The sequence below is a fragment of the Kosakonia sp. YIM B13571 genome (assembly GCF_042788095.1).
Classification (GTDB): domain Bacteria; phylum Pseudomonadota; class Gammaproteobacteria; order Enterobacterales; family Enterobacteriaceae; genus Kosakonia; species Kosakonia quasisacchari.
On the sequence record NZ_JBHZPL010000011.1, the window covers coordinates 56,755 to 111,196 of the forward strand.

The window sequence follows — 54,442 nt, forward strand, 5'->3', positions numbered from 1 at the left end:
CTATTTGCGCCAGCTGCGCATTTGCCACGCGCAATTTTTGTTGCAGCACTCCGAGCAGATGATCAGTGAAATCGCCATGCAGTGTGGCTTTGAGGACAGTAACTACTTTTCGGTGGTGTTTAGCCGTGAGGTAGGGATGACGCCAGGTCAGTGGCGTCATCGTAGCCGGGTTGCTGCCTGATTAGCTCGCCATGCCGAGGCCGACGATATTCGCCGCCACAATGATTACCACACAACCGAGACTCAGCACACTTACCGGTTGTCGTCCGGCGTTTTTCCACTCTTTTAGCACCAGACCAACCAGCCCACCGCATAGCACATAGAAGCTCATATGCAGCATCCAACTGATGTAGTCATACTGCCCCGGAATGCTGGCGTGACCCCAGGCGTAGAAGAAAAATTGCAGATACCACATCAGGCCACCCAGTGCGGAAAGCAGGATATTGCTGATGATCAGCCCTTTTGCCAGCGAGAAGTCGGCTTTTACCGACAGATCTTTCACTTTTGCCAGGCGGATAAAGCAGAAGCTCAGGTTGACCAGCGCACCGCCGCCCATGATCACCACATAACTTGGTAGCGCAGTGTAGAGCGGATCGATACCCAGTGCGGCGGCGGCTTCGTGCATTGGTTTGGCGGCGTTCATCGCAAAGGACATCCCGGCAGAGAACACGCCGCACATCACCGCCAGCGCTAACCCTTTTCTCAGGTTGAACTCTTCGGCTTTGATGCCCATTTTGCGCTCTTTCAACTGACCAGCGCGGGTGACAATGCCAACGCCAATCAACGCTACCAGCACGCCCAGCAGCGTCATCCGACCGCCTTCGGTGTTGATCAGCACGTCGAAGTGACCGTTGAGGATCGGCGTCATCAACGTACCGACAATCAGCGTAATGCCAATGGCGATACCAATGCCCATCGACATGCCTAAGTAGCGCATGGTTAGGCCATAGTTGATGTTTCCGATGCCCCACATTGCGCCGAAAAGAAACACCGGCAGCAGAGTTGAAGCGCTAAACGAACTGAAATAAGCCCAAAAATCAGGCAATAACAACGCGCTGATAGTCCAGGGAAGAATCAACCAGGAGACGATGCCGCCGATTGACCACATGGTTTCCCAGGACCAATTTCTTACCTTTTTAAACGGGGCATAGAAACAGGCTGCACTGGCTGCACCTATCAAATGCCAAAAAATACCCATCGTAATCGCGTTACTCATTTCACAATCCTCTTTGTTTTTATCGCCGGGATACGAGCAGCCGACCTGATGAGTGTAAAAATCGGTCAGAGGATTAACCTTGAGGCGTTTGCCGCGTTGCGCTGCAGGCTGGCAATGAGCGCGTGATGAGGGTGAGCGGCTTCACAATTTCAATAACATAACCAAAAGTTATAACCTTATAAAAACTACGGCATTGATAAACATTTTCAATATCATTTAATTAACTATAATGAACCAACTGCTTACGCGGCGTTAACACAATAGCCGCTTACCCTTAATGGAGATGAATATGAGCTATACACTGCCCGCTCTGCCGTATGCATACGATGCCCTCGAACCGCATTTCGACAAGCAGACGATGGAAATCCATCACACTAAACATCACCAGACCTACGTGAACAACGCTAACGCCGCGCTGGAAAGCCTGCCGGAGTTCGCCAGCCTGCCGGTTGAAGAGCTGATCACCAAACTGGACCAGCTGCCAGCAGACAAAAAAACCGTACTGCGCAACAACGCAGGCGGCCACGCTAACCACAGCCTGTTCTGGAAAGGCCTGAAAAAAGGCACCACCTTGCAGGGCGATCTGAAAGCCGCTATCGAGCGTGATTTCGGTTCCGTGGACAATTTCAAAGCTGAATTCGAAAAAGCTGCGGCGACTCGCTTTGGTTCCGGCTGGGCATGGCTGGTGCTGAAAGGCGACAAACTGGCTGTGGTTTCTACCGCTAACCAGGATTCCCCGCTGATGGGTGAAGCGATCTCTGGCGCGTCTGGCTTCCCGATCGTGGGCCTGGATGTGTGGGAACATGCTTACTACCTGAAATTCCAGAACCGCCGCCCGGACTACATTAAAGAGTTCTGGAACGTGGTGAACTGGGACGAAGCTGCTGCACGTTTTGCTGCGAAAAAATAAGCCGCTTTCGTCACGCCTTAGAGCGTGAGTCAAAGCCCCGTCTGGCATTGCCGGCGGGGTTTTTTTATATCTTTTAGCCTGCCAGTAACTATAAGGAACGACGATCCTAAAATAATGAAATAATGTTTTGTTATGATTGTTCGATCACTTTTCTCCTCTGAATCCCGGTCTACCCTCTCTTCATCCGCGCGGCTGTTGTTCCGTTCAACGGAAGTGCCAGCGCCATAAAAATCGAATGGTTTTTACAGGTGAAGATATGCAAATCAAGCGTGCAATAGAAAAAATCCCTGGCGGGATGATGCTGGTTCCATTGTTCATCGGTGCCTTGTGCCACACTTTTGCGCCCGGTGCAGGGAAATACTTCGGTTCATTCACTAACGGTATGATTACCGGCACGGTGCCTATTCTGGCGGTGTGGTTTTTCTGCATGGGCGCGTCGATCAAACTGAGTGCGACGGGTACGGTGCTGCGCAAATCCGGCACGCTGGTGGTGACGAAAATCGTGGTCGCCTGGGTCGTGGCGGCTATCGCGTCGCGGTTAATTCCGGAACACGGCGTGGAAGCCGGTTTTTTTGCCGGGCTGTCGACGCTGGCGCTGGTGGCATCGATGGATATGACTAATGGTGGGTTGTACGCCTCCATCATGCAGCAGTACGGCACCAAAGAGGAGGCCGGGGCATTTGTGCTGATGTCGCTGGAATCCGGCCCATTAATGACGATGATTATTCTCGGTACTGCCGGTATCGCTTCTTTTGAACCGCATGTATTTGTCGGCGCGGTGCTGCCATTCCTCGTGGGGTTCGCGCTGGGTAATCTCGACCCGGAACTGCGCGAGTTCTTCAGCAAGGCGGTGCAAACGCTGATTCCGTTCTTCGCCTTCGCGCTGGGCAACACCATCGATTTAAGTGTGATTGCACAAACCGGGCTGCTGGGAATTTTGCTGGGTGTTGCGGTGATTGTGATTACCGGGATCCCGCTGATTATTGCCGATAAACTGATTGGCGGCGGCGATGGAACGGCGGGCCTGGCGGCCTCCAGTTCGGCAGGTGCTGCGGTGGCGACGCCGGTGCTGATTGCTGAAATGGTGCCGGATTTCAAAGCGATGGCGCCGGCGGCGACCGCGCTGGTAGCAACCTCTGTGATTGTTACCTCGATCCTGGTGCCGATTTTGACCTCTGTCTGGTCACGAAAAGTGAAAGGGGCGGAAGCGGAAATGTCGATACGAAATACTGTCAAATAACGACATGAAGCCGACCTTTACAGGTCGGCTTTTGCATCATTGAATGCCAAACACGTTGTCGATAATGTTGCACTGCGCTTCATTGAGGGCGCCGCCGAAGTTACGGGCGACAGGCGTGCTGTAGCCAAACTTACGCGATACCACGGTTTTGATGGTGGTAACAAAATCGTCGCCGATGCTGTAGATGGCCATAAATTTACCGATCTCTTGCTGTACCTGATGCAGCGTTGCCAAATCACCTTGCCGCCACGCTTCCCGTGCTGTGACGAACAGTTCCGGCATCACATTGTTTAAGCCTGAAATCACGCCTGCGCCGCCTGCCAGCAGATTGGGAATAAAGTATTCGTCGTAACCGCACAGCACCGCGAAATCATCGCGCACGTTATTGGTCGCCAGAATCATATTACGGGTGTGCGACTGGCAATCAACGGTGTCTTTGATGCCCGCAAAATCGGGGAATTCGGCGGCCAGTGTCGCCACCAGGTCAGGAGTTAAATCGCAGCCGGTTCGCGCCGGGAAGTTATAAGCAAACCATTTTCCGCTGATCGCTTTGCCCAGCGCGCGGAAGTAGCTTAAAAGCTGGTTGCTGGTTTGCCCATAGTAATAAGGCGGCAGCACCATCACCGCTTCATAGCCGGTGCGGTAGGCTTCATCGGCCAGCCACAGGATGTCGTTAAAGCAGGTGGAAGAGACGTTAGCGACCATCGAAATGGGCGACATACCGCGCGCTTCACGGATCAACATCACCCGTTCATCCAGTGTGAAAGAGGCGAACTCGCCAATACTGCCCATTAGTAACACCACGTCGATTTTCGCCGCCGTCAGGCGGGTAATGTGCTGCTTTAATCCATTGAGATCGATGTTGCCTTCACTGTCCATCGGCGTGATGGAAGGGCACCAGACGCCGGAGAATGGGGTTGTACGCGTCACGTCACTGTCTCCTCGATTAATGAAATTATGTTTCAAAAGCGTAAGGTCAGTGATAGCACGGCGTCGGAGTGCGCACGTGCACGAATGTCTCATTTTTGCAGGTTAGGTCTGAGAACAATTGTGGTGTAATAACGCGATAAACGAAGCCTGTTGGAGGGAATATGCAACATCCGGTTGAAGTATTTGTAGGAAAAATAAGGGATTATCAGGGCAGCCGACCGAGCGCAATTGCGAAATTGCAGGTAGAAGGCGAATTGACGCTGACCGAAACCGGTATCGCCGGGGACGAGCAGGCGGAGAAAAGTTACCACGGCGGGACAGATCGCGCATTGTGCCACTACCCGCGAGAGCACTATGCACACTGGGCGCAAATGTTCCCACAGCAAGCGGCGTTGTTTTGCGCGCCCGCATTTGGCGAGAATCTTTCCACCCGTGGCCTGACAGAGAAAAATGTGTTTATCGGCGATATCTTTCGCTGGGGCGACGCGCTGATTCAGGTGACGCAGCCGCGTTCGCCCTGTTTCAAACTCAATTTCCACTTTGGCATCAGCGACATGTCAGCGCAGATGCAGTCCAGTGGCCGCATTGGTTGGCTTTATCGGGTGATTGCCGGCGGCAATGTTTCGGCGGAAGCGCCGCTGGAACTGGTTTCACGCGTAAGTGATGTCAGTGTTTATGACGCGGCGGCAATTGCCTGGTTTCAGCCGTTTGACGATGAGCAGTATCATCGCTTACTGGCGGCTGCGGGATTGTCGGCGAGCTGGACGCGTACGATGCAAAAGCGGCGCTTGAGTGGCAAGATTGAAGATAATTCACGTCGATTGTTGGGAAAATAAAACGCCCCCTCCGATGAGCGGAGGAGGCGAGTTATCAAGCGCGTTTATATAACGGCAGCCATATCGTCAGGCGCAAACCGCCGAGTGGGCTGTCGTCTGCTTTTACCCAACCTCGATGCTGCTGGATCGCGGTTTCGACAATCGCCAGCCCAAGGCCCGTGCCGCCGGACTCGCGATCGCGCGCTTCATCGGTGCGGTAGAACGGGCGGAAAATCTGTTCCCTGTCTTCCGGGCTGACGCCGGGGCCGTCATCATCCACGTTAATGGTGATGCCGTCTTTATCCACCGCGAAACTGACTTCGATTTTGCTGTGCGAGTAACGCAGCGCGTTACGCACGATGTTTTCGACCGCACTTTCCAGCGCGCTGGGGTTACCGTATAGCGGCCACGGGCCCGGCGGGAAATTGATGGTCAGGGATTTGCCCATCTGCTCCGCTTCAAACGCCGCGTTATCCAGCACCTCATTCCACATCTGATTGGCTTTCACCGTTTCGCTGACCAGCGCGTTTTTCTGCTGATTGCGCGACATTACCAGCAGATCGTTGATCATGCTGTCCAGCCGCTGCGCCTCAGTTTCAATGCGCTCCAGCTCTTTGCTTTCGCCGCTGCGGCGACGCAGCAGAGCGGTGCCGAGCTGTAAACGTGTGAGCGGTGTACGCAGTTCGTGTGAGATATCAGAAAGCAGGCGCTGCTGTGCGGTCATCATGCGTTCAAGCGCCGTCACCATCTGGTTGAAACTGGCTCCGGCGGCCAGAAACTCCTGCGGCCCCGATTCCAGTTCCGGATGCTGCCGCAAGTTGCCTTGCGCCACTTCATCCGCCGCATTTTTCAGCTTCCGCGCCGGTTTCGCCAGGCTCCACGCCAGCCACAACAGCAGCGGCGAGCTGATAAGCATGGTGACAATCAGCAGCAATAGCGGGCGGTCAAACAACAGGTTGATAAAGTCAGATTGCGAACTGCTGGCTGGGCGAATCAGATAGAGTTGGTAGTTATCTTCTCCGTCACGAACGGAGAAAGGCCCCACCATTTCGACCCGGCCATATTTTTTCTTCTGCGGATGGTCGGAGTTATCCGCCTGGCCGATGAAGTTACGGATGATTTGCATCTCGTTGCGTTCGGCGCCAATAACGCGCCCTTCGCTGGTCACCAGCAGCAGACGTTGGCCTGGCGGCGCCCATTTGTCGATGGCGCGAAAAAGCCTGCGCCACCACATCAGGTCGTTCGGCGGGTCGTTCGACAATTCCGCTTCAACATGCTGTTCAATCATCACGCCCTGACGCTGCTCGCTGTCCAGCAACTCCGTCATCTGACGGGAGTCCAGCTTTGGCACCATCAAAACCAGCATCAATACCAGCGCCAGCGTTAACCAGAAAATGGCAAAGATGCGGGCGGTCAAACTTCCTATCATGAAGCAGACACCATCAGATAACCGCGACCGCGCAGAGTTTTAAACCACGGATGCCCATCTTTACGCTCCGGCAGTTTGCGGCGCAGGTTGGAAATGTGCATATCGATAGCGCGGTCGAACGGTGTTAAACGTTTACCCAATACTTCCTGGCTCAAATGTTCGCGCGATACCACCTGGCCTAAGTGCTGCGCCAGCAAGTAAAGCAGGGTGAATTCGGTGCCGGTCAGTTCCAGCGCCTGGCCTTCAAAGCTGGCTTCCTGACGACCTGGATTAAGACTCAGCGCGTCTACTTCAAGCGTAGGCGAGCCGTTATCGTTGTTTTGCTGCTGCTCACTCCAGTGTGAGCGGCGCAAGATTGCGCGAATACGCGCGACCAATTCACGATCGTTAAAGGGTTTTGGCAGATAGTCATCCGCGCCCAGCTCAAGGCCAAGAACGCGATCAAGTTCGCTGCCGCGTGCGGTCAACATAATGACCGGTGTTTGGTGTGTCTGGCGTAGCTCTTTAAGTGTGTCGATACCGTTTTTCTTCGGCATCATGACATCAAGCAAAAGCAGGTCGATACTGTCGTCGAGGAGGTCGAGCGCCTGCTCCCCGTCATGGGCAACGAGCACATTGAAACCTTCCATGTCGAGTAGCTCCTTTAACAAGGAAGTAAGCTCTCGGTCATCATCTACTAAAAGGATTTTATTCATTGTTTAAATACCTCCGAGGCAGAAATTACGTCATCGAGACTCGCTAATCCATGACTTTACGTTGTTTTACACCCCCTGACGCATGTTTGCAGCCTGAATCGTAGACTGATTATCGTTGAATCGTGAGACGAAAAGGTTACTGGAGTAAATGATGCGCATCGTTACCGCTGCCGTCATGGCCTCAACGCTGGCGTTTAGCACCGTTAGCCAGGCTGCTGACGTCGTAACAGGCGATAACTGGCACCCGATTGATGGGTTTGCACAGCGCAGTGTTCAGAGCCATATGTTTGACGGTATTAATTTAACCGAACATCAGCGTCAGCAGATGCGGGATTTAATGAGACAGGCGCGGCACGATCAGCCTCCTGTTAATGTTAGCGAAATGGAGACAATGCATCGCCTTGTCACCGCAGAAAATTTTGATGAAAACGCTGTGCGCGCTCAGGCAGAAAAAATGGCGCAGGAGCAGGTAGCTCGTCAGGTTGAAATGGCGAAAGTCCGCAACCAGATGTACAACCTGCTTACGCCGCAGCAGCAAGCGGTTTTAAACCAGAAACACCAGCAACGGATGACGCAACTGCGTGAAGTCGCACAGATGCAGCAAAGTTCTCCGTCGACAGTTTTAAGTAGCAGTAGTACCCGGCATTACCAGTAACAAACCCTGTTTTCCTTGCCATAGACACCATCCCTGTCTTCCCCCACATGATGTGGGGGTTTTTTTTATCAATCACTTACACCTGAATCTAAGAATAACAGCCACTTAGAAAAAGCTGTAACGGTTTGGAAGGGTTTTAAAATTCCCTGAGTGTGGACACTTTGTGGACACTCAGAAAAGCCTTTTACAGCGTCACCCCGCCATTCAGAGGATTCAACGCAACAGCATTTTGCAGGTAGTCAGGTGCAAGGTGCGCATAGGCCATTGTCTGCTGAATGCTTGCATGCCCGAGAATCTGTTGCAGGGCAATAATATTTCCCCCGTTCATCATGAAATGGCTTGCGAAAGTGTGGCGCAGAATATGTGTTGCCTGATTGGGTGGAATGTCAGGTTTCACGTTGCGTAAGACCCCGCAAAATTTTTCATAATCAACTTTGAACAGCTTCCCGCTGGATTCCTCTTTCACTTTCTTTTCAAGCTGCGCTGAGATAGGCACGGTTCGCTTTTTGCCGTTTTTCGTTTTCAAAAAAGTAACCCTGCAACTGGCTATTTGCGCCGGTTTTAGTGTGGCTACCTCTGTCCATCTTCCGCCAGTGCTGAGGCAGACGAGGGCAACGAGCAAAGCATCTCCGCTCAATACTCCTAACAGCTTTTCAATTTCTGACTTATCCAGAAACGTCATTTCCGGGTTGGCTTCTGCCAGTGGAGGCAAACCATGTACGGGATGTTGCCCGGCAAATTCCTCTAACTGGATCAGCTTCGTAAACATGCCCGATAGACGGTACATATCACGATTTATTGTTGCTGCGCTGATACCTTCCCGTAAACGCATTGAGCGGTAATCCATCAGGCATTTCTTGCTTAATCTGCTGACTGGCAGATCTCCCAGCCCATTGATGGTTTTGAGCAAATGCCCTCGCTCTTTTTTTCCGTGTTCGTGGTTCTGCCCGTGGTATTGCCACCATGCATCTAACAACTCGGTTAGCGTGCGTCGGTCAGTCCGTCGGCCAGCCCATTCCTTTTGGGGTGCGTTCGCCAGCGTGTAACGCTCAAATGCGATAGCTTCGGCCTTTCTTTCAAACTTCCGGCGAATGCGACGTCCTTCGCGCCCGCGCGGTCTAATGTCCACTTCATAGCGACCATCATCGAGCTTCTTAATTGCCATAAGAAAGCCCTCCGGCGCAGGATTCACCATCTTGGTAACAAATGGTGAAAATGTAATGTTTATATAGTGTTAACCAGTCTGTTTCTCTGAGTGGTTTGATTCTGTTGGCTCTTGCCCATTGTGTGCGATAGCCGGTGCGATTTGACCAGCTTGTGGGGCAGTTTTGTCAGTCATTAACCAAAGGGCATATTTCTGAAATTGTGGGTGTGTCGTAATTTTGAGCAGAGCGTTACCTCCTGGCTCGAAATTACCTGTTTCATACTTTTTCAACGTGCTAAGGGGCAAGTCGATGATTTTGCAAAACTTAGCCTGACTTAACCCCTCTGCTTCTCGTAAGGCTTTTACCTTCGCGCTTAATTTCATTTGACATGGAACCTATATGTGTCCTAAATTTCCCGCAAATGGAACCTATATGTGTACCATTTTGGGCGTGAGTCCAGCCCGTCAGGAACGTTCCTGAGCGGTTTTGAAGGGGCTGGATCCGACAAGATTAGCACGAGAGGTGTGTTTTATGGACGCAAATAACTATTTGATCCAGTACCCAATTGAAGCGGTACATCCTGATAAGTTCGCCGAATTACTCGGAAAGCCACGCAGTGCAGTCATTGAAATGCTGAAAGCGAACAAGTTGCCTGTTGTTGAGTTTCGCGATCCATCTAAACCGAATGCCCGCGCAGGCGATAAGCTGGTTTTCATTCCTGAGTTTAATCGCGGCGTACGTGAAGCGTTTTACAACAGACCAGTTGAGCAGCGTGACGCGTGGCTGTTGTGGATGGGGCTTTGATTATGAATGAACCTCGTTGCATTGCTCAGCTATTACGTAACGAAAGTTCAAGGGCGATAGATTTCACTATCACCCACGGTAAGGGACGTAAAGGCATCATCATCCGCACCAAAAAACCGAGCACTCTAAGCGCTGTTTTTACTTTTCTGAAATCCCGGAGGTTCTGGAAATGTCTGTGATGACTCTCGGTATCGTGTCCGGTCAGCCAGCCGGTTTGCGCAGTTTGGTCAGCAAATACCTGGCCGTGCCTCGCTGGCAAGATTCTTGCGATTTTTATAATCAGATGATGGAGCGCGAGCGCTTAACAGCTTGCTTTCATGCGCAGTTGAAACAGCGTCATGCGACCATGCGTTTTGAAGAAATGAACGACGTCGATCGCGAGCGCCTGATCTGTGCAATTGACGAGTTACGCGCTGCGTTTTCCCGATTCCGTCAGGTTGGTATCAGCCAAACAGCTTACATTGGCAGGTTAACAATAAGTCAGCGACGAACTTTATTTATGCATGCTGGTTTAACAGAAAATGAATTTAACCAGCCTTACTGGCGCATTAATGACGATTCCTGTTATTGGCGCGATAAATTATTCCGAGCGTTGCGGGAGTTATTCGGCCTTTTTGAGCATGCACCGACAATATTAACCTCGGTTAAGCCTGAACAATATCTACATTAAATAATTACCGTTAATTTTTAACGCACTTAATTGTGCGGGGCTTCTTTTTATCTGGAGAAAGTCATGCATACAGAAATAGGAAAGCAGTGCGGTAAATTCTCATTAATGCTACAGCAGGCCAAAACGGAAGCACAGACCGACGCGGCTACACGCTTTTCTTCTCATCTTGACGCCTTAATACGCCACATAACAAGTGCTGAGTTGTCTCGTTTAGAGATTGTCGAGTTACTCAGTCAGGAGTCAATCAAGTTTCATAATATCGGCTTGTCTCGCGAGGAGTGCCTTTAATGTCACTCGTACACACCGTATTACTAAATAACTGGTTAAAAATCACACCCCTGAAAAACGACGAGTTTTCGCTTGCTGATATTAAACGCGACAGGGAAACCGGTGCGAAGGTTGAATCAGTCATCGCTATTTATTCATGTGAATTAAAACTGCTTTCGGACGTAATAAATCTACTAGTTAAACGTGCGATTTTTCATAAGCAAATCTCCTCGTTGGATGAAGTTACAGAATTAACTACCGAGCTCATTACGCACTGCGTAAGTGAATTTAAAACACTAAGCAGAATTAGAGGATAACCAATGCCAGATTATATGGATCTCGTTCAAGAACGGCAGACCGAGTCACTGACCCGCCAGGTTAACGCCGCGCGGGTAAAACCCTGCGGCGCTGCTGCGTTGGTATGTGAAGAGTGTGAAGCTCCGATTCCTGCTGACCGCCGTGCAGTCTATCCCTCTGCTACTCGCTGTGTTTACTGTCAGTCAGCACTCGAGGCGAAAGCAAAACACTATCGGGGACACATATGAGCATTCGTATCGAGATTGGCGAACGCTATGTTGTCACCAGTGATCGCTTTCAATTCATTTTGCAGGAAAAAAAGACCGCTGAAACAGGAAAGAATGCCGGTAAGGAGTGGCTCGATGTTGTCGGCTACTACCCCAAATTAAACCAGCTCGTATCCGGCTTGGTGTATCACGATCTTTTCACTGGCGACGCCACCTCATTTGAGGCACTAAGTACGCAGGTTGAGCGGCTCAGTCAGCAATGCTTAACGGCTTTCGGTTCAAATGGGCGTTGAAGCTCGGGGGCGTTACGCCCCTACACCGCCGCCTCCATTTGCAAAAGGCACCGGTAAAGAATTTTCCGGTGCTTACTCATGGAACGCGCCGCGTGATGCTATTGGACGCGATAGACCCCTTACACGTGACGAGCTGCGTCAGGTGCAAGGCGTTTTGTCCAAGATTGACCGCCTACCTTACTTTTTAAGCTCCCTCTTCACATCGCGTTATGAGTACATCAGGCGCAACAAAAGCCCGGTTCACGGGCTCTATTTTCTCAAGTCGACATTTTTACGCCGTTTATGGCCGCGTATAGAGCGAGTAAATCAGCGCAACGAAATGAATACTCAGGCGTCGTTGCTGTTTCTGGCGGAAAGCGAAAATTATGCGCGTTTGCCGGGGATGAACGATAAGGAACTGAAAAAATTCGCGGCGCGTATCGCCTCGCAGTTTTTCGTTATGTACGAGGAGCTAAGCGATGCATGGGCGGAGGCGCACGGCGGTAAAGAATCGCTTTTTACCGATGAGGCGCAGTCTCATCTTTACGGTCATGTCGTTGGTGCGGCTCGTGCTTTCAATATCACTCCGCTTTTCTGGAAGAAGTACCGAAAAGGGCAGATAACAATCCGCCAGGCCTTTTCCGCTGTGGCTCGGCTGATTAACGATGAATGGTGGATTAATCAACTCAAAGCGCAGCGTATGCGCTGGCATGAAGCTCTTTTAATTGCTGCTGGTGAGGTTAATAAAGACCGCTCGCCGTATGCCAGCAAAAGTGCAATTCGCGATGTGCATGCACGCCGCCTGGCTAATCTTGAATACCTCAAATCTTGTGATCTGGAAAATAAGGTGACGGGTGAGCGTATTGATCTCATTAGCAAAGTCATGGGGAGTATTTCTAACCCGGAGATACGACGCATGGAGCTTATGAATACCATCGCAGGAATTGAGCGTTACGCCGCTGGCGAGGGTGATGTGGGGATGTTTATCACATTGACCGCGCCGTCGAAATATCACCCGACGCGTCAGGTCGGCAAGGGTAAAGATAAGACCGTACAGCTTAATCACGGCTGGAACGATGAGGCCTATACTCCGAAGGATGGACAGCGCTATCTATGCCGTATCTGGAGCCTGATGCGCACCGCTTTCAAAGATAACGATTTACAGGTTTATGGTATGCGTGTCGTCGAGCCGCATCATGATGGCACGCCACACTGGCATATGATGCTTTTTTGTAAGCGTCACCAGCGCCAGGACATCACCGAAATTATGCGGCGTTATGCCCTCAAAGAAGATGGCGACGAGCCAGGGGCGAAACGTAATCGCTTTCAGGCCAAACATCTGAACAAAGGCGGTGCGGCTGGGTACATAGCGAAATATATCGCAAAAAATATCGACGGTTACGCACTTGATGGCGAGCTCGATAATGATACCGGAAAGCCATTAAAAGATACGGCCGCGGCTGTTACCGCATGGGCGTCAACGTGGCGAATTCCCCAGTTTAAACCGATTGGCTTGCCGACAATGGGCGCATATCGTGAGCTGCGAAAATTACCTCGCGGCGTTAGCGTTGCTGATGAATTTGATGAGCGTGTCGAAGCGGCTCGCGCGGCGGCTGATAGTGGTGATTTTGATTTGTATATCGCCGCACAGGGTGGGGCAAATATCCCGCGAGATAGTCAGACTGTACGCGTAGCCCGTAACGTTATTGATGAGGTCAACGCATACGAGGAAGATATTGAGCGTGTGGTCGGTATTTACGCACCGCACCTCGGAGCGCGTCATGTCCACGTTACCCGATCATCGGATTGGCGCATTGTTCCTAAGCTTTTAGCTGTTGAGCCTTTGACTTTAAAAAGCGGCATCGCCGCGCCTCGGAGTCCTGTCAATAACTGTGGAAAGCTCACCGGCGGTGACGTTCCGGTTATTGCCCCTACGCCGTTTGAGCATGCCGCAGCGGTGTTAAATCTCGCTGATAGCGGAGTTATCGCATGGGATGACCCCGAAGTCGTGACGGCGCTCAGAGGTGCGTTAAGACACGACACGCCGCGACCAAAGCGCCAGCAAAGAAGCGACGAGCCATTAAAACCGCATCAGATAGCGCCATCAGGGCGAATGACAAAGGCCGAGCGGGCGCAAATTCCACGCATTCGCTTAGAGTTAGCGCAGCAGGGCATTACGCCGCAGCGCTGGGCGCTTGAAGTGCTGGCTCGAGGTGGGACAGTTTGTGTTGAGGGCAATGAATTCAAATATCAGTTACTGACCGATTGGCCAGGGTGGGAAATGTGATTTAATTCAATAACTTTTATAATCTGACCCAGCCGCTTGTTTTGCTCTGTATGCTAAAGTTATCATAGGGAAAAAGTTCATTTTATGTTAGAAGTGGTGAAATTTTAAAAGGATTAAACATAGTTTGAACTCTATGGGTGTGGGAATTCGGAGTCGGTATGAAGAAGAAAACAGCAGGTGTTGAAGAGAAATTAAGGCACAAAGAAGTTGAATATATATCCATCGAAGATTTAGAACTCGATGTTGAAAACCCTCGCTTTGGAGAGGATTCTTCATCGGCAGACACTCAGGTTGATGTTTTAAATAATATAGTTAAGAACTACGGCGTCACGGATGTAATTAGCTCGATTGCTGTTAACGGATATTTTTCGGCTGAGCCGATGGTTGTAAGAAAAAATAGTAATAAAAAATATACTGTAATGGAAGGCAACAGGAGATTGGCTGCTTGCTTGATTCTAAAAAATGATGATAGAGCAAGAGACCAGGTTAACTTACATCAGCAGTATATTGATAAATATATTTCTCATGGGCAACCCAAGATAGACCCCATTCCAGCTATAGTGTTTGAAGATGATGATGGCGTTGATAAGAAATCGCTGATCTCTTATTTGGGTGTTAGGCACATAGTATCAACTAAAGATTGGGACTCATACGCTAAAGCTGCTTGGATAGCTAGAACCATCAAGGATGGCGATATGAATGTTAGCGATATCTCAACGATGATTGGGGATCGCAATAGTACTATCAAAAGGCTTTTGTCAGGTTACAATTTTATAAAACAGATGGAGTCTGCTGGTAAGTATAATAAGGATGATAGTGTTAAAAAAGGTCGCGGGAGTAATACCAGCTATCCTTTTTCATGGGTATATACCTTATTAGGCTATAAAAGCATTCAGGATTTTGTTGGGTTGTCAGATGACCCTACAGTATCTAGCCCAATTGATGAAAAAAAATTAGATAACGCCAAATTGCTAATGACAGCAATGTTTGGTAATAAAAATAAAGGGCAAAACTCCCAAGTTAGAGACTCGCGTAATTTAGGTGTATTAGCTGAAATAGTGGCCTCACCTGAAAAAATTGTACTTCTCAAACAAGGAAAGGACGTTGAGGAAATAAATGATCTAACTCAACCAATTGGAGACAGGTTGACCAATCTTATGCTTGAAATAAGAGGGAAGTTAGATGAATGTATTACTAGAGTTGGTCGAGAAGATTTACCAAGACAAGATGCGATTGAATTAAATAACTACCTTGAGCAAATCAGTAAGCAGTTTAGGTCTCTTAGAACGTCAATTAATGAAGCTATTAGTGGGAATGATTCAGAGGGCTTTTAATTGTGAATTATGGATTACGCTCAAAAATGCAAAGTTTCGCAACGGATGCGGATCAGGCTGAGTTAAATGCCTTGCTTGATATTAATGCAACCATCGATTCAGGTATCGAAGATGATAAGATTGCTGGAACAATCTATGATGAAATGGATGAGATTGATGGGCAGTTCGAAGAAGATTGGATGAAGGAAGACCAGGGTAAAGATATCTTGGTCGGTCAAATTGCTGAACAGATCCAATGGCGGGCAAGTATTCTCAAGGATGTCTATCCTTTTGAATATAAAGCAAATCATTTGACGTTAAAGAAATCTCCCTCCCCAGTTTATTTATTTTGTTTATGCGTTTCGATGATAAATAATTTGACTAAAGGAGATAATGTTCGGCTTCCGAGATATTTTGAGGTTATGGCGGGGCGTCTTTTTACAAAATTTTTGAGTGCACATGCAAAGCATATGCATACTGGCTGGCCTCGCTCTGAAGGAAATCCAACAAGTTACAAAGAGTTGGCTGTAAAGTTAAATAGCTTAATTTCTTCGGATACAAAAGAATGGTCTTGGCGTGTTGAAAATGGTTTGAAAGATGAGGATGCGCTTAGAATCAAAGATTGTGGTGTTGATTTCGTTACTTGGGTCGATTTTCTAGATGGAAGAGACGGACGTCTTTTCGCTTTAGGACAATGTGCTTGCGGCAATGATTGGCCTACGAAATTTAATGATATAAAGATTGAAAAATTAACACCATGGTTTCATCCGCTCACATATATTAAATGTGTTAAGGTTTTTTCAACACCCTACGTGTTGGTTGATGAAATGCTGAGAGAAGCTAGTGCTGAAGCAGGAATTGTCTTTGATAGAGTTCGTTTGGCAATTGCTCATGATCGGTTTAAAGATGATTTTGATGATATGCAAAACGATTTGAATTTATTGATTGATTTCTGCAAGCAGCTAAAAAAGGCCCAGTAGGGCCTTTTTTACCAGATGTCAGGTATATTATTCACCACAGCTTCAAATAATGGTGGTGGTACAGCGTTGCCTACAACCTTATAACGTTCTTTGAGTATACGAGCAGTTCCAAATCCTTCCATTTCAGGGAATATTATGTTGCCGCCATGGCTCGTATAATCTTTGCTAAATCCTTGTAGGATCGCAGCTTCTCGATACGAGAAACGTCTTGCTGGCTGATCAGTAACAAACTCCCATTTGTCTGCCTCAATCTTTTTTAGCTCAGGGCTGATGGGATGCAATGGAATGTGGCGAAGGTTGCTCACAATCGTCTTACTAACCTCATTCCAATTGCGGCGTCTATTTCTAGATAAATAATACCAATGGAATGGATCATCACAATATTCACCTGTAGGCCATTCAGGTAAATCTTTTAACGCTTCACCTATTGTTACATAGGGGAGCGGGCTATTTTCACCATGGGTTGGTTGAGGGAATTCATAGTCATGGTTGAAATCATTTCTAATGCCAACAATAATTAATCTTTTGCGCTCTTGTGGTACACCATAGTGGTGGGCTTTAAGCACATTCCAAACGACTTTATAACCGACAGAGCCTGCATTAGAAAATCGATTAATTTGATCTTCTAACAAATGTTGAAAGGTACTATTTCGCATGCCCGAGACATTTTCTACGATAAATGCCTTAGGTTGAATGCTTGCGAGCGCTCTAGCGAATTCTTTGTATAAATAATTGATACTCCTGTCGGCGAGGCGTGCCCCACCCTGACTAAATCCTTGGCAGGGATAACAGCCTACAAGAAGCTCGGCACTCGGAAAGCTCTCTACTTTCCGAATGTCTTGAATGAGATAGTCCGTTTCGGGTTGGTTTGCGAGGTAAACCTGTCTTGCATAAGGCAAAATATCATTTGCCATTACGACGTCAAATCCGGCTTTCACCAGCCCTGCATCGGAACCACCGCAGCCCGAGAACAATGATACAGCTTTAGGCATTTTCTCCCCCTGATAAACCGGCAAGAGTATAGCTTTTTATGTCCCCCCTGCACATACTCCAGCCTATTAAATGACGTATGTGTGCATTTGCATCCAAGGATGCATGTTTTTGCATCTAAGATAGAATTTTATTTTTTGGCTGTGAGCCCAGTAATGACATAGATCTGGCGTAGTAATGCACCTGCATTAAAACCGACCCATAAAGCGGGCAGGCGAGGCGGGGAAAGCACTGCGCGCCGGAGGCGTTATTTATTTTTATTTTCCAGCTCGTCAGCGAGGCGGTGCCGCCATTCAATGGCTGATGATGAGCAAGGGGAGCGGAAGAATAATGCGCGCCGTGTGCGGGCGCTGGCGCGGTCTGGTGAGGGGCATTAAAAAGCCGCCCTGCGGCGGCTGTGGTGGGCTATTCGTTGTCGGGGTCGAGCGAGTATTTCTGGAACCGGATAATTTCCTCTCCCGCCCATTCGTTGAGCTCCAGGAATCGCGTTTGCAGCGGCATCAGTTCGTTACGCACAAACACTTTTGCCACCTTCTCAACATCACCAATTGAGCCCGCATTCTCAGGTTTGCCGCCCATCAACTGGAACGGGATACGGTGCGCGTCCAGCAGGTCGCCCGCGCTCACTTTCTTGATATTAAAAAAATCATCCTTGGTGGCGACTTCACTCAGTGGCACGATTTTAATGCCGTCGGCTTTTCCGTTCGGCGCGTAGAAAAACAGGTTTTTAAAATTGCCGAGCCCTTTCGAATCCCGCATCGCCTTGCGCAGCGCCTCGACGTCAGTGCTGCTTTGCGCTGCGTCGGTGACATACATGATGTAACCCGCGTGCGCGCCGTTCTGGTAATACTTGCGCCGGAACAGGGTCGCCGACTCATTCAGCCAGGCCGAATTAAGCGCGCTGAGATATTCCGGCATCCCGTAAATCTCCTGGTTAATATCGGGCTCCAGCAGGTGGAACACGGAACCGGGCGCAAACTGATGCGGTTTCGTGAAGTTCTGAATATACCAGTAGGTATCCTCCTCCACGCCGCGCCGGGTGTATTTTGCCGGTGAGGTTTCATATTTAACCGGCTTGTCGGTGTAGCTCCGGCGCTCCTCAATAAACGCGTTGCCGAACACCATATAATCGAGCGCAAAGCGGCTGAAATCCTGACGTGATAACAGCGGGTGCGGGATATATGTCGACACCAGAATGTTGCGTTTGACGTACACCGGTGAGCTGTGGTGAACGGCGGCGCGCATGCTTTTTGCCAGCCCCGAAAAACTTATCGGCGGCTCATACCACTGGCCGTTATGGATGCATTCGACATAATCAAGAATTTCGCGCTTATCGAGCACCGGCACCGGTTCGCCGAAGGTAAATGCCTCCATGCTCTGCGCGGGCGCGGCGGTGTGCTGGCGCGGTTTCGGTGTGTATTTTTGCTTTTTATTTTTGCTCATCAGTTGAAGTCCAGAATGGAAGATGACGACTGGCCGGTCGCGGCGGTCAGCGGTTCGTTAATCAGTACGTGCATGGTCGCCCAGGCGAGATCTGCGTGGCTGGCTTCCTCGGTGCGGCTGGCCTCATAGGTGGCGCTGCGCCCGCTGCTGGTCATGGTTTTGCGGATGGACATAAACGACTGCGTGATGTCGGTTGCGCTGACGTCGTATTCGAGGCAACCGCGCGTGATGGTGTCCTTGGCCTTAAGCACCATGGCGGTTTTCATTTCCGGCGTGTAGCGGATGTCACGCGCTGCCGGGTAAAACGAGCGCACAAGCTGGAACACGCCCTGACCGAGCCCGGTCGAGTCGATGCCGATGTATTCCACGTTGTATTTTTGCGTGAGCTCGCGGATAGACTCGGCCTGTGTGGCGAAGTCCATTCCTTTCCACTGGTGGCGCTCCATAATGCGGAATTTGCCCCCGGCAACCACCGGCGGCGCAATGACCACGCACCCGGCGCTGTCGCCACGGAGTGACGGGTCGTAACCAATCCACACCACGCGATGCCCGAATGGCCGGTCGGCAAAGGGCGTGAAATCCTCCCATTCCTCCATGCTGTCGACCATGCAGCGTTGCAGCTCCTCGAACGGGAACACCGACGCCTTGTCATCGACAAATTCGCACATAAACAGGTTACGGAAGTCATCCGCACTGTTTTCCCGGCGCAGTGCCTCCAGGTCAAACAGGGTACAGCCCCCGGCGAGCGCGTCCTCAATGGTGACAATCTGCCGCCACTGTCCGTCAGCACATGCCACGCCGCGCGCTAACGCCGCGTGGCTGATATCGATATCAACCCGCTCGCTGGCGCTGGCGCGCCCCCGGTTAAACAGGTCGCCCGACCAGAACGGGTACGCACCGTGACCCAGCGAGGAGGGCGTCGAAAAATAGGTCGTGCGCAGGTGTTTTTGCGACGCCATGCCCGACGCCACTTTGCGCAGTTTCTGAAAGTTGGGGATCCAGAAAATTTCATCGACATACAGGTCGCCGTTATGGCTCTGCGCGGTGTTTGAGTTGGTGCCGAGAAATAACAGCTCCGCGCCGTTATTGCCGATAACAATCGGGTCGCCCGACAGGTCGACATCGACAAGACGGGCAAAGGCGATGATGTATTTGCGGAACACATGCGCCTGTGTTTTCGACGCGGATAAAAATATCTGGTTCTGGCCTGTTTGCAGGGCGCGCAACAGCGCCTCGCGGGCAAAATAAAACGTCGCGCCAATCTGGCGGGATTTAAGGATGTGCCTGATACGGTGCTCCAGCCCGGCCTTGTGCCAGCCGAGCTGATAGGCGAAAGACTGGTCGAAGAAAATCTCCTCCAGTTTTTCGATAGCTTTCTCGCTGAAAAAATTCTTTTTCGGCTTCCTGCGCTCCCCTTTATTGCGGTTCGCCACGTTCGGATTGAGGTCGGCCTCGTTGCCGGTCTGGCCGTAACGGTTGATGCGCGCAAAGCGCTCCATCTGGCGCGCCAGAAAATCAGCAACCTTGAAATCGTGCGCGGTCAGCTCCGGTTTGGCGTAAAGCTGGATTAACCGCGCTTCTAAGGTATTTCCCACCCGGTCTAACGGGGCGGTCTCGTCCCATCCGTCGCGCTGTTTCCAGCTCTGCACCGTCGGGCGTCTGGTCTGCAACATTTCCGCGATTTGCGGCACGGAAAAGCCCTGCCAGTACAACAGCGCCGCCTGTCGTCGCGGGTCATTTAAAAGTGTGGTGTCGGTGGTGATGGTCATGCCTGCCTCGCCGTCATGGATACAGGGCAAGGCTACTCAAGCGTGACCGGTGATTCGCTAAGGCGCTGATGTGCAGGGGGCAAGCCATCCGTGACTGATGGCGAACCAGCGGACGAGCCGGGAAACTAGCCCCTGAAATCAACGTGACTCCTTCACACACAATCAGGACTGCTGACGATGGCAAAAAAAGTCTCAAAATTCTTTCGTATCGGCGTCGAGGGCGATACCTGCGACGGGCGCATTATCAGCGCGGCCGATATTCAGGAAATGGCCGATTCATTCGACACGCGTGTTTACGGCTGCCGCATTAACCTCGAACACCTGCGCGGTCTTCTGCCTGACGGCGCTTTTGCCCGTTACGGGGATGTGGTTGAGCTGAAAGCGGAGAAAATCGAAGACGATTCCGCACTTAACGGCAAGCTGGCGCTGTTCGGCAAAATTGCCCCGCTCGACACGCTGGTCGATATGGTGGCAAAAGGCCAGAAGGTTTACACCTCCATGGAAATTCAGCCGAATTTCGCCAACAGCGGCAAATGCTATCTGGTTGGTCTGGCCGTCACTGATGACCCGGCAAGCCTCGGCACTGAGTATCTGGAATTCTGCCGCACTGCAAAACACAACCCGCTCCAGCGATTCAAGGCCAGCCCGGAAAATCTGTTCTCTGTTGCCACCCTGGCTGAGCTGGAATTCGAGGACGCCCCCGAAACCCTGCTGAACAAGCTGACTGACTCGGTGAAAGCCATTTTCAGCCGCCGCCAGTCCTCTGATGACGCCCGTTTTAACGACGTCCACGAAGCCGTGACCACGATTGCGGAGCGCGTCCAGACCAGCCACGACAGCGCCGAAACACGTTTCACCTCACTGGAAACCGAACTCGCCACGCTCAGGCAAAACGTGACCGCTGAGGCCGCCCGCACCTCGGAGCAATTCAGTGCGATCACGGCCACCCTGGACAAAACACCGGGTAACACGCAGCCGCGCCGCAAACTGAGCACCGGCGGCGACGGCGCTGCCGCTGCGCTGACCGACTGTTAACCGGCCTCCCTCTTTCATCACAGGACAAACGACACAATGCGTAAAGAAACCCGCTTTAAATTTAATGCCTGGCTGACCCGTCTCGCTGAGCTGAACGGCGTCGGCGTGGACGACCTGAGCAAGAAATTCAGCGTTGAGCCGTCGGTGACGCAGACGCTGTTTGACAAGATTCAGCAGTCCTCTTCCTTCCTGCAGAAAATTAATATGGTGGTGGTCGGCGAGCTGACCGAGGAGAAAATCGGCATCGACGTCAACGGCACGATTGCCAGCACCGCCGACACGTCGAACGGCGTGGAGCGCAAGACCGCTGATTTTTCGAAAATGGACGCTTACCGCTATTTCTGTCAGCCGGTGAACTTCGATTTTCACATGAAGTACAACAAGCTCGATTTGTGGGCGCGTTTCCAGGACTTCCAGACCCGCATCCGCGACGCGATCGTCAAGCGCCAGGCGCTGGATTACATCACCATCGGCTTTAACGGCGTGAGCCGTGCGCCAACCTCAGACCGCCAGAAAAATCCGCTGTTGCAGGATGTTGCCACCGGATGGTTGCAGAAGTACCGCAACGATGCCCCGGCACGCGTCATGAATAAGGTCGTCGACGACACCGGCGCGGTCATTTCCACGACCATTAAAGTCGGCAAGAAAGGGCATTACAAAAACCTCGACGCGCTGGTGATGGATGCGCATGAAACGCTGATTGCCGAGATCCACCGCGAAAACCCGGAAATGGTGGTCGTGTGCGGGCGTCGCATCCTGACCGACAAATATTTCCCGATGATCAACAAATTCCAGCCGAACACCGAGCAACTGGCCGGGGAGCTGATTATCAGCCAGAAAACTATCGGCCAGTTACAGGCGGTGCGCGCGCCGTTCTTCCCGGCGAACAGCATTCTGATCACCACGCTGGATAACCTCTCGATTTATCTCTACGAGGACGGCCACCGCCGCCACATCATCGAGAATCCGAAGCTCGACCAGGTGGAAAACTACGAGCAGGTGAAAGTCGACTTCGTGATTGAAGACTACGAAGCCGGTTGCCTGATTGAAAACATCGAAATTCTTGAGCCGGAAGAAGAGGAAACCCCGGAAGGCACCACCGCCACCGTGTTTGCGGCGGCAATCGTCGACGCCATGAAAGCCCTGACGGCCGCACCTGCTGGCGGGTCGGAAACTTCCACCACCGGCGAAGGAGCGTAACCGATGGCGAGCCCCGCACAGCGTCACGCGATGCGGGTCTCGGCCATACTGGCCGCGCAGCGGGATAACGCCCCGCTGCGCCATGCCACTGCTTACGAGCAGATGCTCGTTAAGCTGGCCGCAGACCGCCGGACGCTGAAAGAAATCCACTCGAAAGAGCGTAAAGCCGACAAAAAGCGCGAGCTGCTGCCGTTTTATCTGCCATGGGTGACGGGCGTGCTGGAGAACGGCACCGGCGCGCAGGATGCCATTTTAATGACGGTCATGCTGTGGCGTCTCGATGCCGGTGATATTCCCGGCGCGCTGGAAATCGCCCGCTATGCGCTGCGCTACAACCTGTCGATGCCGGAGAACCATGCGCGCACCGTGCCTTACATGCTGGCCGAAGAGGTGGCGCTCGCTGCCCTGCGCGCCCGCGATGCCGGTCAGCCGGTCAGTGCGGCGATCCTTCTCGACGTCATCAGCATGACCGGGAAAGCCGACATGCCCGATGAAGTGCGCGCCCGGCTGCATAAGGTCGCCGGTCTGACACTGCGCGATGCCGGTCAGCTCACTGACGCCATGACCCATCTGCAACGCGCGATCCAGCTCGACCGCAACGCCGGAGTGCGCAAGGACATCGAGCGGCTCACGCGCGAGCTGAATCCGAAACCTGTTGCCGCAAAACCCGCGCCGAAAGCGCCCACGAAAACCGCAACACAGAAAAAAACAGCCACACCGGCGAAACGCGGGCGGGGACGCCCCCGCAAAAACGCCGGTTAACAGAATGCGCCCCGCGCCAGGGCGGCACGCCGGTCAGTGAAGGTGTTTCACCTTTTCAGCGACCGGCGTCCACCGCCCACCCTTTCAGAGGTAGTCATGACGACGCTGATTATTCATAAAAACGAAGAGCCGCAGCCGGATAACACTGTGGTCATCCCGCCGCCAGCGGGCGACGAACCGGTGATTAAAAATACGTTTTTCTTTCCCGACATCGAGCCGAAGCGTGTGCGCGAGCTGATGCGCCTTGAGCAGACTATCGCCCCGGCGCGGCTGCGCCATGCCATCAAAACCGGCATCGCCGAGACGAACGCGGAGCTTTTCGAGTACCGCGAAAGCCAGATTAAGGCGGGCTTTGCGCGACTGGCGGATGTGCCCTCGGATGACATCGACGGCGAGAGCACGCGGGTTTTTCATTACCAGCGCGCCGTGTGTGCAATGGCAACCGCCACCCTGTATGAGCGTTATCGCGGCGTGGATGCGAGCGCGAAAGGCGACAAAAAAGCCGACAGCATTGATACCACGATTGATGAGCTGTGGCGGGATATGCGCTGGTCTGTGGCGCGCATTCAGGACAAACCGCGCTGCATCGTGGGGCAAATATGATGAAGGTCATCGCGCACCAGGGTGACACGCTCGATGTCATCTGCGCCCGCCTTTACGGGCGCACTGAGGGGGTCTTCGAGGCGGTGCTCGCTGCGAATCCGGGTCTGGCTGAACGTGGCGCGGTGCTGCCTTACGGCACGGCGATTGAGCTGCCGGAGATTCAGGTCGCGCCCGTACAGGAAACGGTGAATTTATGGGACTGAGTATGGAAAAAATCACCTCCTCGCTCGCCTACTGGATAAGTGTCGCGCTGACCTTCTTTGGTGCCATGACGCCGCAGGACTTTGCCGCGTATTTCGGCGCGCTGGGCGTCGTGGCGACCGTCGGGGTGAACTGGTATTACCGGCGCAAAAGCTATGCGCTGTTAGCGCTACAGCTCGGACAGAACGCCCTGAGCAGTAAGGAGATTAACAATGTCATCAATCGTTAAGCGTTGCAGTGTGGTCGCGGTGCTGGCACTGGCGGCACTGTTGCCTGATTTTCGTTTACTCCGTACCTCGCCGGACGGGCTCGCCCTGCTGGCAGACCTTGAGGGGTGCCGTCTGCGTCCCTACCAGTGCAGCGCGGGGGTATGGACATCAGGCATCGGCCACACTGCCGGGGTCGCGCCGAAACGCGATATCACGGAGCGTGAAGCGGCGCGAAATCTGGTTTCCGACGTGCTGACGGTTGAGCGCCGTCTTGCGGTCTGCGCGCCGGTCGACATGCCGCCGCAGGTTTACGACGGCGTGGTCAGTTTCGCCTTTAACGTCGGCACCGGCGCGGCGTGTAAGTCGACGCTGGTGTATTTCCTGAACCAGAAAAAGTGGCAACAGGCCTGTGACCAGCTCCCGCGCTGGGTCTATATCGATGGCGTCAGGAATACCGGGCTGGAAGACCGCCGCAAGCGCGAGCTGGCCTGGTGCATGAAAGGGGTAAATCAGTGAACACGCGTTTAATTTTACCGGCTGTCAAAGCGCTGACCGGTCTGATGTTACTGCTGGGTTTAATTTACCCGAACAGTGTGGCGGTGAATGTTGTTGTGATCCAGGCGCTGTTTATCTGCCTGGCCTGTTTCGCAGCCAGCCTGACCGGCGCGGCGGCGTCTGAATACTGGCTCAGGCACCGGCGCGACAGGGTTGTCGACAATATTTATGCCGTGCTGATTGTGAGTCTGATTTTCTTTCATCAGTCGCCCGCCCGCCGAAAATTCTGGTCGGTTCTGATGCTGGCATTCACCTTTCCCTGTCTTGTTTCAGGCGGGCATCTTCTTTTCGCGCTGTTTTATCTGGCTTGTCTGGCGGGATTTATGGCGGTGCGCGCCTCGTATTGTCAGCGCATCCGGGAGGCTGGCCTGTGCCGAGACTCATGATGATTTTAATCGCTGTCGTGCTGGCGCTTGCCGGGGTGCTGTGGCTGCGCCATGAAAACGGCAATCTGACCCGCTCGCTGGAAAAGGCAAACCGCGTCGCCAGCGAGCAGAAAACGACGATTGGCATGCTGAAAAACCAGCTCGTTGTTGCCAGTGACCGTGCGGATAAAAACGAACGGGCGCAGGTGGATTTACGCCAGAAGCTGAATGCCGCCGGTGAGCGGGAAGCCCGGCGGGAACAAACCATAACGAGGTTGCTTAATGAAAACGAAGCCTTTCGTCGCTGGTACGGCGCTGACTTGCCTGATGCTGTGCGCCGGTTGCACAAGCGCGCCGCCTGCGCCAGTGCCGGTGATTGTTTACAACGGCTGCCCGAAAGTGAGCCTTTGCCCGATGCCGGGAAGTGATCCGCGTACCAACGGCGATTTAAGCGCGGATATCCGCAACCTTGAGCGGGCGTTAGAAAACTGTGCGCTCCAGGTCGAAACCGTCAAACAATGCCAGGATGATATCGATGCTCAAACCAGACAGTCTGCGAAAAGCCCTGATTAATGCCGCGCCGGTGCTTGCCACTAACCCCGACATGCTGCGCCTGTATGTGGACAGCGGCAATATTGCCGCCACGCTGGCGACCTCGCTGTCGTTTGAAAAACAGTACACGCTGAATGTAGTGGTGACCGATTTTACCGGCGATTTTGATTTAATCCTCGTGCCGGTGCTGGCCTGGCTGCGTGAACATCAGCCCGATATCCTCAGCACCGACACCGGGCAGAAAAAAGGCTTCGTCTTCGAGGCTGATATCAATAACGACAGCAGTTTTGATATCAGTATCAGCCTGTTACTTACCGAGCGAACGCTCGTCGAGGAAGTCGGCGCGGCGCTGCATGTGCGATGCATCCCGGAGCCACCGCCGCCGGAGCCGGTGACGCGCCCGGATAAGTTTTATATCAATGGCGAGCTGGTGAGTCAGTGGCATGGATGAGTTTAAGCCCTTCGACGATAAGCTCGCGGGGCTGCTTGCTGCAATGTCGCCCGCCGGACGTCGGCGACTGACTGTCGACATTGCGAAGAAGCTGCGCCAGCGCCAGCAGCAGCGGATTAAATCGCAAAAAGCGCCTGACGGCACGGCGTATGCTCCGCGCAAACGCCAGCCACTGCGTGCAAAGAAAGGCCGGATTAAGCGGGAGATGTTTGCGAAGCTGCGCACTAACCGCTATCTGAAAGCCAGCGGTAATGACAGCGCGGCGGTTGTGGAATTTACTGGTAAGGTGCAGCGCATCGCTAAAGTGCACCAGCACGGACTAACGGACAAAGCGAATGTTTATGGACAGGACATTAAATACGAAGCCAGGATCTTGCTTGGGTTAAATGTGCATGAGCAAAGTATAATCAGTGATATGATAATCAGCCATCTTCTAAATGGCTAACTGTGTAATGGTTATAACTTCTTATAAAGCAAGTTATTGTGGGGTATGGTTGAGTGAAGTCTATTATATTCGATATTCTAAAGGATTTATTGCCTATCTTATCTGGTGTATTAGGGCTTTTAGGCGTTTTGAATGTATTTAAGACTGTCCATGGTAAGCTTACCATTTGGGGATGGTTTGCTGTGATTTTAATATCATTGTCTACCATTGGCGGTATTTTTTTGGCAAAGAAAGAAAAGTCAGATAGCGAACGTGAAAAACAACAGCTTCAAAATAAGTTGAATCGTATATTAAGTGACCTTGCCAAAGTGAAGCAGCCACTAGGTGAGGTGGAATTGGCTTATTGGACAGTGCTGCCAGATTCCGAACCGGAAGTTAAAGCTTATAAAGAGTATATTAAGGAAAAAATAGCTGCGCTACCAAAATTAAAGAAAGCTGGTTTTAGGCCTCTCCTCAATAAGGAAATAGAATCACTTGTATTGGATGGTAATGGTAATCCATCCATCTATGATATAAATAATAAGAGTGCCTATTGGCCAAACGAAAAATTCCCTGCACTACAGAGCTTATCTAAAACTTATAGCGTAAAATTGTGCATTAGTCTCAAAAAAATTAAGCCGGAAGAATATCAACCATTTGTATTTTCCTCAGGTTCTGTAGATTGGTGCGCTAGCTCTGTATTGACTCCAGTTAACATTATCTTTTATGACGTCAAAAAAGATAAGATTGGTTATAGAACAAAAAATAAATATGATAAAGGCTTCGTTCGTTCAAATGGGAAAATATCCTCCGTTCAAGATCTATTTGGTGCTAGAGTTTTCTTCCAACCTCCGTCATTAGGTCGTTCCTATGTAAAAAATTCATTGAGAAAAAATGGTGCACCTAAAGACGTTATTGAACGTCATGATAGAGTTACATCAATTTTAGCCGCGCTTCAAACACAAGGTGCTTTAATTGATACTGGAACTGGGCAAAGTTTTAGTATCGATAGTAAAGATATAAAAAAATACACAAATATCGATATGAATACTTTTTTTTATTCAACTCTCCCTTTAAATGATGGAGAAGAGCCCGGCTCATCTTCAAAGGAGGAATAAACGATGGTTTTGGATTAGGCCATGTTGTATATGCGGTGGTAGAAAAGCATTTCATTGCCGCATTTTTCATACATCGGCATCCTTCGTTGTATGAACATACCAGCAAACATTAACGAACTTGCCCGCGCTATCCGCAATATGGTACGCACCGGCACCGTGGTCGAAACCGATCTCAATGCCGGTCGCTGCCGTGTGCAGACCGGGGGCATTATTACCGACTGGCTCCAGTGGCTGACCCGGCGCGCCGGTCGTTCCCGTACGTGGTGGGCTCCGTCCGTCGGCGAACAGGTTTTAATTCTGGCCGTCGGCGGCGAGCTCGATACCGCGTTTGTGCTGCCCGGTATTTTCTCCGATGAGAACCCCGCGCCGTCTGCCTCGGCGGATGCCCTGCATATTGCTTTCCCCGATGGCGCGGTTATTGAGTACGAACCCGAAACCAGCGCCCTGACCGTCAGCGGCATTAAAACCGCCGACGTCACCGCATCCGAGTCCCTCACCGCCACCGTACCGGTGGTAACAGTCAAAGCGTCTGTGCGCATCACGCTCGATACGCCGGAAGTGGTTTGCACGAACAAGCTCATCACTGGTTCGCTGGACGTGCTGAGAGGCGGCACTATGCGCGGCGACATTGAGCACAGCGGCGGTGCGCTGTCGTCCAACGGCAAAGTGCTGCATACCCACAAACACCCCGGCGACAGCGGCGGCACGACAGGAGCGCCACTATGACAGCCAGTTATCTCGGTCTGAGCCGCAGCACCGGCGGGACAATCACCGACGCGGAGCACATCAGCCAGAGCCTCAGCGATATCCTGCGAACACCGGTTGGCTCGCGTGTGATGCGCCGGGATTATGGCTCGCTGTTGTCCTCCATGATTGACCAGCCGCAGACCCCGGCGCTGGAGCTGCAAATCAAGGTCGCCTGTTATTTCGCGGTGCTGAAATGGGAGCCGCGCATCACCTTAAGTGCGGTGACCACGGAGCGTCAGTCTGATGGCCGCATGGTGGTCAGCCTGACCGGCGAAATTGCCAGCACCGGCGACGCCCTTTCGTTAACCATCCCTGTGAGCTAACACCATGCCGATTGTTGATTTAAGCCAGCTCCCCGCGCCGGATGTGGTTGAGGCGCTGGATTACGAGAGCATTCTCGCCGAGCGTAAGGCGACGCTGGTTTCGCTGTTTCCGGCGGAGCAACAGGACGCCGTCGCCCGCACACTGGCGCTGGAATCCGAGCCGCTGACCAAGTTTCTGGAAGAGAACGCCTACCGGGAGGTTATCTGGCGTCAGCGCGTCAACGAAGCCGCCCGCGCGGTCACGCTGGCAAGCGCTGAGGGGAGCGACCTTGATGTGATGGCCGCGAACAACAACACCGCACGGCTGACCATCACCCCGGCAGACGATACCGCCATCCCGCCGGTGGCGGCGGTGATGGAGTCCGATGCCGATTTGCGCCTGCGCGCCCAGCAGGCGTTTGAGGGGCTGAGTGTGGCCGGTCCGGTCGGTGCCTATGAGTACCACGGACGCAGCGCCGACGGGCGTGTCGCTAATATTTCTGTCGAAAGCCCGACACCGGCCTGTGTGACCATCACCGTGCTTGCCCGCGAGGGTGACGGCACCGCTGCCGGTGACCTGCTGGCCGTGGTGGAAAAGGCGCTCAATGCTGATGACGTGCGCCCGGTGGGCGACCGCGTGACGGTGCGGGCGGCGGAGATTGTGCCGTATGCGGTGGCCGCCACACTCTGGTTTTACCCTGGCCCCGAAGCTGAACCCATTCGCGCCACGGCTGAGCAGAAACTGAAAGCCTATATCACCGCGCAGCACCGGCTTGGTCGTGACGTTCGCCGGTCGGCCATTTATGCCGCGCTGCATGTTGAAGGTGTCCAGCGCGTGGAGTTGAGCGCGCCGCCAGGCGACATCGTGCTCGGCAAACACCAGGCGTCTTACTGCACCGGGTACAGCATCACCGCCGGGGGGAATGATGAATAGTGACCGGCTGTTACCCGTCGGCTCGTCACCGCTGGAGGTGGCCGCCGCAGCCGCAGCGGCTGAGATTGCCCGCGTCCCGGTGCCGCTGCGTACCCTGTGGAATCCGCAGACCTGCCCGGTGGCGCTATTGCCCTATCTGGCATGGGCGCTGTCGGTCGACCGGTGGGATGCCGACTGGCCGGAAGCCACGAAACGCCGGGTGATAGCGGCCTCGTTTTTCGTTCATCAGCACAAAGGCACCATCAGCGCCCTGCGTCGCGTGGTGGAGCCGCTCGGTTTTCTTATCGAGGTGCGCGAGTGGTGGGAGCTTAACGAGGAGCCGGGCACGTTTCGCCTGGTGGTCGGCGTGCTCGATGGCGGCATCACCGACGAGATGTATCAGGAGCTGGAGCGTCTTATCGATGACGCCAAACCGGCCAGCCGCCACCTGACCGGACTTGCCATCAGCCTGAGCACATCGGGCGAGTGTTACGTCGACGCGGGAAGTTATGCCGGAGACGCGCTGGTCGTTTACCCGTATTTACCTGAGGACATCACCGGCGGCGGGGAATATTTCCCGGCCTCGGCCATTCATTTTATCGACAACGTGAGAGTAAGCGCATGACCGCGAAATTCTTTGCCATTCTGACCAACCAGGGTGCGGCACTGCTGGCAAACGCCACCGCGCTCGGGACTAAGCTCAATATCACGCAAATGGCCGTCGGCGATGGCAACGGCACATTGCCGACGCCGGACGCCACGCAAACAAAGCTGGTTAACCAGAGACGCATTGCGCCGCTGAATATGCTTAGCGTTGACACGAACAACTCAAGCCAGATTATTGCCGAGCAGGTTATCCCCGAAAACGAGGGCGGTTTCTGGATCCGCGAAATCGGGTTGTATGACGATAACGGCGTGTTAATTGCGGTCGCCAACTGCCCGGAAACCTACAAGCCGCTGTTGCAGGAGGGCAGCGGGCGCACGCAGACCATCCGCATGGTGCTGATTGTCTCCTCGACGGCTGCCGTCACGCTGAAAATTGACCCGTCGGTCGTGCTGGCAACGCGTAAGTATGTGGACAACACCGCTATTGAGGTTAAAGGGTATGCCGACACAGTGATGAAAAAGCACCTTTCATCAGCCAATCCTCACGATCAATACCTCATGACCAGTAACGCATTAAAAGAGCTGGTCTCGGCCAGTCTCGTTGGTGACGTTCTCAAAAACCTCGGTTTAGGAGAAGCCGCAAAACGGGATGTCGGAACAGGCGTTAATCAAATCCCGGATATGTCGAGTTTCATCACCGGAACGGTCAACGCCTTCAGGTTACCCGCCGGGCATATTGTGCAGTTTGATAGCGGCACAACGACAACAGGCACAGGCACAGGCGGAGGTTTTACGAAATCGTACCCGACACCATTTCCTCACGCGTGTCTGGTACTGGTTGGTGTTGCGTATGGCACGCTAGGCTATCGCGTTTCTGTCTCAACAAATACATCAGACCGTACTGCTGCAAACATGAATTTTGTAGACCAGAACGGGAACGGTATTCCTGGTATTCCCGTCGGTTACATTGCAATAGGATACTGATATGAAATCTGTTTACTCACCTTCCGAGCACATAATTTATAACGCCGCCTTTTATGCCGATTATCAGCGCGCCGGGACATGGCCAGCGGATGGGATTGAAGTGAGCGACGAGGATGCCGTTACGTTTAATGGTCGCAATGAGCCTACTGGAAAAATGGTTGACTACCAGAACGGCGCGCTTTACTGGGTTGACCGTCCTGCGCCAGAGCTGACTAAAGAGCAGATGATCGCCCTGGCTGAGCAAAAAAAAACGTCACTACGTGCAACCGCTGATGCTGAAATCTCATGGCGACAGGATGCACTTGATGCGGAAATAGCGACGGAGGAGGAAAGCGCCGTGCTGACTGAGTGGAAAAAATACCGGGTGCTGTTGATGCGGGTAGATACTACGACAGCACCGGTGATTGTCTGGCCTGAAATTCCTGCCTGAACGTGGGGTTAGTAAATGCCTGTAAATTTGCTGGCCGGTTTCTTGTGCCGCCAGGAGTTATTACCACTTCAGACTGCGCGCCATACCTGCCACTGATAACCTGTTTCGCAGTCATGCGCGGGTGGGAGTTGACCCCGCCTGCGCAACAGGTTCGACAACTCTTCAGCCAGCGGTGATGACACATCAGGCATACTATCGGCGCTGGCGGCACAACATCATTTGGTAGCCTCATCATTTGCCCAAAGACAGAGTTTTAAAAGCTTCAGGTCATTTGATGTATTCCTGCCGAAAGCGCCTGATGTAGTTTTATAAGAATATCTTTTAGTATCCATGCTCAAATAACATGAAATTTCCTGACAGCTTACTCTGATCTTTCCTCCCATTATAAACTCTGTGTGCCGGAAGCTTTTTCTGGTGATGCTTTCTGCACCATGCCTCTGTATGCTTAAATGCTCCAGCATCTGATATTCAATTAAAAGACTGGCAAACTCACCTTCATCACAAATTCCGGGAAGGCAATTTAAAAAAAGGACTGTTAACTCATCCATTGACAATTGTGCACGTAATACGCGAGCGAGATTTTTTTTGGTTTCATAAGCGTATTTAGAATCGTCAATCATTTTTAATATGCGGTAGAGGTTTCTGAAGTAATGACCAAATCGATCATTACTCTCAGAGTTGAAGTTTTTATAAAATATGTATGCGGAACTCTTTTTTACTTTTACGTTCTTACTGTAGATGGTGATGGGGTATAACGCCTCACTATTCACTGTCAGGAATTTTGTAAAGCTCAGTCGGGCTCTTGATTCGTTAAATTCCAGGTTTTCAATGATATTATTTTGTAAGTTGAGTAGGTTGTAGAATGATGACTCAAAGTTTTGCTTGGCTGTTTCATTATTTTGCTTTGTTTGCATTATAATGGTGATGGTTAATGCAATAAAACCAATTGCACCAATAACCGGGTTTGTCACCCCGCCAAAAAAATCACCAAATGGCCCAAGTTCTGTTAATCCTTTACTGCCCTCCGCAGTGGCTTCTTTTGTTATAAATAAAGCCTGCCATGCCAGATGTCCAATATAAATCAAAAAGGCAATGAGGGTCGTATATAATAAAACTAACGATAGCGCTACTTTGTTTTCTGCTATTGCGTCTGCGAGTAGAGAGAATTCCCATTCTAAAGATGAAATTATCTCGCTCTCCCGTATGGTACTGATAATTCTCTTACATTTTAACGCAAGGCGTTTACCTGCATCCATTTATCACCTCAAAGGATAATTTAGTGCATTGTTGTTATTGAAAGCATTATATGCTTCCTTGCTGCGTTGGGTATAAAAATATATGGCAGTGGGAATGTCCCGGAAGATGCAAAATGCATTCTTTCACGGGTAAAGTGTGCAGCGAGGGGGAGGTTCTGCTTTTACAGGTTTCCACAACTCGTTGTTGCAGATCCATCCCAACCCCAATAAATAGCCCCGCGCCCGCACAGCCTGGAAAATACACTCACCCCAACACCACGGAGTTAAACGGATGAGTGATTATCATCATGGCGTGCAGGTCGTCGAAATTAACGACGGCACGCGCGTCATTTCCACCGTCTCGACCGCCATTGTCGGCATGGTATGCACCGCCAGTGATGCCGATGCCGCGACCTTTCCCCTTAACGAGCCGGTACTGATTACCAGTGTGCAAAGCGCCATTGCCAAAGCCGGTAAAAAAGGCACGCTGGCGGCATCATTACAGGCCATCGCTGACCAGGCAAAACCGGTGATTGTCGTTGTGCGTGTCGCGGAAGGCACAGACGACGATGAGGAGGCGGCGCTCGCGCAGACCATTTCCAACATCATCGGCACCACGGACGAGAACGGCAAATACACCGGCCTTAAGGCACTGCTGACCGCCGAAGCCGTCACCGGCGTGAAGCCGCGCATTCTCGGTGTGCCGGGCTTTGACACGCTGGAAGTGGCCACCGCGCTTGCGCCGATTTGCCAGAAGCTGCGCGCGTTCGGCTACGTCAGCGCGTGGGGCTGCAAAACGGTATCTGATGCCATCAAATACCGCGACAATTTCAGCCAGCGCGAGCTGATGGTTATCTGGCCGGATTTTCTCGCCTGGGACACCGTGAAAAATGCGACTGCCACGGCATACGCAACCGCCCGCGCGCTCGGTCTGCGCGCGTATATCGACCAGTCGGTCGGCTGGCACAAAACCCTGTCTAACGTCGGCGTCAACGGTGTGACCGGCATCAGCGCGTCGGTGTTCTGGGATTTGCAGGAGCCCGGCACCGATGCGGATTTGCTTAACGAGGCGGGCGTCACGACGCTGATTCGCAAGGATGGCTTTCGTTTCTGGGGTAACCGCACCTGTTCGGATGACCCGTTATTCCTCTTTGAGAACTACACCCGCACCGCGCAGGTGATTGCCGACACGATGGCCGCCGCGCACATGTGGGCGGTCGACAAGCCCATCACCGCGACGCTTATCCGCGATATCGTCGACGGCATTAACGCCAAATTCCGCGAGCTCAAAACGAATGGTTACATCGTCGATGCGACCTGCTGGTTTGACGAAGAGGCCAACGACAAAGAGACCCTGAAAGCCGGAAAGCTGTATATCGATTATCACTACACGCCGGTTCCCCCACTGGAAAACCTGACCTTACGCCAGCGCATCACCGATAAATATCTGGCAACGCTGGTTTCCTCGGTCAACAGCAAATAAGGAGCCTGACTAAATGGCAATGCCGCGCAAGCTCAAATACATGAATGTGTTTCTGAATGGCTACAGCTATCAGGGGATCGCCAAATCCATCACCCTGCCGAAGCTGACCCGCAAGCTGGAGAACTATCGCGGCGCTGGAATGAATGGCGTCGCGCCGATTGATATGGGGCTCGATGATGATGCCCTGTCAATGGAGTGGTCGCTAGGCGGTTTCCCGGATTCCGCTATCTGGGAGCTGTACGGCGCAACCGGCGTCGATGCTGTGCCAATTCGTTTTGCGGGCTCTTACCAGCGCGACGACACCGGCGAAACGGTCGCTGTCGAAGTGGTCATGCGTGGCCGCCAGAAAGAGATCGACACCGGCGAAGGTAAGCAGGGCGAAGACAGTGAGTCAAAAATCTCGGTTATCTGCACCTACTTCAAACTGACGATGGACGGCAAAGAGCTGGTTGAAATCGACACGCTCAACATGATTGAGAAAGTGAACGGCACCGACCGTCTCGAACAGCACCGCCGCAATATCGGCCTGTAATTTTTCACCCGGTCAGCGAGGCTGGCCGGTTAACCCCATTCCCGATTAAGAAGAGAACACCATGACGAACGAAAACGTGATCACCCTGGAAAACCCCATCAAACGCGGCGAGCAGGTCATCGGCCAGATTACGCTGATGAAACCCAACGCCGGTACGCTTCGCGGCGTCAGCCTGGCCTCGGTGGCAAACTCTGACGTCGACGCGCTGATTAAAGTACTGCCGCGCGTGACCGCGCCGTCACTGACCGAGCAGGAAGTCGCCGCGCTGGAGCTGCCTGACCTTGTGGCGCTGGCCGGTAAGGTGATTGGTTTTTTGTCGCCGAGTTCGGCGCAGTAACTTTCCCGCCCGACCTGTCAGTCGATGACCTGATGGCGGATATTGCGGTGATTTTTCACTGGCCGCCATCGGAGTTATTTCCCCTGAGCCTGACCGAGCTCGTTACATGGCGCGAAAAAGCGCTCCAGCGAAGCGGAAACACGAATGAGTGATGTGAAATTACAGGTGTTGCTCAGGGCTGTTGACCAGGCGACCCGCCCGTTAAAATCCATCGAAAAGGCCAGCAAAACTCTGGCCGGCGATATCCGGGCGACGCAAACCACATTACGTGAGCTCAACAGCCAGGCATCCAGAATAGAGGGTTTTCGCAAGACCAGCGCACAGCTTGCCGTGACCAGCCAGTCGCTGGCAAAAGCGAAACAGGAAGCCGCTGCGCTTGCCGTGGCGTTTAAACAGACCGAAAACCCGACCCGCGCTCAGGCTGCCGCAATGGAAGCCGCGCGCAAAAATGCCGCCGCGCTCCAGCTCAGACATAACAGTCTGCGTGAAGCGGTACAGCGGACACGACAGGAACTCAGCCAGGCGGGCATCAACACGCGCACGCTGGCCGCTGATGAGCGCCGCCTGAAAACCAGTATTGGTGAAACCACTTCGCAACTTAACCGGCAGCGCGAGGCGCTGGCGCGCGTCAGTGCGCAACAGGCAAAACTGAGCGCGGTTAAGCAGCGTTATCAGGCGGGAAAAGAGCTCGCCGGTCAATCGGCGGCGGTCGGCGCTGCCGGTGTCGGGATTGCCACGACCGCCACGCTGGCCGGTGCGGCACTGTTAAAGCCGGGGTTTGATTTTGCGCAGAAAAACGCCGAGCTTCAGGCGACGTTAGGCGTAGCGAAAGACTCAGCAGAAATGACCGCCCTGCGTAAACAGGCGCGCCAGCTCGGCGACAATACCGCCGCCTCGGCTGACGATGCCGCCGGGGCGCAAATTATCATTGCCAAAGGCGGTGGCGATGTGGCCGCCATTCAGGCGACTACGCCGGTCACGCTGAACATGGCGCTGGCGAACAAGCGCACGATGGAGGAAAACGCCGGTTTGCTGATGGGGATGAAATCGGCTTTCCAGCTTTCAAACGATAAGGTCGCGCACATCGGCGATGTTCTCTCGATGACGATGAACAAGACCGCCGCCGACTTTGACGGCCTGAGCGATGCGCTGACCTATGCGGCACCGGTGGCAAAAAATGCCGGTGTGAGTATTGAGCAAACGGCGGCGATGATTGGCGCGCTGCATGATGCCAAAATTACCGGCTCGATGGCCGGGACGGGGAGCCGCGCGGTGCTCAGCCGTTTACAGGCTCCGACCGGCCAGGCGGCTACTGCCATCAAAGAGCTTGGTGTCAAGACCGCCGACAGCAAGGGAAACACGCGCCCGATATTCACCATCCTGAAAGAGATTCAGGCCAGCTTTGAGAAAAATAAACTCGGCACCGGGCAACGTGCCGAATACATGAAAACCATTTTCGGCGAGGAGGCGAGCTCAGCGGCACAGGTGCTGATGACTGCCGCATCGACCGGCAAGTTAGACCAGCTTACCGCCGCGTTTAAGGCGTCCGACGGCAAGACCGAGGAACTGGTTAAAGTCATGCAGGACAACCTCGGCGGCGACTTCAAAGAATTCCAGTCAGCGTATGAGGCGGTCGGCACTGACCTTTTTGACCAGCAGGAATCCTCCCTTCGCAAACTGGTGCAAACCGCGACCGGGTATGTGCTCCAGCTCGACGGCTGGATCCAGAAAAACAAGGGACTGGCACAGACCATCAGCACCATCGCGGCGGTTGCCGTCGGGATTATCGGCGTTGTTGGCGCAATCGGTCTGGTGGCGTTCCCGGTAATCAGCGGTATCAACGCCATCATTGCGATTGCCGGGGTACTCGGCACCGTATTCAGCGTCGTGGGTGGCGCGATCATGACGGTACTCGGCGCGCTCACCTGGCCGATTGTGGCGATTGGCGTTGCCATCGTCGCCGGGGCTTTACTCATTCGTAAATACTGGGAGCCCATTTCGGCATTTTTTGAGGGCGTGATCGAAGGGCTTAAGGCGGCGTTTGCGCCGGTCGGGGAGCTGTTCTCACCGCTGAAACCGATGTTTGACTGGCTGGGGGAAAAACTCAAAGCCGCGTGGGACTGGTTTACCAACCTGCTTGAGCCGGTGAAGTCGTCTCAGGAGCAACTCAACGCCTGCAAGGATGCCGGGATGCGATTCGGCCAGGGGCTGGCTGATGCGCTGATGTTTCCGCTTAAAGCGTTCAACAAACTGCGCGCGGGGATTGAGTGGGTACTCGAAAAACTCGGCGTCATTAACAAGGAATCGGGCGACCTCGATAAAACGGCGGAAAAAGCCGGTGCCGCGAAAGCCAGTGCGATGCAAAACCCGGCAATCAGTAATGGCGCGTATATCCCTGCAACCGGCACGTATGGCGGTTATCAGGCGTATCAGCCCGTTACCGCCCCCGGTGCCGGGAAAGCGTACACCGACAACCGGCAGAGCCATTACAACATCACACTGAATAACGGCGGCGCACCGGGGGGAGACCTCGGGCGTCAGTTGCAGGATGCTGTTGAGAAAGCCGACCGGGACAAACGCGCCCGCGAACGGGCGAACATGCGCACCGACGGATAAGGAACCACTGAAATGATGCTTGCACTTGGCTTTTTCGTTTTTATGCGTCAGACGCTGCCGTTTCAGAACATGCAGCGCGACGCGGAATACCGCTGGCCGTCAAACAACCGCGTCGGCAAACGTGATGCCTTTCAGTTTCTCGGCGTCGGTGAGGAGAAAATCACGCTCAGCGGCGAGCTATTCCCGGAGCTCACCGGCGGGCATCTGACACTGACCGCGCTGCGCCTGATGGCGGAGGAGGGGCGCGCCTGGCCGTTACTGACCGGAACCGGTCTGATTTACGGGATGTACGTTATCAACAGCATCAGCGAGACGGGCACCGAGTTTTTTGCCGACGGCTCGCCCCGCAAAATCACCTTCACCATGACACTGACCCGAGTCGACGAGTCGCTCGCGGCGGTGTATGGCGACCTGAATAAACAGGCCGACAGCCTGGTCGGTAAGGCGAAAGAAGCCGCCACGAAATTAACGTCAAGCCTGGGGTTCTGATGTCAGAAATACTGTATAGCGAAGCGGGGAGCACGCTCACCCCCGCGTTTATGCTGAAAATTGACAGCAAGGATATTACCGGCAACATCAGCGACCGCCTGATTAGTCTGACCATGACCGATAACAGGGGGTTTGAAGCTGACCAGCTTGATATCGAGCTCAACGACGCCGACGGGCGTGTTGTTCTGCCGGTGCGCGGCGCAGTGCTGACGCTTTTTCTTGGGTGGAAAGGTTCGGCGCTTATTGGCAAGGGCAGTTTCACCGTGGATGAGGTTGAACACCGGGGCGCGCCGGATACCGTAACCATCCGCGCCCGGAGCGCCGATTTTCGTGGCTCCCTGAATTCCCGACGCGAGGAGTCATGGCACGATAAAACGCTCGGTATGATTGTCGGGACCATCGCGACACGCAACAAACTGACGGCGGCCGTTGCGCCGGAGCTGGCAAAAATCGTTATTCCGCATATCGACCAGTCGCAGGAATCCGACGCCAAATTCCTGACCCGACTTGCCGACCGGAACGGCGGCGAGGTGTCTGTCAAAGCGGGAAAATTGCTGTTCCTCAAACCGGGTAATGCGGTCAGTGCCAGCGGTAAACCCATCCCGCAGGTGACCATTATCCGCAGCGACGGCGACCGGCATCAGTTTGCGATTGCTGACCGGGGCGCTTACACCGGTGTTACCGCGCAATGGCTGCATACCAAAGACCCGAAGCCGAAGAAAGTGAAGGTGAAGCGCAAGCCAAAAGAGCAGCACCTGCGCGCACTGCAACACCCGAAAGCCAAAGCGAAAAAGAAAGAGGCCAGAGAGCCGGAAGCGCGCGAGGGCGAATACATGGCCGGTGAGGCGGATAACGTCTTTGCGCTAACCACAGTCTACTCGACAAAAGCCCAGGCAATGCGGGCGGCTAAAGCTAAGTGGGACAAGCTACAGCGCGGCGTTGCCGAGTTCTCAATAAGTCTCGCGGTTGGTCGCGCCGAGTTATATCCCGAAACACCGGTAAAGGTTTCGGGCTTTAAGAGCGTCATAGATGAGCAAGCATGGATAATCAGTAAGGTGACCCATAACCTCAATAATAATGGCTTCACGACGGGCTTAGAGCTTGAGGTAAGGCTTTCCGACGTTGAGTTCGATACCGATGAAGATATGTGATGAATTTTATTTATCTATTTGTTTTTAAAGGTTTTATTAGTTAAAATTTAAGCATCAGCCAAACCATGAGGTGCTCATTATGTTTCATTGCCCTTTATGCCAGCACGCGGCACATGCTCGCACCAGCCGTTACATGACAGATACTACTAAGGAACGCTATCATCAGTGCCAGAATATAAATTGCAGCGCGACCTTTGTGACGCTGGAATCTGTGCAACGATATATTGTGAAGCCAGGGGAAGTAAAACCGGTCAGGCCGCATCCTACCTCGTCAGGGCAGCAAATTTTGTGGATGTGAGAACAGCCCCGCAATTGCGGGGCTTGTTATGTGTCGATGTGGTCAATGTGTGGACATTGAAAGAAACAAATCCTTTTGTTTCATGGGGATAGTGATGGTGCTAAAACACCATCCCTGTCTTCCCCCACATGATGTGGGGGTTTTTTTTGCCCGCAATTCCACCGCTTAATTTACCCATTGCTGTTGCCCACCTTTCGTTATAATTCCCGCAGGATCAATGCAGGAGCATTTATGAATCAATCCTATGGGCGTCTGGTTACCCGGGCGGCGGTTGCTGCAACCGTCATGGCATCGTCACTGCTGTTAATTAAAATCTTCGCGTGGTGGTTCACCGGTTCGGTCAGTATTTTGGCGGCGCTGGTGGATTCGCTGGTGGATATCGCCGCATCACTGACCAACTTGTTGGTTGTTCGTTATTCGCTGCAACCCGCGGATGAAGAGCATACGTTCGGCCACGGAAAAGCGGAATCGCTGGCGGCACTAGCACAAAGTATGTTTGTTTCTGGTTCGGCGTTGTTTCTGTTTTTAACAGGTATTCAGCACCTTGCTAAGCCTGAACCGCTTCGTGATGCAGGCATTGGTATTACGGTTACGTTGATCGCACTGTTTAGTACTGTGATCCTTGTCACTTTTCAGCGTTGGGTAGTACGGAAAACCCACAGCCAGGCGGTTCGGGCGGATATGCTTCATTATCAGTCTGATGTTATGATGAACGGCGCAATTCTCATCGCGCTCGGGCTCTCCTGGTATGGATGGCATCGGGCGGACGCACTGTTTGCGCTGGGTATTGGCAGCTATATTTTGTATAGCGCGTTACACATGGGATATGACGCGGTTCAGGCATTGCTGGACAGAGCCTTACCCGACGAAGAGCGGCAGGAAATTTTCGACATCGTCACCGCCTGGCCAGGCGTCAGCGGCGCTCACGATCTTCGCACGCGGCAGTCAGGGCCGACCCGCTTTATTCAAATACATTTGGAAATGGAAGATAACCTGCCGCTCGTTCAGGCACATCTTATTGCTGAGCAAGTAGAACAGGCGATTCTGCAACGTTTCCCGGGTTCTGATGTGATAATCCATCAGGATCCTTGTTCGGTAATACCTCAAGGACGATAAGCACGTAGAGGCTTTCGCATTTCGTTGTAAAAAAGTGAGCCAGACCAGCTTTTTGTGTATAAATTACCGCCATTTGGTCTGACCTGAATCAATTCAGCAAGCTGGGATTGATATACTATTTGCAGCATAGTTGTTCGCTCCCACAGGGGAGTCGCTTCGGGCCACAGAATTTTATTTTGCATTCCTAAGTTCAGAGGTAGTCATGATTAAAAAAATCGGTGTGTTGACAAGTGGCGGTGATGCGCCAGGCATGAATGCCGCGATCCGCGGCGTCGTCCGCGCAGCATTGACAGAAGGTCTGGAAGTGGCAGGTATCTATGACGGTTACCTCGGCCTGTATGAAGACCGCATGATCCAACTTGACCGCTACAGCGTGTCCGACATGATCAACCGCGGCGGTACATTCCTCGGCTCCGCCCGCTTCCCGGAATTCCGTGAAGAGCATGTCCGCGCAGTGGCTATTGAGAACATGAAAAAACGCGGTATCGACGCGCTGGTTGTTATCGGCGGCGACGGTTCTTACATGGGTGCTAAGCGCCTGACTGAAATGGGTTTCCCGTGCATCGGTTTGCCGGGCACCATCGATAACGACGTTGCGGGTACTGACTACACCATCGGCTACTTCACCGCGCTGCAAACCGTGGTTGAAGCAATCGACCGCCTGCGTGACACCTCTTCTTCTCACCAGCGTATCTCCATCGTTGAAGTGATGGGGCGCTACTGTGGCGACCTGACGCTGGCGGCGGCGATTGCAGGCGGTTGCGAATTCATCGTGCTGCCGGAAGTGGAATTCAACCGTGAAGACCTGGTCGCAGAGATCAAAGCGGGTATCGCCAAAGGTAAAAAACACGCCATTGTGGCCATTACCGAGCATATCTGTGATATCGACGAACTGGCGAAGTACATCGAAAGCGAAACCGAGCGTGAAACCCGTGCCACTGTTCTTGGTCACATTCAGCGCGGCGGTTCTCCGGTGCCTTACGATCGTATTCTGGCTTCCCGTATGGGTTCTTACGCGATTGAGCTGTTGTTGCAGGGCTACGGCGGCCGTTGTGTCGGTATTCAGAACGAAAAAATGGTGCATCACGACATCATCGACGCTATCGAAAACATGAAACGTCCGTTCAAGGGCGACTGGCTCGACTGCGCGAAGAAACTTTACTAAGTGCGAAAACGCCCTCAATAATGAGGGCGTTTTTTTACCCACATTTATTCCCCAAAGTTATAGCCAATCTTTTTTTATTCTTTAATCATTGGATACCTTTCTGGCAGTCTGATGACATCAAAATCGATAACCTTAAGAGAGTGGGCGATGAATAAATGGGGCTTGGGGATTACATTATTGCTGGCTTCTACCAGCGTTCTGGCAAAGGATATCCAGTTATTAAACGTCTCTTACGATCCAACGCGTGAGCTGTATGAGCAATACAACAAAGCTTTTAGCGCGCACTGGAAACAAGAGACAGGCGACAACGTGGTGATTCGTCAGTCCCATGGCGGTTCCGGCAAACAGGCAACATCTGTTATCAACGGTATCGACGCTGATGTGGTAACGCTAGCGCTGGCCTACGATGTTGACGCGATTGCAGAACGCGGCCGTATCGATAAAAACTGGATCAAACGCCTGCCAGACAACTCCGCTCCCTATACCTCAACCATCGTTTTCCTGGTGCGTAAAGGTAACCCGAAACAGATTCATGACTGGAACGATCTGATTAAACCTGGCGTTTCTGTGATCACGCCAAACCCGAAAAGCTCCGGTGGCGCGCGCTGGAACTACCTGGCGGCCTGGGGCTATGCGCTGCATCAGAACGGCGGCGATCAGGCAAAAGCGCAGGAGTTCGTAAAAGCGCTGTTTAAAAACGTAGAAGTGCTGGATTCCGGTGCGCGCGGTGCGACCAATACCTTCGTTGAGCGCGGTATTGGTGACGTGCTGATTGCGTGGGAAAACGAAGCGCTTCTGGCAACCAACGAACTGGGCAAAGACAAATTTGAAATTGTCACCCCGAGCGAATCTATCCTCGCGGAGCCAACCGTCTCTGTTGTCGACAAAGTAGCAGAGAAGAAAGGCACCGAGAAAGTGGCGGAAGCCTACCTGAAATACCTCTATTCGCCGGAAGGCCAGGAGATCGCCGCAAAGAACTTTTATCGCCCGCGTGATGCACAGGTGGCGGCGAAATACGCCAACGCGTTCCCGAAACTGAAACTTTTCACCATTGATGATGTGTTCGGTGGCTGGACGAAGGCGCAAAAAGAGCACTTCTCTAACGGCAGTACTTTCGACCAAATCAGTAAACGTTAATCTCCCCCAGGCGCCCTCATCAGAGGGCGTTTTTGTTTTCCCTCTGCGTAAAATCCAGGATTTCCGACTTCCCCTGCAATTTGCGCTATCATTCCGGTTCTTTCAGCAAAGGAAGCGGAAAAATGAAAACCGTGCGTCGTATCGTCATTGTTCTGTTGGTGCTGGCTTTACTGGCAGCAGCGGGAGCGTGGTTGTGGTTTAAAAACAGCGGTAACCCGGATGCGTTGCGCCAGATAGTCACCGAACAATGTTTACCGAACATGCGTGAGCATAACTTGCCAAAACCCTGCGCTCAGGTGAACCTGAAAAGCGGCTACGTGCTGATGAAAGATCGCAATGGGCCGTTGCAGTTTTTGCTCATGCCGACGTACCGCATCAACGGCACGGAAAGCCCGTTGCTGTTGCAACCGACAACGCCAAACTTCTTCTGGCAAGCGTGGCAATCCCGAGATGTGATGAGTAAACTGCGCGGCAACACGGTGCCGGACAACGCGATTTCCTTGACCATTAATTCGCGCACCGGGCGCACGCAGAACCATTTCCATATCCATATTTCTTGTCTGCGTTCCGATGTGCGCACGCAACTGAATGACAATGCCGCACGCATCAGCAGCCAGTGGCTGGCATTTCCTGGCGGCCTGCTCGGTCATCAATATTTAGCGCGCCGCGTGACTGAAGCAGAGTTGGTTCAACGCAGCCCGTTTTTGATGCTGGCAGAAGAAGTCCCGGAAGCAAAAGCGCATATGGGACGCTTTGCGTTGGCAATGGCGCAGCAGGCCGATGGCTCGTTTGTGCTGCTGGCCACCGAGCGTAATCTGTTGGCGCTTAATCGCGCATCGGCAGAGGAAATTCAGGATCATCAATGCGATATCCTGAAATAACCCCACCATAATTCACGTTTACTCCGCCTGCCTGTCACCGTAGACTTGCTGAAAAAATCTACAGGAGACAGGCATGTCGCTCTGGCTTTCTCACCCTCTGTTCCTTCCCTCTGTCATTGTCGGCATCACTATCGTGCTGTGGGCCACTTCGTTATTGCCGGAATTTATCACCGCCCTGCTATTTTTTACGGCGGCGATGGTGGCAAAAATTGCGCCGCCGGACGTCATTTTTGGTGGTTTCGCTTCATCGGCCTTCTGGTTGGTGTTCAGCGGCTTTGTGCTCGGAGTGGCAATACGCAAAACCGGGCTGGCGGATCGGGCGGCGAGAGCGTTATCGGCAAAGCTGACCGACTCATGGCTGCAAATGGTCGCAAGCGTCGTACTGCTCAGTTACGCACTGGCGTTTGTGATGCCTTCGAACATGGGGCGCATTGCGCTGTTGATGCCAATCGTCGCGGCAATGGCGGCACGCGCGGGCATTAACGAAGGAACACGTTCCTGGTATGGGCTGGCGTTGGCGGTCGGTTTTGGCACTTTCCAGTTATCGGCGACCATTTTGCCCGCCAACGTGCCAAACCTGGTGATGAGCGGTGCGGCAGAAGGCTCCTACGGCATTCATCTTAACTATGTGCCTTATCTGCTGCTGCATACGCCGGTACTTGGCATTTTAAAAGGGCTGATCTTGATTGGCCTGATTTGCTGGCTCTTTCCTGGTCAGCCACGCGCGCCGCGCGAGCAAACACCCGCTGAACCGATGAGCCGGGATGAAAAACGGCTGGCGTGGATGCTGGCGGTAGTACTGACGTTGTGGGTTACGGAAAGCTGGCACGGCATCGGCCCTGCGTGGACGGGGCTTGCTGCTGCTTGCGTGACGCTGTTGCCGCGCGTGGGCTTTATTACCGGCGACGAATTTTCCAGCGGTGTGAATATTCGCACCTGTATCTATGTGGCGGGAATTCTCGGCCTGGCGATTACCGTGACGCAAACCGGGATCGGTAGCGCCGTCGGTGAAGCGCTGTTGCATGTGATGCCGCTTGATCCGGCGCGTCCGTTCACCAGTTTCCTGGCGCTAACCGGCATTACCACCGCGCTGAATTTTATTATGACCGCTAACGGCGTACCGGCGCTGTTTACCACGCTGGCGCAGAGTTTTGCCGATGCCACCGGTTTTCCGTTGCTGTCAGTCATCATGATTCAGGTGCTGGGGTATTCCACGCCGCTGTTGCCGTATCAGGCGTCACCGATTGTGGTGGCGATGGCGCTCGGCAAAGTACCGGCAAGAGCGGGGATGCTGCTCTGTCTGGTGCTGGCGGTTGTGACGTATTTGGTGTTGTTGCCGCTGGATTATACGTGGTTTAGCGTGTTGGGGAAATTGTAAGGTGAAACCCTCTCCCGGCCGGGAGAGGGTAAAACAGAATTACGCCTGTTTTGCAGCTTCTGCCGCTTTAACGATCACCGCGAAAGCGTCAGCTTTCAGGGATGCGCCGCCAACCAGTGCGCCGTCAATATCCGGCTGGGTGAACAGCTCTGCTGCGTTGCCAGCGTTAACGGAACCGCCGTACTGAATGATCACTTGCTCAGCCACTTTCGCGTCGGCTTTAGCAATGTGGTCACGAATAAATTTGTGAACAGCCTGTGCCTGTGCCGGGGTAGCAGATTTGCCGGTACCGATAGCCCAAACCGGTTCGTAGGCAATGACAGCGCCTTCGAATGCCGCCGCACCCTGAGTTTTCAGCACTGCGTCGATCTGACGTGCGCAGACTTCTTCGGTTTTACCGGCTTCGTTTTCCGCTTCGGTTTCACCAATACACAGAACCGGTGTCAGACCCTGCGCTTTCAGCACAGCGAATTTTTTCGCGATCAACTCGTCGGATTCTTTGTGGTAAGTACGACGCTCAGAGTGGCCGATGATGATGTATTTCGCGCCAATATCTTTCAGCATTTCGGCAGAGGTTTCGCCGGTGAATGCGCCAGACAGGTTAACGTCAACGTTTTGCGCGCCCAGTACGATGTGGCTGCCGTCAGCGGCGTGTTTGGCCAGATCGAGGTACATTTCCGGCGGAGCGATTGAGACAGCACAACCCGTTACGCCAGCCAGCTCGGTACGCAGGTTTGCAACCAGTTCGTTTACCATGTGGCGGCTGCCGTTCAGTTTCCAGTTACCCATCACTAAAGGATGTCGCATTTTTACTCTCCACGCGCTTGGCGAATTAAGGAATATGGCCGCCCCTCAGGGCAGCATGGTCTGTGAAATAGTATAGAGATTCATCCCCTGAAAGGCTTTGCTTTTTGTCATTTATTGTTCTCTTCCAGCGAATCAGATAGCGTCAGCTTAATCGGTTCAACAGCGAAGGTCAGCCCTTTTTCGCCGTTGTCTGCCACCACATAGCGAATCGCGCCTTCCGTTTCGGCGTAGTAAGGTTTGTTTTTGCCGTTAGTCAGCAATTTTTGCAGCTTTTGCGTACTTTGCGCCGCGGTTAGCGTCGGTGAGAAGGCGCGGATAAACGCCGCCATATACTCTTGGGCCTTTGCTTTCGCCGCTTTTTGCTCGGGTCCTTGCACCGGCAGCCAGGTTATCTGCATCGATTTAATTTTTAGCGTGCCGCGTTCCAGCGCCGTCGAGGCATAGAGGTAATCATTGATTTTTGTGGCTGCGCGCGTCAGGTTCGCCTGGTCGCCCCGACTATCCACCGCGCGAAATTCACTGAGCGCCAGCGTCGGGTTGTCGGTATTAAATTTCTCGCGGAACTGACTAATCGACTGGTCAAATGTCGGCGCACCCGGCAGTAAATAGGGCGCAGTAGTGGCGGTCGGCGGCTCTTCTGCATGAACCGGCATGCTGAAAACCAGCGCGGAAAAGAGCAGCCAAATGGGGTAACGCCATGCTTTCATTCACATCGCCCTTTGTTGAGTTTGTTCACGATTAAAACGATATCGGGCTGGCTTGTCAAAAACTCCCGCCGCCAGGGTAAACTACGCAGCATTACGATAAAAGGAACCTTACATGGGCATACAGCAGTGGTTGTTCTCTTTTAAAGGGCGCATTGGGCGTCGTGATTTTTGGGTCTGGGTGATCCTGTGGGTGTTGAGTATGACGGTGCTGTTCGCGTTGGCTAACAGCGGTATGCTCGATTTTCAGATGGCCGCATTTATCCTGGTATGTCTGATCTGGCCGACAACCTGCGTGATGGTAAAACGTCTGCATGACCGAGGTCGTCACGGTGCGTGGGGCTTGTTGATGGTGCTGGCGTGGATGCTGCTTTCGGGCAACTGGCAAGTGCTGGGCGGTACGCTTGAGTGGACAGTGGGGCGTCTGATTCCGGTGGTAATCATTGTCATGATGCTCATTGACCTGGGCGCGTTTGTTGGCACCCAGGGGGAAAACAAGTACGGCAAAGAGACGCTGGACGTAAAGTACCGCTGATCACCAATAGTGTTCGGCGGTGATATGCCCCGGGCGGCGGCGCAGGTGTTTTGCCATCTGCCGGGTATCTTTCAGTAACTGTGTGGTATCGCGCACCATTTGCGGGTTGCCGCACAGCATCACATGGCTGGTTTCGGCGTTCAACGCAAGCCCTACGGCCTCTTCCAGCGCACCGCTTTCAATCAACGCCGGAACGCGCCCGGTCAGCGAACCGGAAAGGGTTTCCCGGCTAACCACCGTCTGAATCCGCAATTTCCCTTCGTAGCGCTTTTGCAGCTCCAGCATCAGCGGCAAATAACTTAAATCCGCCGCGTAGCGCACCGCATGCACTAGCACCAGGTTTTTGAAGCGTTCCAGATCCCTGCCTTCTTGCAAAATCGACAAATATGGCCCGATCGCGGTGCCGGTTGCCAGCATCCATAACGTATCGCAGTCAGGGACTTCTTCCAGCACGAAGAAACCAGCAGCTTCGCTTACCAGCAGCACTTCATCTCCCGGCTGGAGCGCGGCCAGGCGGGGGCTGAGTTTCCCTTCCGGTACGGTTACGAGATAGAACTCCAGATCGGGATTGCTCGGTGCGTTCACGTAAGAGTAGGCGCGCTGTACGCGCTCGCCGTCAATTTCCAGTCCGAGCTTGGCGAATTGTCCTGCAGTGAAGGGATGGACGGGGGCATGAACGGTGAGGCTGAACAGCGCATCGGTCCAGAACTGCACCTTTGTGACTTTTCCTGTTACCCAGTCCGCCATGGTTTTCTCCTGTTCTGTAGCGTTGCTTTATCTTCGTGTCTGTCGCATGAGATTTCCAGCCTGCGAAGGCCGGAAAGCTCAATTGAACAAATACCCTTACAGTATATGACGCTGTACTTCCGGGTCTTTGCGATCCAGGTAATGAATAGATTGAATACGGCGAATGGTGCGCGATTTACCGCGGATCAGCAGCGTTTCGGTTGTGGCGATATTGCCCTTACGCGTGATGCCGTCCAGCAGGTCGCCTTTGGTAATGCCGGTGGCGGCGAAGATCACATTGTCGCTGCGCGCCATTTCCTCCAGACGCAGCACATTGCCTGCTTCAATTCCCATACCGCGGCAGCGTTTTAATTCATATTCGCCAATACGACGGTTCTCTTCGTTGTCGCCTTTCACCTGATGGCGCGCCAGCAGACGGCCCTGCATATCGCCATCGAGCGCGCGGATCACCGCCGCAGAGACCACGCCTTCCGGCGCACCGCCAATGCCGTACAGGACGTCCACTTCGCTATCCGGCATGCAAGTGAGGATCGATGCGGCAACGTCGCCATCGGGAATAGCGAAAACACGTACGCCCAGCGCCTGCATCTCGGCAATGATGGCATCGTGGCGTGGTTTGGCAAGAATGGTCACCGTCAGCTCGCTTAGTGGTTTGCCGAGCGCAGAAGCGACATTGCGCAGGTTGTCGGCCAGCGGCAGATTGAGATCAATAGCGCCTTTCGCACCAGGACCAACAATCAGTTTTTCCATGTACATGTCCGGCGCGTTCAGGAAACAGCCCTTATCGCCGACCGCCAGCACCGCCAGCGCATTGGCCTGGCCCATTGCCGTCATGCGTGTCCCTTCGATTGGGTCAACGGCGATATCGACCGCGTCACCTTTGCCGGTACCGACTTTTTCACCGATGAACAGCATTGGCGCTTCGTCGATTTCGCCTTCACCGATCACGATGGTCCCGTCAATATCGACATTGTTGAGCATGATGCGCATAGCGTTAACCGCTGCGCCATCTGCCGTGTTCTTATCGCCACGACCCAGCCATTTGTAGCCAGCCAGCGCTGCAGCCTCGGTCACACGGGAGAATTCGATGGCAAGTTCTCGTCTCATAACAAACTCTATAGTGAAAGAAATTGAGCGAAGTTTATCACAGCGAGAAGAGGTGGGTTTGTTGGACAGCCCTCTCCCCGAAGAGAGAGGGCAAAGTTGAGGCAAATTACTCGTCGTGATCTTCCCACGCCAGCGCGCGTTTCACCGCTTTTTTCCAGCCGTTGTAGCGGACGTTACGCTCGGTGGTTTCGATCCCCGGACGGAATTCGCGTTCGATAACCGCTTTTTCCTGCAGTTCATCCAGGTTCTGCCAGAAGCCAACCGCAAGGCCAGCTAGGTACGCTGCGCCCAGCGCCGTGACTTCACGCACTTCCGGACGTTCTACGCGGGTGCCGAGAATGTCAGACTGGAACTGCATCAGGAAGTTGTTGGCAACTGCGCCGCCATCCACGCGCAGAGCGTGTAAACGAATGCCGGAATCCGCCTGCATCGCTTCCAGCACGTCGCGCGTCTGGTAGGCGATAGATTCAAGCGTAGCGCGGATGATGTGGTTCGAGTTGACGCCACGGGTCAGACCGAAAATAGCACCGCGTGCATACGGGTCCCAGTACGGCGCGCCCAGGCCGGTAAAGGCCGGTACCACGTACACACCGTTGGTATCTTTCACTTTGGTGGCGAAGTATTCAGAGTCAAATGCATCGCTGATAAGCTTCATCTCGTCGCGCAGCCACTGGATGGATGCGCCTGCCATAAACACCGCACCTTCCAGCGCATAGTTCACTTCACCTTTCGGGCCGCAACCGATGGTAGTCAACAGACCATGCTCAGATTTCACCGCTTTTTCGCCGGTGTTCATCAGCATAAAGCAGCCGGTTCCGTAGGTGTTTTTCGCCATCCCTTCTTTCACACACAGTTGGCCAAACAGCGCCGCTTGCTGGTCGCCAGCGATACCGGCGATAGGAATACGTGTACCGCCTTTACCACCAATGTTGGTCTGGCCGTAAACTTCAGAAGATTTACGCACTTCCGGCAGCATGGCGCGTGGGATATCCAGCGCTTCCAGCATTTTGTCGTCCCAGTCCAGCTCGTGGATATTGAACAGCATGGTACGCGAGGCGTTGGTGTAATCCGTCACGTGTACGCGGCCCTGGGTCATTTTCCAGATAAGCCAGGTATCAACGGTACCGAACAGCAGTTCACCACGTTTCGCACGTTCGCGAGAGCCTTCTACGTGGTCGAGGATCCATTTCACTTTGGTGCCGGAGAAGTACGGGTCAACCACCAGGCCGGTGGTGTTGCGTACATACTCTTCCATGCCATCGCGTTTCAGTTTTTCGCAAATATCGGCGGTGCGGCGACACTGCCAGACGATAGCGTTGTAAATCGGCTTGCCGGTTTCACGTTCCCAGACGATAGCGGTTTCACGCTGGTTAGTGATGCCGATAGCAGCGATTTCGTCGGAATTGATATCCGCTTTCGCTAACACTTCTACCAGCGTTGAACTCTGCGAGGCCCAGATCTCCATCGGGTCGTGCTCAACCCAGCCTGGCTTCGGATAAATTTGTTCAAACTCGCGCTGAGAGACGCTGATGATGTTGGCGTCATGATCCATCACGACGGCGCGGGAGCTGGTAGTGCCCTGGTCGAGCGCAACGATATATTTTTTGTCAGTCATGGTTATGTTCCCGTAGTCACATTACAGCGAAGCTTTTTGTTGAGTCGTGGAGGCAGTACCTTCTTCTTTCGCCGCCTCACTGGTTCCAGACGGCAGATGGCGACCAATCAGTTTACGATAACCGAATGCGCCGAGCGCCGCGCCTACGATCGGCCCGAACAGCGGGACGAGGAAGTAGGGAATATCTTTGCCACCGGTAAAGGCAACGTTGCCCCAGCCGGCAAGCCAGGCGAACGTTTTCGGGCCAAGGTCACGCGCCGGGTTCATGGCAAATCCGGTTAATGGACCCATTGATGCGCCAATAACGGCAATCAGCAGGCCGATCAGCAAGGGTGCCAGCGGGCCACGCGGAATCCCGTTGCCATCATCACCTAACGCCATGATGACGCCCATCAGCACTGCGGTAATGACCATCTCAACGGCGAAGGCCTGCACAAAGTTGATGTGCGGGTTCGGGTAAGTAGAGAAAATACCAGCCAGATCAAGACTTTCAACACTGCCGCGCACCATATTGTGCGTTTGTTCGAAATCGAGGAAAAGATTGTAGTAAAGCCCGTAAACAAGTGCAGCCGCGCAAAACGCGCCGGCAAACTGAGAAATGATGAAGGGAACAACTTTGCGCCCGTCAAAACTAGCGAAGAGCCATAATGCAATAGTCACAGCCGGGTTCAGATGTGCGCCGGAAACCCCTGCGGTCAGGTAAATGGCCATTGCCACGCCCAAACCCCAGATGATACTGATTTCCCACTGGCCGAAGGTGGCGCCAGCCACTTTCAACGCTGCCACGCACCCTACACCGAAGAAAATCAACAACCCGGTGCCGAGAAACTCGGCGATGCACTGGCCTTTTAAGGTTGATGTCTGACTCATAATCGGATCCTGCAAAAGAGTAATGGTTATTGTTAGCACGGGCGATCGCTCCCCCATGATGTCGTGTAGACATAGTGTTAATTTATCGTTAACGAGCAAAAACGAGAAATATCGAAATTAAAATGTGTGTACTGCGTCAATAAAATGAGCGTTTTCGAGCGCTGAAGCGCGTTTTTGCACCATAGCGAAATGTGAGCTGAATCATTTTTGTAACCCAGGCCTTAACAATTTAGTGGTAGACGCGCGCGTTGCACCAGGATGAGGACTAAAAGTGTTGCAAAGCGCAAACAGCGCGGCTCCGCGCTGGACAGGGGCTGGTGGGCTTCATACAATCGGGGACAAGCGAGATCCGCTCAATATCATAAGGCGTCGCCGATTTTCGGGACGGGGATTTTTAAAGACACGAATCATTCGGGTTGCAAGAAAGCGGTGACGCACCTGCAACACGAAGAATCAAGTGTATATCCATCAACGCCTTGCAACTCAGGAGAGGTATGACAATGTCATTAGAAGTGTTTGAAAAACTGGAAGCGAAGGTGCAGCAGGCGATTGATACCATCACGCTGCTGCAGATGGAAATCGAAGAGCTGAAAGAGAAAAACAATAGCCTGGCGCAGGAAGTACAGTCTGCTCAACATAGCCGTGAAGAGCTGGAGCGTGAAAATCACCAGCTGAGAGAGCAGCAACACGGCTGGCAGGAGCGCTTGCAGGCTCTGCTGGGGCGTATGGAAGAAGTCTGATTACGCTTTATCTTTCGCGTAGCTGCGGCATTGGTTGCTTGTATTCACCCCGGTAATAACGTTATCGATGCCGCCGTGGAAACGGGCTTAGGCCTTGCTACAGTGCGAAATCTTTAGGGAAAGTACTACGATGTCGGATAAGCGAAGCGCCATCCGGCAAAAAGAAGAAGGGCACCTGACGGTGCCCTTTTGTTTACTCGATATCGAGGGGATCTTCGGAAAGGATAATGCCGGTGCTATCGGCATAAAGATGGTCGCCGGAGAAAAAGGTCACACCGCCGAAATTGACGCGCACGTCGCTTTCGCCGATGCCTTCGCCCGCTGCGCCAACCGGAATGGCGGCAATCGCCTGAATACCAATATCCAGCTCTTCCAGGTCGTCTACCTGGCGTACTGAGCCATAGACCACAATCCCTTCCCACTCGTTTTGCACCGCAGTGCGGGCGAGATCCGCGTCGATTAACGCACGACGCATTGAACCACCGCCGTCGACCAGCAGGACGCGACCACGGCCGTTTTGTTCGAGCAGATCGTACAGCAACCCGTTATCCTCGAAACATTTTACCGTGATGATTTGTCCGCCAAACGACGACCGTCCGCCAAAATTGGAGAACAGCGGTTCCACGACGTTGATCTCTTCCTGGTAAATATCACAAAGCTCAGAAGTATCGTATTTCATAGGATTAACGTTCAGTTGCTGCGAGAACAGTCAGTATATCGCGCATCACGCGCTGTTGGCAAAATCATCAATTGTTCATTGACATTTATCAGTTAAAAATGCGTTTGACTGATGATTATTCCTAATACAAACAATAGATTAGTTAACAGTGCGCCTTTTACTGTGCGTTCCAGCATCGGCGGCATAGCGCGCGGGTCAAGCTCGCGCAGCACAAAGCGCGCCTGTTTGATAAGCAGCGGCGCAGCCAGCACAAACAGCCAACCCCACAGGCTTTGCAGCGAAAACAGGTTAAACAGCGCGAGGCATAACAGCGCGCCCACCAGCAGGCCGGCGTGGTAACGGCGTGCGTTGACGGGCCCTAATCGCACGACCAGCGTATTTTTGCCGTTTTCGCGGTCGCTTTCGATATCGCGCAGATTGTTGATATTCAACACCGCCGTAGCCAGCAGACCACAAGCGGTCGCGGGCAGGATGACGACCGGGATCAGCATATGCGTCTGCAAGTACCAACTGCCCATTACGCTTATCCAGCCGAAGAAAAGCAGCACTGAGATATCGCCAAGGCCAAGATAACCATACGGACGCTTGCCGATGGTGTAAGTGATGGCGGCAATAATCGACAGTCCTCCGAGCGCAAGGAAGCCGATAAAATCCGCCACCGTTTGTGTCGCTGCGGTCACCAGCAGTAGCCCGGAGATACAGCTCAGCACGATGACAATCATCAGCGCGCGCTTCATCTGCGCAAGGGATATGACCCCTTTTTGCATACCGCGCAATGGACCAATGCGATCCGGTTTATCGCTGCCTTTGACCGCATCGCCGTAATCATTGGCAAGGTTGGAGAGGATTTGCAGCAATCCTGCGGTGATAAGTGCGAGCACCGCCACCAGCGGATCAAAGTAGCCCTGCCACCAGGCCAGCACTGTGCCAACGACAATCGCGGCGAAAGCCAGCGGTAATGTTTTCGGTCGCAGGCTTTCCAGCCATGCCTGGGTGAGACTCAGAGATT

Annotated in this window: 66 protein-coding genes (2 of these 66 running past the window's edge); 48 read left to right on the top strand and 18 right to left on the bottom strand. The window is 53.1% G+C overall.

Features of this window, described 5'->3' with window-relative positions:
• On the top strand, positions 1-181 hold the 3' end of the coding sequence (gene rhaR / locus ACFX4O_RS20160) for an HTH-type transcriptional activator RhaR (RefSeq protein ID WP_249880372.1). It extends 668 nt beyond the left edge of the window; only the last 181 of its 849 coding nucleotides appear in the window; its start codon lies beyond the left edge, outside the window; it ends in the stop codon at positions 179-181.
• On the opposite strand, the gene rhaT is transcribed toward rhaR, so the two are convergent.
• Positions 182-1,216 (bottom strand): L-rhamnose/proton symporter RhaT, encoded by a 1,035-nt coding sequence (rhaT, locus tag ACFX4O_RS20165; protein WP_380210706.1) that lies wholly within the window; start codon positions 1,214-1,216, stop codon positions 182-184.
• 289 nt (positions 1,217-1,505) lie between these two features.
• Between rhaT and sodA the strand changes: the two genes are divergently transcribed.
• Together sodA and kdgT are read left to right on the top strand one after the other, a co-directional pair.
• Positions 1,506-2,126 (top strand): superoxide dismutase [Mn], encoded by a 621-nt coding sequence (gene sodA, locus ACFX4O_RS20170; protein ID WP_017459659.1) that lies wholly within the window; start codon positions 1,506-1,508, stop codon positions 2,124-2,126.
• A gap of 256 nt (positions 2,127-2,382) precedes the next feature.
• Complete coding sequence (gene kdgT, locus ACFX4O_RS20175; protein WP_131412905.1) at positions 2,383-3,366, top strand: 2-keto-3-deoxygluconate transporter; 984 nt, start codon at positions 2,383-2,385, stop codon at positions 3,364-3,366.
• A 36-nt stretch (positions 3,367-3,402) separates the two neighbouring features.
• On the opposite strand, the gene ACFX4O_RS20180 is transcribed toward kdgT, so the two are convergent.
• Positions 3,403-4,296, bottom strand: a complete 894-nt coding sequence (locus ACFX4O_RS20180) for a dihydrodipicolinate synthase family protein (protein WP_380210709.1) — start codon at positions 4,294-4,296, stop codon at positions 3,403-3,405.
• Positions 4,297-4,457: 161 nt separating this feature from the next.
• Between ACFX4O_RS20180 and yiiM the strand changes: the two genes are divergently transcribed.
• The gene (gene yiiM / locus ACFX4O_RS20185; protein ID WP_380210711.1) at positions 4,458-5,132 is read left to right on the top strand and encodes a 6-hydroxyaminopurine reductase; all 675 of its coding nucleotides are present in this window, start codon (positions 4,458-4,460) and stop codon (positions 5,130-5,132) included.
• A 34-nt stretch (positions 5,133-5,166) separates the two neighbouring features.
• Here the strand turns inward: yiiM and cpxA are convergent, their stop codons facing one another.
• On the bottom strand, positions 5,167-6,540 hold the full coding sequence (gene cpxA, locus ACFX4O_RS20190; protein WP_017459655.1) for an envelope stress sensor histidine kinase CpxA: 1,374 nt from the start codon (positions 6,538-6,540) through the stop codon (positions 5,167-5,169).
• Positions 6,537-7,235, bottom strand: a complete 699-nt coding sequence (gene cpxR, locus ACFX4O_RS20195; RefSeq protein ID WP_017459654.1) for an envelope stress response regulator transcription factor CpxR — start codon at positions 7,233-7,235, stop codon at positions 6,537-6,539. Before cpxR ends, cpxA begins: the two co-directional genes overlap by 4 nt.
• Positions 7,236-7,386: 151 nt before the next feature.
• Here cpxR and cpxP point away from each other — a divergent pair, with 151 nt between their 5' ends.
• Complete coding sequence (gene cpxP, locus ACFX4O_RS20200) at positions 7,387-7,890, top strand: cell-envelope stress modulator CpxP (protein WP_131412959.1); 504 nt, start codon at positions 7,387-7,389, stop codon at positions 7,888-7,890.
• Between the two features lie 184 nt (positions 7,891-8,074).
• Here the strand turns inward: cpxP and ACFX4O_RS20205 are convergent, their stop codons facing one another.
• Complete coding sequence (locus ACFX4O_RS20205; protein ID WP_088237001.1) at positions 8,075-9,055, bottom strand: tyrosine-type recombinase/integrase; 981 nt, start codon at positions 9,053-9,055, stop codon at positions 8,075-8,077.
• A gap of 69 nt (positions 9,056-9,124) precedes the next feature.
• Positions 9,125-9,418, bottom strand: a complete 294-nt coding sequence (locus ACFX4O_RS20210) for a DNA-binding transcriptional regulator (protein WP_088237002.1) — start codon at positions 9,416-9,418, stop codon at positions 9,125-9,127.
• 148 nt (positions 9,419-9,566) lie between these two features.
• Here ACFX4O_RS20210 and ACFX4O_RS20215 point away from each other — a divergent pair, with 148 nt between their 5' ends.
• From ACFX4O_RS20215 to ACFX4O_RS20255, 9 genes are all read left to right on the top strand, one after another.
• On the top strand, positions 9,567-9,839 hold the full coding sequence (locus ACFX4O_RS20215; protein WP_088237003.1) for a Cox family DNA-binding protein: 273 nt from the start codon (positions 9,567-9,569) through the stop codon (positions 9,837-9,839).
• Between the two features lie 169 nt (positions 9,840-10,008).
• A complete protein-coding gene (locus ACFX4O_RS20220) occupies positions 10,009-10,509 on the top strand; it encodes a replication protein B (RefSeq protein WP_380210719.1) in 501 nt (166 codons plus the stop codon).
• 63 nt (positions 10,510-10,572) lie between these two features.
• Positions 10,573-10,797, top strand: coding sequence for a DUF2732 family protein (locus tag ACFX4O_RS20225; protein WP_380210721.1), 225 nt, complete (start codon positions 10,573-10,575; stop codon positions 10,795-10,797).
• The gene (locus ACFX4O_RS20230; protein ID WP_380210722.1) at positions 10,797-11,093 is read left to right on the top strand and encodes a DUF5405 family protein; all 297 of its coding nucleotides are present in this window, start codon (positions 10,797-10,799) and stop codon (positions 11,091-11,093) included. Before ACFX4O_RS20225 ends, ACFX4O_RS20230 begins: the two co-directional genes overlap by 1 nt.
• A gap of 3 nt (positions 11,094-11,096) precedes the next feature.
• Positions 11,097-11,321, top strand: coding sequence for a TraR/DksA C4-type zinc finger protein (locus tag ACFX4O_RS20235; protein ID WP_380210724.1), 225 nt, complete (start codon positions 11,097-11,099; stop codon positions 11,319-11,321).
• Entirely contained in the window at positions 11,318-11,593 is a 276-nt protein-coding gene (locus ACFX4O_RS20240; RefSeq protein ID WP_088237007.1) for a DUF5405 family protein, read from the top strand. The genes ACFX4O_RS20235 and ACFX4O_RS20240 overlap by 4 nt, the downstream gene beginning before the upstream one ends.
• Complete coding sequence (locus tag ACFX4O_RS20245) at positions 11,583-13,859, top strand: replication endonuclease (protein WP_380210725.1); 2,277 nt, start codon at positions 11,583-11,585, stop codon at positions 13,857-13,859. Before ACFX4O_RS20240 ends, ACFX4O_RS20245 begins: the two co-directional genes overlap by 11 nt.
• 158 nt (positions 13,860-14,017) lie before the next feature.
• Positions 14,018-15,193, top strand: a complete 1,176-nt coding sequence (locus ACFX4O_RS20250; protein ID WP_380210726.1) for a ParB N-terminal domain-containing protein — start codon at positions 14,018-14,020, stop codon at positions 15,191-15,193.
• Positions 15,194-15,219: 26 nt separating this feature from the next.
• Positions 15,220-16,152: a hypothetical protein gene (locus ACFX4O_RS20255; RefSeq protein ID WP_380210728.1), complete on the top strand. Its 933-nt coding sequence runs from the start codon at positions 15,220-15,222 to the stop codon at positions 16,150-16,152.
• An 8-nt stretch (positions 16,153-16,160) separates the two neighbouring features.
• Here the strand turns inward: ACFX4O_RS20255 and ACFX4O_RS20260 are convergent, their stop codons facing one another.
• The 3 genes from ACFX4O_RS20260 to ACFX4O_RS20270 form a co-directional block, all read right to left on the bottom strand.
• Entirely contained in the window at positions 16,161-17,144 is a 984-nt protein-coding gene (locus ACFX4O_RS20260) for a DNA cytosine methyltransferase (protein ID WP_380210729.1), read from the bottom strand.
• Positions 17,145-17,547: 403 nt separating this feature from the next.
• Entirely contained in the window at positions 17,548-18,585 is a 1,038-nt protein-coding gene (locus tag ACFX4O_RS20265) for a phage portal protein (RefSeq protein ID WP_380210730.1), read from the bottom strand.
• Entirely contained in the window at positions 18,585-20,354 is a 1,770-nt protein-coding gene (locus ACFX4O_RS20270; RefSeq protein ID WP_380210731.1) for a terminase ATPase subunit family protein, read from the bottom strand. Before ACFX4O_RS20270 ends, ACFX4O_RS20265 begins: the two co-directional genes overlap by 1 nt.
• Positions 20,355-20,531: 177 nt before the next feature.
• Here ACFX4O_RS20270 and ACFX4O_RS20275 point away from each other — a divergent pair, with 177 nt between their 5' ends.
• The 19 genes from ACFX4O_RS20275 to ACFX4O_RS20365 all read left to right on the top strand — a co-directional run bounded on the left by ACFX4O_RS20275 (position 20,532) and on the right by ACFX4O_RS20365 (position 31,811).
• Complete coding sequence (locus tag ACFX4O_RS20275) at positions 20,532-21,389, top strand: GPO family capsid scaffolding protein (RefSeq protein WP_380210733.1); 858 nt, start codon at positions 20,532-20,534, stop codon at positions 21,387-21,389.
• Between the two features lie 36 nt (positions 21,390-21,425).
• Positions 21,426-22,589 carry a phage major capsid protein, P2 family gene (locus tag ACFX4O_RS20280; RefSeq protein ID WP_380210735.1) on the top strand — a complete coding sequence of 388 codons (1,164 nt, stop codon included), beginning with the start codon at positions 21,426-21,428 and terminating at the stop codon, positions 22,587-22,589.
• A gap of 3 nt (positions 22,590-22,592) precedes the next feature.
• Entirely contained in the window at positions 22,593-23,351 is a 759-nt protein-coding gene (locus ACFX4O_RS20285; RefSeq protein WP_380210737.1) for a terminase endonuclease subunit, read from the top strand.
• A gap of 96 nt (positions 23,352-23,447) precedes the next feature.
• Positions 23,448-23,954: a head completion/stabilization protein gene (locus tag ACFX4O_RS20290; protein ID WP_380210739.1), complete on the top strand. Its 507-nt coding sequence runs from the start codon at positions 23,448-23,450 to the stop codon at positions 23,952-23,954.
• Positions 23,954-24,157 carry a tail protein X gene (locus ACFX4O_RS20295; RefSeq protein WP_380210821.1) on the top strand — a complete coding sequence of 68 codons (204 nt, stop codon included), beginning with the start codon at positions 23,954-23,956 and terminating at the stop codon, positions 24,155-24,157. Before ACFX4O_RS20290 ends, ACFX4O_RS20295 begins: the two co-directional genes overlap by 1 nt.
• Positions 24,148-24,384 carry an HP1 family phage holin gene (locus ACFX4O_RS20300; protein WP_020455331.1) on the top strand — a complete coding sequence of 79 codons (237 nt, stop codon included), beginning with the start codon at positions 24,148-24,150 and terminating at the stop codon, positions 24,382-24,384. The genes ACFX4O_RS20295 and ACFX4O_RS20300 overlap by 10 nt, the downstream gene beginning before the upstream one ends.
• Positions 24,368-24,880, top strand: a complete 513-nt coding sequence (locus ACFX4O_RS20305) for a lysozyme (RefSeq protein ID WP_380210742.1) — start codon at positions 24,368-24,370, stop codon at positions 24,878-24,880. The genes ACFX4O_RS20300 and ACFX4O_RS20305 overlap by 17 nt, the downstream gene beginning before the upstream one ends.
• Complete coding sequence (locus tag ACFX4O_RS20310; RefSeq protein WP_380210744.1) at positions 24,877-25,305, top strand: DNZ54_00345 family protein; 429 nt, start codon at positions 24,877-24,879, stop codon at positions 25,303-25,305. Before ACFX4O_RS20305 ends, ACFX4O_RS20310 begins: the two co-directional genes overlap by 4 nt.
• Positions 25,302-25,712, top strand: a complete 411-nt coding sequence (gene lysB / locus ACFX4O_RS20315; RefSeq protein ID WP_380210746.1) for an Rz-like lysis system protein LysB — start codon at positions 25,302-25,304, stop codon at positions 25,710-25,712. Before ACFX4O_RS20310 ends, lysB begins: the two co-directional genes overlap by 4 nt.
• Positions 25,612-25,857 carry an Rz1-like lysis system protein LysC gene (gene lysC / locus ACFX4O_RS20320; protein ID WP_380210748.1) on the top strand — a complete coding sequence of 82 codons (246 nt, stop codon included), beginning with the start codon at positions 25,612-25,614 and terminating at the stop codon, positions 25,855-25,857. Before lysB ends, lysC begins: the two co-directional genes overlap by 101 nt.
• Entirely contained in the window at positions 25,820-26,287 is a 468-nt protein-coding gene (locus ACFX4O_RS20325; protein WP_380210750.1) for a phage tail protein, read from the top strand. Before lysC ends, ACFX4O_RS20325 begins: the two co-directional genes overlap by 38 nt.
• A complete protein-coding gene (locus ACFX4O_RS20330; RefSeq protein ID WP_380210751.1) occupies positions 26,280-26,732 on the top strand; it encodes a phage virion morphogenesis protein in 453 nt (150 codons plus the stop codon). Before ACFX4O_RS20325 ends, ACFX4O_RS20330 begins: the two co-directional genes overlap by 8 nt.
• 53 nt (positions 26,733-26,785) lie before the next feature.
• The gene (locus tag ACFX4O_RS20335; RefSeq protein ID WP_380210753.1) at positions 26,786-27,829 is read left to right on the top strand and encodes a hypothetical protein; all 1,044 of its coding nucleotides are present in this window, start codon (positions 26,786-26,788) and stop codon (positions 27,827-27,829) included.
• Between the two features lie 90 nt (positions 27,830-27,919).
• A complete protein-coding gene (locus tag ACFX4O_RS20340; RefSeq protein WP_380210754.1) occupies positions 27,920-28,555 on the top strand; it encodes a phage baseplate assembly protein V in 636 nt (211 codons plus the stop codon).
• Positions 28,552-28,899: a GPW/gp25 family protein gene (locus ACFX4O_RS20345; RefSeq protein WP_380210756.1), complete on the top strand. Its 348-nt coding sequence runs from the start codon at positions 28,552-28,554 to the stop codon at positions 28,897-28,899. Before ACFX4O_RS20340 ends, ACFX4O_RS20345 begins: the two co-directional genes overlap by 4 nt.
• A gap of 4 nt (positions 28,900-28,903) precedes the next feature.
• Positions 28,904-29,812 carry a baseplate assembly protein gene (locus ACFX4O_RS20350; protein WP_380210758.1) on the top strand — a complete coding sequence of 303 codons (909 nt, stop codon included), beginning with the start codon at positions 28,904-28,906 and terminating at the stop codon, positions 29,810-29,812.
• The gene (locus ACFX4O_RS20355) at positions 29,805-30,416 is read left to right on the top strand and encodes a phage tail protein I (protein WP_380210823.1); all 612 of its coding nucleotides are present in this window, start codon (positions 29,805-29,807) and stop codon (positions 30,414-30,416) included. Before ACFX4O_RS20350 ends, ACFX4O_RS20355 begins: the two co-directional genes overlap by 8 nt.
• Positions 30,413-31,381: a phage tail protein gene (locus tag ACFX4O_RS20360; protein ID WP_380210760.1), complete on the top strand. Its 969-nt coding sequence runs from the start codon at positions 30,413-30,415 to the stop codon at positions 31,379-31,381. The genes ACFX4O_RS20355 and ACFX4O_RS20360 overlap by 4 nt, the downstream gene beginning before the upstream one ends.
• 1 nt (position 31,382) lies before the next feature.
• Positions 31,383-31,811, top strand: a complete 429-nt coding sequence (locus ACFX4O_RS20365) for a tail fiber assembly protein (protein ID WP_380210762.1) — start codon at positions 31,383-31,385, stop codon at positions 31,809-31,811.
• Between the two features lie 215 nt (positions 31,812-32,026).
• Here ACFX4O_RS20365 and ACFX4O_RS20370 read toward each other — a convergent pair whose 3' ends face one another.
• Positions 32,027-33,067, bottom strand: a complete 1,041-nt coding sequence (locus ACFX4O_RS20370; RefSeq protein ID WP_380210764.1) for a putative phage abortive infection protein — start codon at positions 33,065-33,067, stop codon at positions 32,027-32,029.
• Positions 33,068-33,338: 271 nt separating this feature from the next.
• On the opposite strand from ACFX4O_RS20370, the gene ACFX4O_RS20375 reads away from it, so the two are divergent.
• The 13 genes from ACFX4O_RS20375 to ACFX4O_RS20435 all read left to right on the top strand — a co-directional run bounded on the left by ACFX4O_RS20375 (position 33,339) and on the right by ACFX4O_RS20435 (position 45,629).
• Entirely contained in the window at positions 33,339-34,529 is a 1,191-nt protein-coding gene (locus tag ACFX4O_RS20375; protein WP_380210765.1) for a phage tail sheath protein, read from the top strand.
• 13 nt (positions 34,530-34,542) lie between these two features.
• Complete coding sequence (locus ACFX4O_RS20380; protein ID WP_065370021.1) at positions 34,543-35,061, top strand: phage major tail tube protein; 519 nt, start codon at positions 34,543-34,545, stop codon at positions 35,059-35,061.
• Between the two features lie 61 nt (positions 35,062-35,122).
• Positions 35,123-35,398, top strand: coding sequence for a phage tail assembly protein (locus tag ACFX4O_RS20385; RefSeq protein WP_380210767.1), 276 nt, complete (start codon positions 35,123-35,125; stop codon positions 35,396-35,398).
• A 32-nt stretch (positions 35,399-35,430) separates the two neighbouring features.
• The gene (locus ACFX4O_RS20390) at positions 35,431-35,550 is read left to right on the top strand and encodes a GpE family phage tail protein (protein WP_020455315.1); all 120 of its coding nucleotides are present in this window, start codon (positions 35,431-35,433) and stop codon (positions 35,548-35,550) included.
• Positions 35,543-38,014, top strand: a complete 2,472-nt coding sequence (locus ACFX4O_RS20395) for a phage tail tape measure protein (RefSeq protein WP_380210769.1) — start codon at positions 35,543-35,545, stop codon at positions 38,012-38,014. The genes ACFX4O_RS20390 and ACFX4O_RS20395 overlap by 8 nt, the downstream gene beginning before the upstream one ends.
• 12 nt (positions 38,015-38,026) lie before the next feature.
• Complete coding sequence (locus ACFX4O_RS20400; protein ID WP_380210771.1) at positions 38,027-38,503, top strand: phage tail protein; 477 nt, start codon at positions 38,027-38,029, stop codon at positions 38,501-38,503.
• Entirely contained in the window at positions 38,503-39,654 is a 1,152-nt protein-coding gene (locus ACFX4O_RS20405) for a phage late control D family protein (RefSeq protein ID WP_380210773.1), read from the top strand. Before ACFX4O_RS20400 ends, ACFX4O_RS20405 begins: the two co-directional genes overlap by 1 nt.
• A gap of 79 nt (positions 39,655-39,733) precedes the next feature.
• The gene (locus ACFX4O_RS20410; protein ID WP_380210775.1) at positions 39,734-39,952 is read left to right on the top strand and encodes a DNA-binding transcriptional regulator; all 219 of its coding nucleotides are present in this window, start codon (positions 39,734-39,736) and stop codon (positions 39,950-39,952) included.
• A 231-nt stretch (positions 39,953-40,183) separates the two neighbouring features.
• On the top strand, positions 40,184-41,068 hold the full coding sequence (gene fieF, locus ACFX4O_RS20415) for a CDF family cation-efflux transporter FieF (protein WP_380210777.1): 885 nt from the start codon (positions 40,184-40,186) through the stop codon (positions 41,066-41,068).
• A gap of 202 nt (positions 41,069-41,270) precedes the next feature.
• On the top strand, positions 41,271-42,233 hold the full coding sequence (gene pfkA / locus ACFX4O_RS20420; protein WP_131412895.1) for a 6-phosphofructokinase: 963 nt from the start codon (positions 41,271-41,273) through the stop codon (positions 42,231-42,233).
• A 147-nt stretch (positions 42,234-42,380) separates the two neighbouring features.
• Positions 42,381-43,370, top strand: coding sequence for a sulfate ABC transporter substrate-binding protein (locus ACFX4O_RS20425; RefSeq protein WP_380210779.1), 990 nt, complete (start codon positions 42,381-42,383; stop codon positions 43,368-43,370).
• Between the two features lie 122 nt (positions 43,371-43,492).
• Positions 43,493-44,251, top strand: coding sequence for a CDP-diacylglycerol diphosphatase (locus ACFX4O_RS20430; RefSeq protein WP_131412891.1), 759 nt, complete (start codon positions 43,493-43,495; stop codon positions 44,249-44,251).
• Between the two features lie 73 nt (positions 44,252-44,324).
• A complete protein-coding gene (locus ACFX4O_RS20435; protein WP_380210781.1) occupies positions 44,325-45,629 on the top strand; it encodes an SLC13 family permease in 1,305 nt (434 codons plus the stop codon).
• Positions 45,630-45,668: 39 nt separating this feature from the next.
• Here ACFX4O_RS20435 and tpiA read toward each other — a convergent pair whose 3' ends face one another.
• Together tpiA and ACFX4O_RS20445 are read right to left on the bottom strand one after the other, a co-directional pair.
• Positions 45,669-46,436 carry a triose-phosphate isomerase gene (gene tpiA, locus ACFX4O_RS20440; RefSeq protein ID WP_017459647.1) on the bottom strand — a complete coding sequence of 256 codons (768 nt, stop codon included), beginning with the start codon at positions 46,434-46,436 and terminating at the stop codon, positions 45,669-45,671.
• A 107-nt stretch (positions 46,437-46,543) separates the two neighbouring features.
• Positions 46,544-47,143 carry a YiiQ family protein gene (locus ACFX4O_RS20445; RefSeq protein ID WP_131412887.1) on the bottom strand — a complete coding sequence of 200 codons (600 nt, stop codon included), beginning with the start codon at positions 47,141-47,143 and terminating at the stop codon, positions 46,544-46,546.
• A gap of 112 nt (positions 47,144-47,255) precedes the next feature.
• Between ACFX4O_RS20445 and ACFX4O_RS20450 the strand changes: the two genes are divergently transcribed.
• Positions 47,256-47,675: a DUF805 domain-containing protein gene (locus ACFX4O_RS20450; RefSeq protein ID WP_131412885.1), complete on the top strand. Its 420-nt coding sequence runs from the start codon at positions 47,256-47,258 to the stop codon at positions 47,673-47,675.
• Here the strand turns inward: ACFX4O_RS20450 and fpr are convergent, their stop codons facing one another.
• The 4 genes from fpr to ACFX4O_RS20470 all read right to left on the bottom strand — a co-directional run bounded on the left by fpr (position 47,676) and on the right by ACFX4O_RS20470 (position 52,014).
• Positions 47,676-48,422: a ferredoxin--NADP(+) reductase gene (fpr, locus tag ACFX4O_RS20455; protein ID WP_380210782.1), complete on the bottom strand. Its 747-nt coding sequence runs from the start codon at positions 48,420-48,422 to the stop codon at positions 47,676-47,678. It abuts the gene before it with no gap.
• Positions 48,423-48,518: 96 nt separating this feature from the next.
• Entirely contained in the window at positions 48,519-49,529 is a 1,011-nt protein-coding gene (gene glpX, locus ACFX4O_RS20460) for a class II fructose-bisphosphatase (RefSeq protein WP_380210785.1), read from the bottom strand.
• Positions 49,530-49,635: 106 nt separating this feature from the next.
• Positions 49,636-51,144 (bottom strand): glycerol kinase GlpK, encoded by a 1,509-nt coding sequence (gene glpK / locus ACFX4O_RS20465; RefSeq protein ID WP_131412879.1) that lies wholly within the window; start codon positions 51,142-51,144, stop codon positions 49,636-49,638.
• Positions 51,145-51,165: 21 nt separating this feature from the next.
• Positions 51,166-52,014: an MIP/aquaporin family protein gene (locus ACFX4O_RS20470; protein WP_131412877.1), complete on the bottom strand. Its 849-nt coding sequence runs from the start codon at positions 52,012-52,014 to the stop codon at positions 51,166-51,168.
• A gap of 494 nt (positions 52,015-52,508) precedes the next feature.
• Between ACFX4O_RS20470 and zapB the strand changes: the two genes are divergently transcribed.
• Complete coding sequence (zapB, locus tag ACFX4O_RS20475) at positions 52,509-52,754, top strand: septal ring assembly protein ZapB (protein WP_131412875.1); 246 nt, start codon at positions 52,509-52,511, stop codon at positions 52,752-52,754.
• Between the two features lie 193 nt (positions 52,755-52,947).
• On the opposite strand, the gene rraA is transcribed toward zapB, so the two are convergent.
• Both rraA and menA read right to left on the bottom strand, forming a co-directional pair.
• The gene (rraA, locus tag ACFX4O_RS20480) at positions 52,948-53,433 is read right to left on the bottom strand and encodes a ribonuclease E activity regulator RraA (RefSeq protein ID WP_020455956.1); all 486 of its coding nucleotides are present in this window, start codon (positions 53,431-53,433) and stop codon (positions 52,948-52,950) included.
• A 92-nt stretch (positions 53,434-53,525) separates the two neighbouring features.
• On the bottom strand, positions 53,526-54,442 hold the 3' portion of the coding sequence (menA, locus tag ACFX4O_RS20485) for a 1,4-dihydroxy-2-naphthoate polyprenyltransferase (RefSeq protein ID WP_380210789.1). 13 nt of this gene lie beyond the right edge of the window; the window shows 917 of its 930 coding nt (coding positions 14-930); its start codon lies beyond the right edge, outside the window — the gene reads right to left on this strand; its stop codon occupies positions 53,526-53,528.

Bases quoted from the DNA above. Each gene is read 5' to 3' on its own strand.
- fpr (WP_380210782.1), bottom strand. From the start codon at position 48,422: ATGGCGGACTGGGTAACAGGAAAAGTCACAAAGGTGCAGTTCTGGACC.
- cpxR (WP_017459654.1), bottom strand. From the start codon at position 7,235: ATGAATAAAATCCTTTTAGTAGATGATGACCGAGAGCTTACTTCCTTG.
- ACFX4O_RS20245 (WP_380210725.1), top strand. From the start codon at position 11,583: ATGGGCGTTGAAGCTCGGGGGCGTTACGCCCCTACACCGCCGCCTCCA.
- ACFX4O_RS20240 (WP_088237007.1), top strand. From the start codon at position 11,318: ATGAGCATTCGTATCGAGATTGGCGAACGCTATGTTGTCACCAGTGAT.
- ACFX4O_RS20355 (WP_380210823.1), top strand. From the start codon at position 29,805: ATGAATAGTGACCGGCTGTTACCCGTCGGCTCGTCACCGCTGGAGGTG.
- ACFX4O_RS20215 (WP_088237003.1), top strand. From the start codon at position 9,567: ATGGACGCAAATAACTATTTGATCCAGTACCCAATTGAAGCGGTACAT.
- ACFX4O_RS20230 (WP_380210722.1), top strand. From the start codon at position 10,797: ATGTCACTCGTACACACCGTATTACTAAATAACTGGTTAAAAATCACA.
- ACFX4O_RS20435 (WP_380210781.1), top strand. From the start codon at position 44,325: ATGTCGCTCTGGCTTTCTCACCCTCTGTTCCTTCCCTCTGTCATTGTC.
- ACFX4O_RS20340 (WP_380210754.1), top strand. From the start codon at position 27,920: ATGAACATACCAGCAAACATTAACGAACTTGCCCGCGCTATCCGCAAT.
- ACFX4O_RS20275 (WP_380210733.1), top strand. From the start codon at position 20,532: ATGGCAAAAAAAGTCTCAAAATTCTTTCGTATCGGCGTCGAGGGCGAT.
- ACFX4O_RS20285 (WP_380210737.1), top strand. From the start codon at position 22,593: ATGGCGAGCCCCGCACAGCGTCACGCGATGCGGGTCTCGGCCATACTG.
- sodA (WP_017459659.1), top strand. From the start codon at position 1,506: ATGAGCTATACACTGCCCGCTCTGCCGTATGCATACGATGCCCTCGAA.
- ACFX4O_RS20445 (WP_131412887.1), bottom strand. From the start codon at position 47,143: ATGAAAGCATGGCGTTACCCCATTTGGCTGCTCTTTTCCGCGCTGGTT.
- ACFX4O_RS20205 (WP_088237001.1), bottom strand. From the start codon at position 9,055: ATGGCAATTAAGAAGCTCGATGATGGTCGCTATGAAGTGGACATTAGA.
- ACFX4O_RS20305 (WP_380210742.1), top strand. From the start codon at position 24,368: ATGTCATCAATCGTTAAGCGTTGCAGTGTGGTCGCGGTGCTGGCACTG.
- ACFX4O_RS20380 (WP_065370021.1), top strand. From the start codon at position 34,543: ATGGCAATGCCGCGCAAGCTCAAATACATGAATGTGTTTCTGAATGGC.
- ACFX4O_RS20225 (WP_380210721.1), top strand. From the start codon at position 10,573: ATGCATACAGAAATAGGAAAGCAGTGCGGTAAATTCTCATTAATGCTA.
- ACFX4O_RS20425 (WP_380210779.1), top strand. From the start codon at position 42,381: ATGAATAAATGGGGCTTGGGGATTACATTATTGCTGGCTTCTACCAGC.
- ACFX4O_RS20250 (WP_380210726.1), top strand. From the start codon at position 14,018: ATGAAGAAGAAAACAGCAGGTGTTGAAGAGAAATTAAGGCACAAAGAA.
- ACFX4O_RS20325 (WP_380210750.1), top strand. From the start codon at position 25,820: ATGCTCAAACCAGACAGTCTGCGAAAAGCCCTGATTAATGCCGCGCCG.
- ACFX4O_RS20210 (WP_088237002.1), bottom strand. From the start codon at position 9,418: ATGAAATTAAGCGCGAAGGTAAAAGCCTTACGAGAAGCAGAGGGGTTA.
- lysC (WP_380210748.1), top strand. From the start codon at position 25,612: ATGCTGTGCGCCGGTTGCACAAGCGCGCCGCCTGCGCCAGTGCCGGTG.
- ACFX4O_RS20265 (WP_380210730.1), bottom strand. From the start codon at position 18,585: ATGAGCAAAAATAAAAAGCAAAAATACACACCGAAACCGCGCCAGCAC.
- ACFX4O_RS20405 (WP_380210773.1), top strand. From the start codon at position 38,503: ATGTCAGAAATACTGTATAGCGAAGCGGGGAGCACGCTCACCCCCGCG.
- ACFX4O_RS20370 (WP_380210764.1), bottom strand. From the start codon at position 33,067: ATGGATGCAGGTAAACGCCTTGCGTTAAAATGTAAGAGAATTATCAGT.
- tpiA (WP_017459647.1), bottom strand. From the start codon at position 46,436: ATGCGACATCCTTTAGTGATGGGTAACTGGAAACTGAACGGCAGCCGC.
- ACFX4O_RS20255 (WP_380210728.1), top strand. From the start codon at position 15,220: ATGCAAAGTTTCGCAACGGATGCGGATCAGGCTGAGTTAAATGCCTTG.
- ACFX4O_RS20345 (WP_380210756.1), top strand. From the start codon at position 28,552: ATGACAGCCAGTTATCTCGGTCTGAGCCGCAGCACCGGCGGGACAATC.
- ACFX4O_RS20410 (WP_380210775.1), top strand. From the start codon at position 39,734: ATGTTTCATTGCCCTTTATGCCAGCACGCGGCACATGCTCGCACCAGC.
- rhaT (WP_380210706.1), bottom strand. From the start codon at position 1,216: ATGAGTAACGCGATTACGATGGGTATTTTTTGGCATTTGATAGGTGCA.
- ACFX4O_RS20290 (WP_380210739.1), top strand. From the start codon at position 23,448: ATGACGACGCTGATTATTCATAAAAACGAAGAGCCGCAGCCGGATAAC.
- cpxP (WP_131412959.1), top strand. From the start codon at position 7,387: ATGCGCATCGTTACCGCTGCCGTCATGGCCTCAACGCTGGCGTTTAGC.
- lysB (WP_380210746.1), top strand. From the start codon at position 25,302: ATGATGATTTTAATCGCTGTCGTGCTGGCGCTTGCCGGGGTGCTGTGG.
- ACFX4O_RS20470 (WP_131412877.1), bottom strand. From the start codon at position 52,014: ATGAGTCAGACATCAACCTTAAAAGGCCAGTGCATCGCCGAGTTTCTC.
- kdgT (WP_131412905.1), top strand. From the start codon at position 2,383: ATGCAAATCAAGCGTGCAATAGAAAAAATCCCTGGCGGGATGATGCTG.
- ACFX4O_RS20385 (WP_380210767.1), top strand. From the start codon at position 35,123: ATGACGAACGAAAACGTGATCACCCTGGAAAACCCCATCAAACGCGGC.
- ACFX4O_RS20280 (WP_380210735.1), top strand. From the start codon at position 21,426: ATGCGTAAAGAAACCCGCTTTAAATTTAATGCCTGGCTGACCCGTCTC.
- fieF (WP_380210777.1), top strand. From the start codon at position 40,184: ATGAATCAATCCTATGGGCGTCTGGTTACCCGGGCGGCGGTTGCTGCA.
- ACFX4O_RS20330 (WP_380210751.1), top strand. From the start codon at position 26,280: ATGGATGAGTTTAAGCCCTTCGACGATAAGCTCGCGGGGCTGCTTGCT.
- glpX (WP_380210785.1), bottom strand. From the start codon at position 49,529: ATGAGACGAGAACTTGCCATCGAATTCTCCCGTGTGACCGAGGCTGCA.
- rraA (WP_020455956.1), bottom strand. From the start codon at position 53,433: ATGAAATACGATACTTCTGAGCTTTGTGATATTTACCAGGAAGAGATC.
- ACFX4O_RS20390 (WP_020455315.1), top strand. From the start codon at position 35,431: ATGGCGGATATTGCGGTGATTTTTCACTGGCCGCCATCGGAGTTATTT.
- ACFX4O_RS20395 (WP_380210769.1), top strand. From the start codon at position 35,543: ATGAGTGATGTGAAATTACAGGTGTTGCTCAGGGCTGTTGACCAGGCG.
- ACFX4O_RS20350 (WP_380210758.1), top strand. From the start codon at position 28,904: ATGCCGATTGTTGATTTAAGCCAGCTCCCCGCGCCGGATGTGGTTGAG.
- cpxA (WP_017459655.1), bottom strand. From the start codon at position 6,540: ATGATAGGAAGTTTGACCGCCCGCATCTTTGCCATTTTCTGGTTAACG.
- ACFX4O_RS20450 (WP_131412885.1), top strand. From the start codon at position 47,256: ATGGGCATACAGCAGTGGTTGTTCTCTTTTAAAGGGCGCATTGGGCGT.
- ACFX4O_RS20295 (WP_380210821.1), top strand. From the start codon at position 23,954: ATGAAGGTCATCGCGCACCAGGGTGACACGCTCGATGTCATCTGCGCC.
- ACFX4O_RS20235 (WP_380210724.1), top strand. From the start codon at position 11,097: ATGCCAGATTATATGGATCTCGTTCAAGAACGGCAGACCGAGTCACTG.
- ACFX4O_RS20400 (WP_380210771.1), top strand. From the start codon at position 38,027: ATGATGCTTGCACTTGGCTTTTTCGTTTTTATGCGTCAGACGCTGCCG.
- yiiM (WP_380210711.1), top strand. From the start codon at position 4,458: ATGCAACATCCGGTTGAAGTATTTGTAGGAAAAATAAGGGATTATCAG.
- ACFX4O_RS20300 (WP_020455331.1), top strand. From the start codon at position 24,148: ATGGGACTGAGTATGGAAAAAATCACCTCCTCGCTCGCCTACTGGATA.
- ACFX4O_RS20220 (WP_380210719.1), top strand. From the start codon at position 10,009: ATGTCTGTGATGACTCTCGGTATCGTGTCCGGTCAGCCAGCCGGTTTG.
- ACFX4O_RS20360 (WP_380210760.1), top strand. From the start codon at position 30,413: ATGACCGCGAAATTCTTTGCCATTCTGACCAACCAGGGTGCGGCACTG.
- ACFX4O_RS20260 (WP_380210729.1), bottom strand. From the start codon at position 17,144: ATGCCTAAAGCTGTATCATTGTTCTCGGGCTGCGGTGGTTCCGATGCA.
- ACFX4O_RS20270 (WP_380210731.1), bottom strand. From the start codon at position 20,354: ATGACCATCACCACCGACACCACACTTTTAAATGACCCGCGACGACAG.
- ACFX4O_RS20430 (WP_131412891.1), top strand. From the start codon at position 43,493: ATGAAAACCGTGCGTCGTATCGTCATTGTTCTGTTGGTGCTGGCTTTA.
- glpK (WP_131412879.1), bottom strand. From the start codon at position 51,144: ATGACTGACAAAAAATATATCGTTGCGCTCGACCAGGGCACTACCAGC.
- ACFX4O_RS20365 (WP_380210762.1), top strand. From the start codon at position 31,383: ATGAAATCTGTTTACTCACCTTCCGAGCACATAATTTATAACGCCGCC.
- pfkA (WP_131412895.1), top strand. From the start codon at position 41,271: ATGATTAAAAAAATCGGTGTGTTGACAAGTGGCGGTGATGCGCCAGGC.
- ACFX4O_RS20375 (WP_380210765.1), top strand. From the start codon at position 33,339: ATGAGTGATTATCATCATGGCGTGCAGGTCGTCGAAATTAACGACGGC.
- zapB (WP_131412875.1), top strand. From the start codon at position 52,509: ATGACAATGTCATTAGAAGTGTTTGAAAAACTGGAAGCGAAGGTGCAG.